General features: G+C 62.9%; 53 protein-coding genes (1 of these 53 cut by a window edge). 27 read left to right on the forward strand and 26 right to left on the reverse strand.

What is annotated here, in order from left to right:
- Nucleotides 1-537: 537 nt before the first annotated feature.
- A complete protein-coding gene (locus AC1DGD_RS15625; protein WP_476857420.1) occupies nt 538-843 on the forward strand; it encodes a DUF1905 domain-containing protein in 306 nt (101 codons plus the stop codon).
- Between the two features lie 83 nt (nt 844-926).
- Here the strand turns inward: AC1DGD_RS15625 and AC1DGD_RS15630 are convergent, their stop codons facing one another.
- From AC1DGD_RS15630 to AC1DGD_RS15645, 4 genes are all read right to left on the reverse strand, one after another.
- Entirely contained in the window at nt 927-1,394 is a 468-nt protein-coding gene (locus AC1DGD_RS15630; RefSeq protein ID WP_476857421.1) for a hypothetical protein, read from the reverse strand.
- 252 nt (nt 1,395-1,646) lie between these two features.
- On the reverse strand, nt 1,647-2,126 hold the full coding sequence (locus tag AC1DGD_RS15635) for a hypothetical protein (protein ID WP_476857422.1): 480 nt from the start codon (nt 2,124-2,126) through the stop codon (nt 1,647-1,649).
- A gap of 247 nt (nt 2,127-2,373) precedes the next feature.
- A complete protein-coding gene (locus tag AC1DGD_RS15640; protein ID WP_476857423.1) occupies nt 2,374-2,715 on the reverse strand; it encodes a YciI family protein in 342 nt (113 codons plus the stop codon).
- Nucleotides 2,716-2,839: 124 nt separating this feature from the next.
- Complete coding sequence (locus AC1DGD_RS15645; protein WP_476857424.1) at nt 2,840-3,226, reverse strand: VOC family protein; 387 nt, start codon at nt 3,224-3,226, stop codon at nt 2,840-2,842.
- A 117-nt stretch (nt 3,227-3,343) separates the two neighbouring features.
- Between AC1DGD_RS15645 and AC1DGD_RS15650 the strand changes: the two genes are divergently transcribed.
- Nucleotides 3,344-3,475 carry a hypothetical protein gene (locus AC1DGD_RS15650; protein ID WP_476857425.1) on the forward strand — a complete coding sequence of 44 codons (132 nt, stop codon included), beginning with the start codon at nt 3,344-3,346 and terminating at the stop codon, nt 3,473-3,475.
- Between the two features lie 277 nt (nt 3,476-3,752).
- Here the strand turns inward: AC1DGD_RS15650 and AC1DGD_RS15655 are convergent, their stop codons facing one another.
- On the reverse strand, nt 3,753-3,929 hold the full coding sequence (locus tag AC1DGD_RS15655; protein WP_018773982.1) for a hypothetical protein: 177 nt from the start codon (nt 3,927-3,929) through the stop codon (nt 3,753-3,755).
- 318 nt (nt 3,930-4,247) lie between these two features.
- Between AC1DGD_RS15655 and AC1DGD_RS15660 the strand changes: the two genes are divergently transcribed.
- Nucleotides 4,248-6,083, forward strand: coding sequence for an AfsR/SARP family transcriptional regulator (locus AC1DGD_RS15660; protein ID WP_476857426.1), 1,836 nt, complete (start codon nt 4,248-4,250; stop codon nt 6,081-6,083).
- Nucleotides 6,084-6,171: 88 nt separating this feature from the next.
- On the forward strand, nt 6,172-6,354 hold the full coding sequence (locus tag AC1DGD_RS15665; RefSeq protein ID WP_223915840.1) for a PspC domain-containing protein: 183 nt from the start codon (nt 6,172-6,174) through the stop codon (nt 6,352-6,354).
- 191 nt (nt 6,355-6,545) lie between these two features.
- Here AC1DGD_RS15665 and AC1DGD_RS15670 read toward each other — a convergent pair whose 3' ends face one another.
- Nucleotides 6,546-6,749: a cold-shock protein gene (locus AC1DGD_RS15670; protein ID WP_011690916.1), complete on the reverse strand. Its 204-nt coding sequence runs from the start codon at nt 6,747-6,749 to the stop codon at nt 6,546-6,548.
- 321 nt (nt 6,750-7,070) lie between these two features.
- Here AC1DGD_RS15670 and AC1DGD_RS15675 point away from each other — a divergent pair, with 321 nt between their 5' ends.
- Nucleotides 7,071-7,454 carry a TfoX/Sxy family protein gene (locus tag AC1DGD_RS15675; protein WP_476857427.1) on the forward strand — a complete coding sequence of 128 codons (384 nt, stop codon included), beginning with the start codon at nt 7,071-7,073 and terminating at the stop codon, nt 7,452-7,454.
- A gap of 5 nt (nt 7,455-7,459) precedes the next feature.
- Here AC1DGD_RS15675 and AC1DGD_RS15680 read toward each other — a convergent pair whose 3' ends face one another.
- The gene (locus AC1DGD_RS15680) at nt 7,460-7,918 is read right to left on the reverse strand and encodes a hypothetical protein (RefSeq protein WP_476857428.1); all 459 of its coding nucleotides are present in this window, start codon (nt 7,916-7,918) and stop codon (nt 7,460-7,462) included.
- A 496-nt stretch (nt 7,919-8,414) separates the two neighbouring features.
- On the opposite strand from AC1DGD_RS15680, the gene AC1DGD_RS15685 reads away from it, so the two are divergent.
- A complete protein-coding gene (locus AC1DGD_RS15685) occupies nt 8,415-9,713 on the forward strand; it encodes a flavin-containing monooxygenase (protein WP_476857429.1) in 1,299 nt (432 codons plus the stop codon).
- 30 nt (nt 9,714-9,743) lie between these two features.
- Here AC1DGD_RS15685 and AC1DGD_RS15690 read toward each other — a convergent pair whose 3' ends face one another.
- Entirely contained in the window at nt 9,744-10,559 is an 816-nt protein-coding gene (locus AC1DGD_RS15690; RefSeq protein ID WP_476857430.1) for a hypothetical protein, read from the reverse strand.
- Between the two features lie 168 nt (nt 10,560-10,727).
- Between AC1DGD_RS15690 and AC1DGD_RS15695 the strand changes: the two genes are divergently transcribed.
- A complete protein-coding gene (locus tag AC1DGD_RS15695) occupies nt 10,728-11,447 on the forward strand; it encodes a helicase associated domain-containing protein (protein ID WP_476857431.1) in 720 nt (239 codons plus the stop codon).
- Between the two features lie 127 nt (nt 11,448-11,574).
- Here AC1DGD_RS15695 and AC1DGD_RS15700 read toward each other — a convergent pair whose 3' ends face one another.
- From AC1DGD_RS15700 to AC1DGD_RS15710, 3 genes are all read right to left on the reverse strand, one after another.
- Nucleotides 11,575-11,844 carry a hypothetical protein gene (locus AC1DGD_RS15700; protein ID WP_476857432.1) on the reverse strand — a complete coding sequence of 90 codons (270 nt, stop codon included), beginning with the start codon at nt 11,842-11,844 and terminating at the stop codon, nt 11,575-11,577.
- 59 nt (nt 11,845-11,903) lie between these two features.
- Entirely contained in the window at nt 11,904-12,152 is a 249-nt protein-coding gene (locus AC1DGD_RS15705) for an endonuclease VII domain-containing protein (RefSeq protein ID WP_476857433.1), read from the reverse strand.
- Between the two features lie 211 nt (nt 12,153-12,363).
- Entirely contained in the window at nt 12,364-12,915 is a 552-nt protein-coding gene (locus tag AC1DGD_RS15710; protein WP_476857434.1) for an endonuclease VII domain-containing protein, read from the reverse strand.
- Nucleotides 12,916-14,014: 1,099 nt separating this feature from the next.
- Here AC1DGD_RS15710 and AC1DGD_RS15715 point away from each other — a divergent pair.
- Nucleotides 14,015-14,326: a type II toxin-antitoxin system RelE/ParE family toxin gene (locus AC1DGD_RS15715; protein WP_476857435.1), complete on the forward strand. Its 312-nt coding sequence runs from the start codon at nt 14,015-14,017 to the stop codon at nt 14,324-14,326.
- A 5-nt stretch (nt 14,327-14,331) separates the two neighbouring features.
- Nucleotides 14,332-15,423 (forward strand): HigA family addiction module antitoxin, encoded by a 1,092-nt coding sequence (locus tag AC1DGD_RS15720; protein ID WP_476857436.1) that lies wholly within the window; start codon nt 14,332-14,334, stop codon nt 15,421-15,423.
- Nucleotides 15,424-16,042: 619 nt separating this feature from the next.
- On the opposite strand, the gene AC1DGD_RS15725 is transcribed toward AC1DGD_RS15720, so the two are convergent.
- Complete coding sequence (locus AC1DGD_RS15725) at nt 16,043-16,189, reverse strand: hypothetical protein (RefSeq protein ID WP_476857437.1); 147 nt, start codon at nt 16,187-16,189, stop codon at nt 16,043-16,045.
- Between the two features lie 1,105 nt (nt 16,190-17,294).
- On the opposite strand from AC1DGD_RS15725, the gene AC1DGD_RS15730 reads away from it, so the two are divergent.
- The 3 genes from AC1DGD_RS15730 (at nt 17,295) to AC1DGD_RS15740 (ending at nt 20,707) form a co-directional block, all read left to right on the forward strand.
- The gene (locus AC1DGD_RS15730) at nt 17,295-19,328 is read left to right on the forward strand and encodes a DEAD/DEAH box helicase (protein ID WP_476857438.1); all 2,034 of its coding nucleotides are present in this window, start codon (nt 17,295-17,297) and stop codon (nt 19,326-19,328) included.
- Nucleotides 19,321-20,007, forward strand: coding sequence for a DUF2290 domain-containing protein (locus tag AC1DGD_RS15735; RefSeq protein ID WP_476857439.1), 687 nt, complete (start codon nt 19,321-19,323; stop codon nt 20,005-20,007). The genes AC1DGD_RS15730 and AC1DGD_RS15735 overlap by 8 nt, the downstream gene beginning before the upstream one ends.
- A gap of 460 nt (nt 20,008-20,467) precedes the next feature.
- Nucleotides 20,468-20,707 (forward strand): helix-turn-helix domain-containing protein, encoded by a 240-nt coding sequence (locus AC1DGD_RS15740; RefSeq protein WP_476857489.1) that lies wholly within the window; start codon nt 20,468-20,470, stop codon nt 20,705-20,707.
- 68 nt (nt 20,708-20,775) lie between these two features.
- Here the strand turns inward: AC1DGD_RS15740 and AC1DGD_RS15745 are convergent, their stop codons facing one another.
- From AC1DGD_RS15745 to AC1DGD_RS15755, 3 genes are all read right to left on the reverse strand, one after another.
- Entirely contained in the window at nt 20,776-23,859 is a 3,084-nt protein-coding gene (locus AC1DGD_RS15745; RefSeq protein ID WP_476857440.1) for an N-6 DNA methylase, read from the reverse strand.
- Between the two features lie 191 nt (nt 23,860-24,050).
- On the reverse strand, nt 24,051-27,206 hold the full coding sequence (locus AC1DGD_RS15750) for a DEAD/DEAH box helicase (protein ID WP_476857441.1): 3,156 nt from the start codon (nt 27,204-27,206) through the stop codon (nt 24,051-24,053).
- 92 nt (nt 27,207-27,298) lie between these two features.
- Nucleotides 27,299-29,437 (reverse strand): GmrSD restriction endonuclease domain-containing protein, encoded by a 2,139-nt coding sequence (locus AC1DGD_RS15755; protein WP_476857442.1) that lies wholly within the window; start codon nt 29,435-29,437, stop codon nt 27,299-27,301.
- A 188-nt stretch (nt 29,438-29,625) separates the two neighbouring features.
- Between AC1DGD_RS15755 and AC1DGD_RS15760 the strand changes: the two genes are divergently transcribed.
- The 7 genes from AC1DGD_RS15760 to AC1DGD_RS15790 all read left to right on the forward strand — a co-directional run bounded on the left by AC1DGD_RS15760 (nt 29,626) and on the right by AC1DGD_RS15790 (nt 37,670).
- Nucleotides 29,626-30,165, forward strand: coding sequence for a uracil-DNA glycosylase family protein (locus AC1DGD_RS15760; RefSeq protein WP_476857443.1), 540 nt, complete (start codon nt 29,626-29,628; stop codon nt 30,163-30,165).
- A 251-nt stretch (nt 30,166-30,416) separates the two neighbouring features.
- Nucleotides 30,417-31,118: a DUF6308 family protein gene (locus AC1DGD_RS15765; RefSeq protein WP_476857444.1), complete on the forward strand. Its 702-nt coding sequence runs from the start codon at nt 30,417-30,419 to the stop codon at nt 31,116-31,118.
- A 323-nt stretch (nt 31,119-31,441) separates the two neighbouring features.
- On the forward strand, nt 31,442-32,476 hold the full coding sequence (locus tag AC1DGD_RS15770; protein WP_476857445.1) for a substrate-binding domain-containing protein: 1,035 nt from the start codon (nt 31,442-31,444) through the stop codon (nt 32,474-32,476).
- 134 nt (nt 32,477-32,610) lie between these two features.
- Nucleotides 32,611-33,930 (forward strand): ABC transporter substrate-binding protein, encoded by a 1,320-nt coding sequence (locus AC1DGD_RS15775; protein ID WP_476857446.1) that lies wholly within the window; start codon nt 32,611-32,613, stop codon nt 33,928-33,930.
- Nucleotides 33,931-34,012: 82 nt separating this feature from the next.
- Complete coding sequence (locus AC1DGD_RS15780) at nt 34,013-35,089, forward strand: carbohydrate ABC transporter permease (protein ID WP_476857447.1); 1,077 nt, start codon at nt 34,013-34,015, stop codon at nt 35,087-35,089.
- Entirely contained in the window at nt 35,086-36,039 is a 954-nt protein-coding gene (locus AC1DGD_RS15785) for a carbohydrate ABC transporter permease (RefSeq protein ID WP_476857448.1), read from the forward strand. The genes AC1DGD_RS15780 and AC1DGD_RS15785 overlap by 4 nt, the downstream gene beginning before the upstream one ends.
- On the forward strand, nt 36,036-37,670 hold the full coding sequence (locus AC1DGD_RS15790; RefSeq protein WP_476857449.1) for an alpha-amylase family glycosyl hydrolase: 1,635 nt from the start codon (nt 36,036-36,038) through the stop codon (nt 37,668-37,670). Before AC1DGD_RS15785 ends, AC1DGD_RS15790 begins: the two co-directional genes overlap by 4 nt.
- A 153-nt stretch (nt 37,671-37,823) precedes the next feature.
- Here AC1DGD_RS15790 and AC1DGD_RS15795 read toward each other — a convergent pair whose 3' ends face one another.
- Nucleotides 37,824-38,414 (reverse strand): hypothetical protein, encoded by a 591-nt coding sequence (locus AC1DGD_RS15795; protein ID WP_476857450.1) that lies wholly within the window; start codon nt 38,412-38,414, stop codon nt 37,824-37,826.
- 680 nt (nt 38,415-39,094) lie between these two features.
- Here AC1DGD_RS15795 and AC1DGD_RS15800 point away from each other — a divergent pair.
- The 4 genes from AC1DGD_RS15800 to AC1DGD_RS15815 all read left to right on the forward strand — a co-directional run bounded on the left by AC1DGD_RS15800 (nt 39,095) and on the right by AC1DGD_RS15815 (nt 43,652).
- A complete protein-coding gene (locus tag AC1DGD_RS15800) occupies nt 39,095-40,021 on the forward strand; it encodes an Ltp family lipoprotein (RefSeq protein WP_476857451.1) in 927 nt (308 codons plus the stop codon).
- A 64-nt stretch (nt 40,022-40,085) separates the two neighbouring features.
- Entirely contained in the window at nt 40,086-40,499 is a 414-nt protein-coding gene (locus AC1DGD_RS15805; protein WP_476857452.1) for a hypothetical protein, read from the forward strand.
- Between the two features lie 335 nt (nt 40,500-40,834).
- Nucleotides 40,835-42,568 carry a hypothetical protein gene (locus AC1DGD_RS15810; protein ID WP_476857453.1) on the forward strand — a complete coding sequence of 578 codons (1,734 nt, stop codon included), beginning with the start codon at nt 40,835-40,837 and terminating at the stop codon, nt 42,566-42,568.
- A 190-nt stretch (nt 42,569-42,758) separates the two neighbouring features.
- Entirely contained in the window at nt 42,759-43,652 is an 894-nt protein-coding gene (locus AC1DGD_RS15815; protein WP_476857454.1) for a potassium channel family protein, read from the forward strand.
- 197 nt (nt 43,653-43,849) lie between these two features.
- On the opposite strand, the gene AC1DGD_RS15820 is transcribed toward AC1DGD_RS15815, so the two are convergent.
- On the reverse strand, nt 43,850-44,230 hold the full coding sequence (locus AC1DGD_RS15820) for a VOC family protein (protein ID WP_476851618.1): 381 nt from the start codon (nt 44,228-44,230) through the stop codon (nt 43,850-43,852).
- A gap of 423 nt (nt 44,231-44,653) precedes the next feature.
- On the opposite strand from AC1DGD_RS15820, the gene AC1DGD_RS15825 reads away from it, so the two are divergent.
- From AC1DGD_RS15825 to AC1DGD_RS15835, 3 genes are all read left to right on the forward strand, one after another.
- The gene (locus AC1DGD_RS15825) at nt 44,654-45,085 is read left to right on the forward strand and encodes an SRPBCC family protein (RefSeq protein WP_476857455.1); all 432 of its coding nucleotides are present in this window, start codon (nt 44,654-44,656) and stop codon (nt 45,083-45,085) included.
- 189 nt (nt 45,086-45,274) lie between these two features.
- On the forward strand, nt 45,275-46,354 hold the full coding sequence (locus AC1DGD_RS15830; protein ID WP_476857456.1) for a glycerophosphodiester phosphodiesterase family protein: 1,080 nt from the start codon (nt 45,275-45,277) through the stop codon (nt 46,352-46,354).
- Nucleotides 46,355-46,516: 162 nt separating this feature from the next.
- Entirely contained in the window at nt 46,517-47,761 is a 1,245-nt protein-coding gene (locus tag AC1DGD_RS15835) for a flavin-containing monooxygenase (protein WP_476857457.1), read from the forward strand.
- A 111-nt stretch (nt 47,762-47,872) separates the two neighbouring features.
- On the opposite strand, the gene AC1DGD_RS15840 is transcribed toward AC1DGD_RS15835, so the two are convergent.
- Together AC1DGD_RS15840 and AC1DGD_RS15845 are read right to left on the reverse strand one after the other, a co-directional pair.
- Complete coding sequence (locus AC1DGD_RS15840; RefSeq protein ID WP_459384038.1) at nt 47,873-48,292, reverse strand: ester cyclase; 420 nt, start codon at nt 48,290-48,292, stop codon at nt 47,873-47,875.
- A gap of 482 nt (nt 48,293-48,774) precedes the next feature.
- A complete protein-coding gene (locus tag AC1DGD_RS15845; RefSeq protein ID WP_476851623.1) occupies nt 48,775-49,185 on the reverse strand; it encodes an ester cyclase in 411 nt (136 codons plus the stop codon).
- A gap of 266 nt (nt 49,186-49,451) precedes the next feature.
- Here AC1DGD_RS15845 and AC1DGD_RS15850 point away from each other — a divergent pair, with 266 nt between their 5' ends.
- The gene (locus AC1DGD_RS15850; protein ID WP_476857458.1) at nt 49,452-50,516 is read left to right on the forward strand and encodes a sigma-70 family RNA polymerase sigma factor; all 1,065 of its coding nucleotides are present in this window, start codon (nt 49,452-49,454) and stop codon (nt 50,514-50,516) included.
- Between the two features lie 25 nt (nt 50,517-50,541).
- On the opposite strand, the gene AC1DGD_RS15855 is transcribed toward AC1DGD_RS15850, so the two are convergent.
- The 7 genes from AC1DGD_RS15855 to AC1DGD_RS15885 form a co-directional block, all read right to left on the reverse strand.
- Nucleotides 50,542-51,903 (reverse strand): MFS transporter, encoded by a 1,362-nt coding sequence (locus tag AC1DGD_RS15855; protein ID WP_476857459.1) that lies wholly within the window; start codon nt 51,901-51,903, stop codon nt 50,542-50,544.
- Between the two features lie 88 nt (nt 51,904-51,991).
- Nucleotides 51,992-52,801, reverse strand: coding sequence for an alpha/beta fold hydrolase (locus AC1DGD_RS15860; protein ID WP_476857460.1), 810 nt, complete (start codon nt 52,799-52,801; stop codon nt 51,992-51,994).
- Nucleotides 52,802-52,880: 79 nt separating this feature from the next.
- A complete protein-coding gene (locus tag AC1DGD_RS15865; protein ID WP_476857461.1) occupies nt 52,881-53,483 on the reverse strand; it encodes a class I SAM-dependent methyltransferase in 603 nt (200 codons plus the stop codon).
- Between the two features lie 83 nt (nt 53,484-53,566).
- Nucleotides 53,567-54,334, reverse strand: coding sequence for an amino acid ABC transporter ATP-binding protein (locus AC1DGD_RS15870; RefSeq protein WP_275959779.1), 768 nt, complete (start codon nt 54,332-54,334; stop codon nt 53,567-53,569).
- Nucleotides 54,331-55,350, reverse strand: a complete 1,020-nt coding sequence (locus AC1DGD_RS15875; RefSeq protein WP_476857462.1) for an amino acid ABC transporter permease — start codon at nt 55,348-55,350, stop codon at nt 54,331-54,333. Before AC1DGD_RS15875 ends, AC1DGD_RS15870 begins: the two co-directional genes overlap by 4 nt.
- Nucleotides 55,351-55,356: 6 nt before the next feature.
- Nucleotides 55,357-56,259: an ABC transporter substrate-binding protein gene (locus AC1DGD_RS15880; RefSeq protein WP_028277463.1), complete on the reverse strand. Its 903-nt coding sequence runs from the start codon at nt 56,257-56,259 to the stop codon at nt 55,357-55,359.
- A 78-nt stretch (nt 56,260-56,337) separates the two neighbouring features.
- Nucleotides 56,338-57,385 carry the 3' portion of an alpha-hydroxy acid oxidase gene (locus AC1DGD_RS15885; protein ID WP_476857463.1) on the reverse strand. It continues 227 nt past the right edge of the window, so 1,048 of the gene's 1,275 nt are visible here — the last part of the coding sequence; the start codon falls outside the window, past its right edge; it ends in the stop codon at nt 56,338-56,340.

The raw sequence follows: 57,385 nt of genomic DNA on the forward strand, positions 1-57,385 counted from the left end.
TGAAACCAGCCAAATAACACCAGACCACACCACGGGGTGGCGGGCCCGGCAAATTCAACCAATTCAATACAATAAATTGGTATCAACAAACTTGGCACACTATTGAGTTCTCAAACAACAGACACACCCGGCACCACCACAACCAACAAACAGTCAAGGATCGCTCCGGAGCAACTTTTCAAACTTACCCGATCTCGGAAGTCTTTGCAAATTCGCATTTCTGCGATTTGCATTCATCCAAGAAGGTCCCCGCCGTTATTTAGCGCGCAAATTTGCGAACCATTTTCAGGCTGTTTAGAAGGGGGTCGGTCGCTTTCTTTCCGCATCAGCGGCGGCGACTCGAATTACTTTACACGCCGGGAGGACCCTGCACAAATCGGCCCCCTGAGGGGGTCCCATGGCGTCACATTCCCCGGATCCGCGCGGATTTCGGCAGCCCTGGCCGCCCCCAAAGGCCGGCGGGCCGGCGTCGGGCTTCTATGGAGTGGGTCACACGCGCACAACACGGGGCTTCGCTCCCGGTGCCATACTCAGAGCGTGACGACGTCGTACACGTTCCGTGCCGAGCTGTGGCAATACCCCGAGCAGGCAGGCTGGCACTTCATCACCTTGCCGCCGGACCTGGCGGAGCAACTCAAGGACCAGGCCGCCCCATTCCGGAAGGGCTTCGGTTCGGTGAAGGTGAAGGCCTGCATCGCCGGGCAGCGGTGGTCGACGTCGCTCTTCCCGGACAGCAGGACCAACTCGTACCTCCTCCCCGTCAAGAAGGCCATCAGAACCGCGGCCGGCATCCGCGCCGGCGATGAGGTGGACGTGGAAGTCGAGCTGATTCTTGAGGGCTGACAACAGGGATTGGATTGCAGGGGTAACTGTAGGGCGACCCGAACGCTTCTGCTCTCTACTGCGCCGCTGCTTGAAGGAACAGTTCACCGGGCCGGCGATGCCTCCACGAAGGCCACCTGCGTGGCGTATTGCTGATACAGCTTGACGGCCTCGTCGATCTCGATGTGGCCGAAATTCAGTGCGACCTGCAGCCCCTCCAGCTGGGCGCTGGCGGTCTCGGCTGCGCTCACACGGTCCGCCACGGAACGGGAAGTGGCAAAGTTCGTGGCCAGCGCCGCGGCAACGGAGCAGATCACCGCCAGCAGACACAGTCCCCGCCACACAATCGAGTCGTCCGCCAGGTTGAAGATGTTCGCCACCGCTTCGGTGAACCCCGTGCCACCGGCGGCGGGGCCGACCGTGAACGCGGCGGCCAGCGCACTGCCCACGATGCTGATGCCGGCCAGCCGGGAGCGCCGTGGTCGTTCCCTGCCGAGGTAGGACTGAAGGTCCCGTTGCTTCTGGTCGATGCGGTTGGACAGCCTTTGCCGCGTATCGGATGTTTCGTCCATGATCTGGTCCCCGGTTCCCTCGCCGATCGTGTCCGCACGCCTGGAAAGTGGGACTGCCAGCGGTCCACCGGTTCCCCAGGATTCCCCAGCCGGGACGGGATCTCCCTGCCCCTTGGCCGCTCTCCTCCCGAAACGCGCACACGTTTAGGATGCTCCCGCGCCACTGCGGGTGTCTAGACACTTGATCGACGACGTCGGCGTTCCCCGCCGGTCCGGGCGGGGGAACGGTGCCCCGAGGTTCTCCCGCCGCCGCTATTCGTTCGTCGGCGCCTTCACGTCAGCTCCCGCGTGCACGGCGGTCTCGGTGGGAGGCCGCCAGATGGGCGTGCCGTCGAGTGAGAGGTCAGCCGGTGGAGCAGTCACATGGGCCGTGATCCCCTGGGACCGGAGTTCGGCCTCCAGTATGAGCAGCATCCTCTCCGCCATGCCTATAGAGAGTTCGCCTTTGGTGTCAGTCCAAATCATGGGGCCAAGTTCGGTCAGATAGACATCGGAGACGTAGTTTGGCGTGTACTGGGGGTAGTCGCCGGTCATTTCGGCGGGCCTCAGTTCCTTGCCGTTCTGGTCCACCGACATAAAGCGCTCTCCCGCCGCATACAATGCCGCGGCGGCCTTGTCCTGGTCGTCGGTCTCGACAAGGAACCCGGGTGACGTTTCCCATCCGTCACCCAGTCCTTCCTCATACCTCTCGCCCTGCTGGTCGAAGATGTCAGGTGCCACGGTTACGCTCACCGGGCTGCTTCCCTTCACGTTGCCGTCGTGGGCGATGGACGGGCTCGGCTGAGGACCCGGGGTTGAGGGTGCCGCACGCATGGTGGGCGAGGTGAAGGCTAGACCGGGCTGTGGGGATCCAGAGCACCCGGCCAAGGCCAGCCCGAAAGCCACCACTACTGCCCCACAAAGATGTCGTCTCGACACGTGCCCTCCCCCGGCGCCCACCAGCCGAGGTCAGTGTAAGCCACCCCCGCCGCGCAGTCACCTAGCTGGCGGGGTCGTACTGGAAGGCGCGCACCTCCTGCGCGCAACGGCAGGCGGCCGCGATCTTCGCGGCCCACTCCAAAGCCTCATCGTAGGAGGGCAGCTCCAGCACCGAGTAGCCGCCTTCGAGCTGCGTCGTCTGCGGGTAGGTGCCCTCGCTCACGGTCCCATCGCCGTCGACCATGACGGGCGGGATGCCCTCATCGATGCCGCCGCCAAACACCCAGACGCCGGCGTCCTTCGCCTCCTGGACGACCGCGTGCGACGCATCCGAAACAGCCTGCAGCTCTTCCTCGGGGAAGACCATGGCGGCACTCGGAAACGAGATCAGATACTTGGTCATTCGCGTCGACTCCTTGTTTGCAGCACGGTTTGCAGCTCGGTGGACCGCATTCATCCTCGCCGATGCCCTCGTGCCGCGCAACGGTCTCGGCGGTCACGGTGGCCGTGACGCAGGGCCTGTGACTTCACGCAGCACCCGATCCGTACGGGCGCGTGATTGCCTCAAGGAAATGCCCGTCAGGATCCGCGAAGTAGACGCCGCGTCCCCCGTCGTTGTGGTTGATCTGCTGTGGGCGGGACCGTCCCGGGTCCGCCCAGTAGGGGATGTCCTCGGCCTGGATCCTTGCGAAGATTCCGTCGAAGTCCTCCTCGCTGACCAGGAAGGCGTAGTGCTGCGGGGCGATGGGCTGGTCCGCCGTGGCGAAATCGAGGGCCACCCCGTGGTCAAGGGGCACGGTCATGAAAGACCACATGGCTTGGGGTTCCGGCAGTCCGAGCACGTTGGCCAGGAACTTCGCCGACCGACGCTTGTCCGTTGCGTAGACGATGGTGTGGTTGAAAGCGACCGTCATGGCGACCTCCTCCGGTGTGGTTGTCTGAGACCATCTGACATCCGGCACTCTTCAGATTTCAAGAGCGCCGGCTACGTCCTTGGAACCTTCACGGCGCCAGTCTCAGAAGGGGAAACATTGGCTGCGATGACGACGGCGGCCATCGGACTCAAATACCTGGTCTACGACTTCGCGGTTAGGGCATTTACGAAGAGCTACAAGACTCCTGCGCTGCTCGTCTGCTTCTTCGTCGGCTACGCGGCCGCATAGGCCATCGACGCTACCCACCATGGGCGCGATTTTCCAAACTCCGTTGGTCCTCTTCGCATTTGGGACCGCAATCGCCGCGACGGTCCTTTTAAAAGACCGGCCTCCTCAGACCGGGGCTACGCAGGCCCCGTGAACGGACGCGGTGCTAACAGCACGCCGCCGCGCGGAGCTGAACTCCGCAAAGGCACCGCACGACGTCGGGCCCGACCTCCGCCTCCCATGCTGGAGGTGGGGATCAGGCCCGTGCGGTTACTGGCGTGTGGCTGGCGGGATTCAGTCAGCCCTGCAGGGACCGCAGGGATGCGTACGGTTCGCTGGGCAGGTTGCCTGCCATCCAGGGGCGGGTGGACCGGATGGGAGGGGTGTGGCCCCGGCCGTCGCGGACGACCGCGACGATGGTGGCGACGGCTGCGAAGACCAGGAGTCCGGCGAGCAGGAGAGCGGCAAATTCCATGTGAAGAGCACCTCGGGCGAGTGATGGAGCTGGTTGTTGGGGCTGATGATGGATCAGGTTGTTGGGCCGGAATCCCGGGCGATCGGTGCGGGTTTAGGTTTGCGGCCGGGGTTCAGGTTTCCGGTCCTTTTGTGGGGACATGTCCAGTTTCCGCACCCACCGTGTGAGCCACCGTGTGAGCATTTTCCGCTTTGGTTTTCCGCCCGATTCTGGCTCCCTTCGGCTCCGATCAGGCGCCGGTCAGGCGACGTCGCTCTCCCGCCGCATGCTCGCCGTCGGCCCCTCCCCCGTGCCCGCGGGCGGCGTAGCATGACTCATATGGCCGAGACTTGGATTCGGCTCCTCGGTCCGCCCCGGATCGAGTCCGCTGGCACCGCACCCCGGCAGCCCCGGGGCCGCAAGGCCTGGGCTGTGCTGGCCTACCTCGCGCTGCAACCGGGCGGCACCGGCCGGGCCCGGACGGCGGCCCTGCTGTTCCCCGACGCCGAGGACCCGCTCGGTGCCCTGCGCTGGAACCTGTCCGAGCTGCGCCGGACCCTCGGCGCGGAATCGGTCGGCGGCGACCCGCTGCGGCTGGTGCTGCCCGCCGGCTGGAACTGCGACGTGCTGGCGGCCCTGCAGCCAGCCGGCGACGCCGACCCCCGCACCTTCGACGGCGACCTCCTGGAGGGTCTCACCTTCGAAGAATGCCCGGCGTTCGAATCCTGGCTGGAGGACCAGCGGCACCGGCTCGAGAACTCTGTCCTGACGCTGCTCTACGAGGCATCGCTCGCCGCACTGGCGGCCGGAAGAACGGACGACGCCGTCGACCTCGCCACCCGCGCGCTGCACCTGGACCCCTTCAACGCCGACTGCCACGCCGTGCTGATCAAAGCCCTGCTCGCCCTGGGTGACTACCGGCGGGCACGGGAACAGGCCGACAAGTGCCGCGAACTCTACCGGCGGGAGCTCGGGCTCGGCGTGCCGGCCGAGGTACGCCGGGCACTGGCAGACGCGGCGCCCGCGGCCGAGCCCGGGCTGCCGGCGAGTTCGGCGGCGGTGCGGTCCTACCTCGACGCCGCCGAGGCCTCGCTCTCGGCCGGCTCCGTGGACCGCGGGCTGGAGCAGTTACGCCTCGCGGCTGACATCGCGCAGCGGACCGGCGACCATCATCTGCTCGCCGAATCCCTGGTCACCTTGTCCGGGGCACTGATCCATCAGGCCGGCGGCCGCGGTGCCGAAGTGGCCGACCTCCTACACAGAGCTTTGAAGTCGGAAGGGTTGGACCCGGAATCGCTCGGGTCGGAGGGACGGAACCCCGGGCGGCCGGCGTCGCGGGTGGCGGCGGCCGCGTACCGGGAGCTGGGGTACCTGTCCGTGCAGCGGGGCATTCCGGACCGTGCGGCCGGCTGGCTGGAGCAGGCGGCCCGGGCGGCGGACGGGTTCGACGACGAACGCTCCAGGATCCTGGCCATCCAGGGCATGGCGGCCTCGGACACCGCGCACTACGGTGAGGCGCTGGCGGCCCTGGCCGAATCGAGCCGGCTCGCCACCGCCGTTGGCGGCCGCCGCCTACTGGCGTTCAGTACGGCCCTGACCGGCCGGGTGCATCTGCTGCGCGGGGATTTGGAGCCGGCTGTTGAATGCCTGGACCGGGCCCAGGAACTGATCGCGGCCGAGCACTGGACGGCCTTCGAACCCTTTGTCGCCGGCCTCCGCGGCGAGACCTTCCTCGCCGCCGGCCGTCTGGAGGACGCCGCTCCCCTGATCGACCGCTCGTGGGTGATGGCCGACGTCGCCGGCGACCACTGCTACCTGACCCTGGCCGCCGGGGCCAAGGCGAGGCTCAGCATGGCGCTGAACGATCAGGCCGCGGCCGAATCCTGGCTGAAGCGCGGGCTCGACACCACGCCCTGGTACCTCTGGTACCGGGCACGGCTGCTGGACACGGCTGCCGAGGTCGCGATCGACGCCGACTCCCCCGCCGCCGGGGACTACGCCGACCGGCTGGGCACCATGGCCAGCCGCGGCGCCTTGCGCGAACTCGTGGTCCGGGCGCACTCGCACCGGGCGCTCCTGGGCGACACCGCCGCCGCCGAGACCATCCCGTGGCTGGCCAAGGACATCGACAACCCGGCGCTCAACACCTACCTGGCGCGCCGCGGCCAGCTGTGACGCCGGGCTGCGGCGCGTGCTGTGGCACGGGGCGGCAGGGGCGAAAGACACTGCTGACTCGACGGGCGCCTGGTGCTACGGTAGCGAAATGTCAGCAACCTTGGTTCGCCCCAGACGCGGCAAAATCTTCGCAGGCGTGTGCGCTGCCTTGGCCGACCGTTTCGAAGTCCCCCGGGCATTTGTCCGGCTCGGGTTCATGTTCTTCGGCCTGTTCGGCGTGGGCGAGTTCGTCTACATCGCGTTGTGGATCCTCATCCCCCGGGACGACTAGCCGCAGGCTAGTGGTGCGGGACCCGGCGCGGGAGCCCTGGCCGGCATGAGGAGTGCCACGGGCGGACGACGGCGGTGCGCGCCGTGGTCGTCGTCCCTGTTTTGGAAGCACAGCTGGGTTAAACAAAAGCAGGGCCCGTCCGAAGACGGGCCCTGCTCGAAACCTAACGGTCCCGGGTATCTAAAAGGAAATTAGATAGCCTGGATGTTGGTGGCCTGGGGACCCTTGGGGCCCTGCTCGGTTTCGAAGGAGACCTTCTGGTTCTCTTCGAGGGAGCGGAAGCCGGAGGAGTTGATCGCAGAGTAGTGTGCGAAAACGTCCTGTGAGGAGTCATCGGGGGAAATGAAGCCGAAGCCCTTTTCAGCGTTAAACCATTTGACGGTACCAGTAGCCATTATTTTTGTCCTTCGTGAAGGTGGAGGAACTGTCCCGACTTTCGGGTCCTCCTGTTTGGGGTGCTCAAAACCGCTGCTTCAGAAGAACAAGGTCTTGCAACCTTGCGTACTGCCTGAACTACGAACTGCATAAACACAACAACAGGATCAACTCTACAGGAGATTTGTGCGGTGAATTACCACAGCCCCATCGAGCCGCCGTCCGCGGCAGCCCACCCCGCATCGCGCCGGCCGTCTGCGCGCCTTGCCTGTGCCGTGCCCGGCCGCGGGCATATCCTGCAGGAAGACCAGCCCGCGACCGTCCTTACCGGAGGAAGACCCATGGAAATGCCGAAAGCGTCCGACGCCGACAAGGAACACTTCCGCTCGGTGCTGCCGGACAAACCCAAGGTAGTGGTCAAGCCGATGTTCGGGAACCTGGGCGCCTTCGTGAACGGCAACATGTTCGCCGGCCTGTTCGGCCCCACCATCGGCGTGAAACTGGCCGAGGCGGACAAGGAGATGCTCGAAAGCACCGAGCGGACCGTCCCGTTCGGGCCGGCGGAGCGTCCGATGGGCGGCTATACCGGGCTGCCGGAGATCTGGAACGCCGAGGGCGACGGCGACGAGGCACGGGCCAAAGCCTGGGTGGAGAAAGCATTCGAGCACGTGGCCGGACTGCCGCCCAAGGAGCCGAAGGTTTCTAAGCCCCGGCCCAAAAAGTAGAAAGACTAGGGCAGGACAACATTCACGAGTTCTGACCGACTGCCGGTCTCCAGGTCCTCGGTAAGGGCCAGCGCACCGATCTGGGGGCAGTGGTACTTATACTCCCGGGAGTTCTTTTCAAGCGGCGTCCAGTCGTAGACCTTGACACAGTCGGTGTACGTGCCTGACTTGGTGGAGACGGTCTCGCCGGTAGCTACCGTGTCCCGTATGTCTTCCGCGTGACCAACGTAGAATTCCTGCCGGTAGGAATCGCCGACGCGCTGCTCGGCCTTCATCCAGATGCCGGCTTTTGCCCCGTCTTTTCCATGGAGAAAGCTGCCCGAATGGTGCAATAAGATCCCATTCCAGTAGTTGTTCACGTCCTCGCCGAAGTACCAGACGTCGCCGTTTTTGTGTTGCGCCAGGTAATCCCGGGTTTCCTCTACGAGCTGCCCGTTCTTGTACTCCTTGTCCAGATAGACCACCGTCTCAACACCCTCTATGGTCCTGGTCTCCGGCAGGATTACGATCTCGATCCTCTCGGTGACTCTTCCTTGCTCGGTGGTCTCGTACGTCAGTTTTTTGCCGACAGGGAGGGCGAAGTATTTATTGGTGATTTCAGTGGTGAAATCGGCGGGGTTGATCTGCGGGTTGTACTCCGCCGCCCTACTCCTTTTTGTGTTGTCGAGGACAAATATTGTCGCCCCACCACCAACAGGACGATCACACCAAAGACGATTCTGGTTCGTCGATTCATGACCTTTCCCACTCCTTCCGAGTAGAAATTCCTGTAGGGGTCAGAGCACCGTTGCTTGCCCATGGCCATAGGAAAACGGTAGCGGTCCGCACTGAGCCGCAACACCCTCGGCGAACACCACGGTTGGAGCGCCATCGCCGTCGTCGGGCACCTGTACGAAGCGACGCTGCGGGCATATCCTGCCAACAAACCCAGCCCTGCACCCTGGCTACGGGAGAAGAACCATGGAGACCCCGACGGCCGCCCGACATGCGGCTCCGCAAAGCATCAACACCCTCATCATCGGGGCCGGGCAGGCTGGTCTGGCCACGAGCTACTGGCTAAGCCGGGCCGGCGTCGAACATCAGTTGCTGGAACGGCGCGAAACGCTTGGCGGGGCGTGGCAGGACCGGTGGGACGCGTTTTGCCTGAACACGCCGAACTTCTCGCTCGCGCTGCCCGGCATGCCGTACGACGGCCCCGCCCCGGAAGCATTCATGCTGCGAGATGACCTCATCGGCCATTTCCGGCACTATGCGGAGAGCATCGGCGCTCCGGTCCGAACGGGCGCGGATGTCACGCGCATCGCGCCCGCGGAGGGCGGCGGCTTCAACGTGGCCACAACCCAGGGCAGCTGGCGGGCCCGGAACGTGGTGCTCGCTACCGGCGGCTACCAGCAGCCGAAAATCCCCGCGCTGTCGGCGCAACTGCCCAGCCACATCCTGCAACTTCACACCGACAGCTACCGCAACCCGGGCCAACTGCCCGACGGTGCCGTGCTCATCGTGGGCACCGGCCAGTCCGGCGGCCAGATCGCCGAGGAACTGCTCGCCGTCGGCCGCGAAATCCACCTGGCGGTGTCCATGTGCCCGGAAGCACCGCGCCGGTACCGCGGCCAGGACCTCCTCTATTGGATGATGCAGCTTGCACAATTCGGCCCCGACTACGGACTGAACGGCCTCACCGTGGGGCAGCTGCCCTCCCCCGCGGCGAGGTTCGCCTGCAACCCGCTGGTGTCCGGCGCCGACGGCGGCCACGACATCCACCTGCGGGACCTCGGCCGCCGCGGCGTCCGGCTGCACGGCCATTTGGAAGCAGCCGACGACGGCGACCTCGTCTTCAGTGATGACCTTCCGGAACGCCTGGGCCTGGTGGAGTCGGCGTTCTACCAGCGGATGAAGCCGATGTTCGACAGCTATATTGCCGCCACCGGCATGTCGGCACCGGAGCCGGAGCCGCCGCGCAAGGACGATTGGCTTCCTTCGGAGCCGGTGCGGCTGAACCTCGAAGCCGCCAACGTCACGTCGGTCCTCTGGGCCACGGGCTACCGGCTGGACTTCAGCATCCTGGACATCCCGGTGCTGGACGAATGGAACTACCCCCGGCACCACCGCGGTGTCACCGAACACCCGGGCTTGTACGCCGTCGGGTTGCCGTGGTTGACCGGGCACGGCTCGTCCATCGTGGCGGGCGTGGGCCGCGATGCCGAATACATTGCGCAGCACATCGCGCAGAACAATGCACAGAACATCGCCGCCCGGTGAACGCGGCGTTCCAGAGGGGTGGCTACCCGGTCAAGGCCCGTCGAAGTCCACTGGTGCGGCGAGGCCGGCCGAGCTGAACCATTCCCTGGCCCATGCCTGGACCGAGGGTATCCCGAGTTGCTCGGCAACAAGCTCCGGCGGCCCGTCGAACACGGACTTCCCCTCCTCCACGAGGTCCCCGGTGCCGCTGCCGGCGAGGAGCCCGAAGAGGGCCGGCTGGTCGAGGAAGGGAAGCTTCCCGCCGGCGCCGTCGGTCAGCACGCCCCAGCGCGAGGTGAACAGCGAATACTCCTCCGGACGTTCCCCGTGGTCCGCCACGAGCGGGCAGGCTTCGCCGTCGAGCTGGATCCGCCGGTAGTTGGGCTCCGTTTCGTCGAGGGCCATCAGTTGGACGTCGTCCAGCCACGAAAGCCAGACCGCTGTGCGCTCTCCCAGCAGCGGATACGGGGCGGCGGCGATGTAGCCGGCCTTGCTCACGTGGGCGGAGTGGCCAACGGCGATGTTGTGGAGCCGCCCCCGGACCAGCGGCAGGACCGTGCTGACAGGCTGGTGGAAGCTGGCGAATTTCCGCCGCATCACGTCGGCGCTTGAATTCGAGCCGATGGAGACCACCAGGGAACGGGCTTCCAGCGGTGCCGCGCCGGCTTGCGCGAGGGCCTCATCCAGTCCGGCTGAAAGCTCCAGGGGCCGGAACTCATCGCCGTCCAGGACACCCGAGGCCACGGGCGGGTCCCAAGGATACAGCAGCGGATCGAGATGGCCGGCGCCGCCGGCCGCGCTCAGCCCCTTGGACTCGGCCGGGTGAAGCCTGATGGAGCCGTCGGCATCGTGCTGGAGACTAATCAAGGTGGCCCGCTTTCGTGGCTCGGGACTTCCAGTGTCCCGCACTTTTGGGGGAAGCGGGCCTTCGGCGCTTAAGGAGCCCGCCAGCCCGCGCGGCTTCGGTACGAGGCCATCCCTGCATCGGAAGCACTACCCCGGTTCTCCGCCCGCACCGATGGATGCTCGAAAGAATTGTCTGTTGACCCGCTGTGGCCGCTCGACTCGTGGGTGAGCCGTGGCAAGATGGTGCCCAATATGGACAGGCGGTTGCGGCGCGCTCCCGACGCGGAATGGGTGCTGATGTACCGGCTCGGGCTGAGCCGGCAACGGATCGCTGCCCTCGTGCGAGCCGAGCCCGCCGCCGTCGGATACCACCTGGCCATCGCCCGCCGCCAGGACCCGGCCCTCGAGGCCGAACACCAGGCCGCCGTCGGCCCCGCACCCATCCTCTACCCCTCTCCCAAGGACCTCGCCCGCATGGAACATGTCGTCGCCTGGATCGCGGCCGAAGGCCGGTTCCCCGTCGGCCGTTCCGCCGACCGGGACGAACGGTCGATGGCGCGTTGGCTCTCCCGGCGCCGCCGTGAAGCAGCAGGCGACAGCCTGGACCCGGCCTACAGCGACGGGCTTGCCCGCGTGCCAGGGTGGCTGGACAACCGCCGGGATGCCGAGGACGAGGCCCGCTGGCACGACCGCCTCGCCCAGCTCGCGGCCTACCGCGGGGAAGGCAACGACTGGCCCCGCCACCAGGACTGTGACTCGGTGCGGGAGCACGCCCTTGGGGTGTGGATCCACACGCAGCGGTACAAATGCCGCCGCGGTGAACTCGATCCCGTGAAGATCAAGCTCCTGGACGACGTAGTGCCGGGATGGCGGGTCGGAAGGACCCGGGGCCGCCTTCCCCGGCGGTAACGAGCGTATCGAGCGCTGACAATGAACCCCCGTCAAACGGCGAACAGATGTGTGCAGGGATCCGGGCCGATTAACACCGCCAACCCTCGGGCAGGTGCACCGCCGGCTCTGCGAGCTCCTGGAAGAGTCACAACCCGATATGCGCCAGCTCATCCCTATCAACATTGACGATGCCACGTTCTTCGGGCGGTAAGTGCAGCTCGCGCCTTATTCCTGAAACTGCAACCAATAGGTAGGTTTGTCGAAGAGGATCAACGGCAAGACTCCAGGGCACGCAGCTTCGGGTGGGCAGATCGAGATCCCTGTCCTGGACCGGGTGATTTCCCGGCGCCTCGACGACCACATCAGTGAACGCCGTGGGGTGGATCGGACCGTTGACTTTCTCGATCTCTGGCACGGCTTTGGAGACGGAAGTCGGCGACGGCCGCGCGCTGCTGTCGAGCTGCGGTCCAGTACTCAGGCATGTTCTTCCAGATACCTGGCGGCGGCCTCCATGCGCCCAAGGTCTTCCCCCAAATGACCAATGCCTTGGTTACATCCCTGGCACAGCAGGCCCCGCGGCTTTCCAGTCGCATGGTCATGATCCACAGCGAGCAATTTCAATTTGCCGAAGCGCATTACCGTCTCGGGCTGGCCACAGATCGCACATACGCCACCCTGCGCTTCCAACGCGGCGTCATACCACTCCGGCGTCACGCCATACATGGTTCTGATGTGGGTGCGGCGCTTAACGGCAGCAACCCCCTCCGGATCCTGCTCTCTGTACCGCCGGTGATAGTTAGCAGTCTGATGGACAACGAGTGTGCAGGTCTTGCAGGCACTTGCAAGGCCTGTAGCTGCTCGTGCGAGCTTGTAGAACTGGTCTACCGGAAGCCACTCCTTGCACTTTCCACACTGCTTTTTGCCGTCAACGATCTTAGACGCTCTGGGCAATCTCTTCCCACCTCCGCTCAACGAGGTACACGGACGCTTTGCGGATGAGCTCTGGGCTGTCCCGCAGCGCCCCGATTCCAATATTGCACTGCTGGCACAGCAAGCCTCGCGGTTTTCCGGTGGTGTGATTATGGTCAACGGCGAGCATCTTCACTCCGCCCCCCGAACTGAGTTTGCTCTCAGGAAGTTTACAAATGGCGCAGACTCCACCTTGCTCAACCAGCTTGGCCTCGTACCAGTCGGCAGTCACACCCTTGCTTTTAAGGTTTCCTCTACGCCCTCGCGCCTTCCTCAGGTCCGGATGGGCGCTGTCCCTCCACAACCGCTGGGACGCTCTCTGTGCGGCAAGATACCCCTCAGGATCCTTGGCCTTGTCGCGATTCCGTTTGGCTCTTTGGTCCTCGGCTGCGCACACCTTGCATTTATATGCGAGACCAGTGGGCGTGCCGGAATCCATGCCGTAGTCGCTCAACGGCAACAATTGTTTACATTTGCTGCAGGGTTTCTTGCCGTCGACAATTTGAATCGCTGTCATTCTTGTGATTGGGACGTACGTCCTCTTAAAGCTCTCCGAGGTGCACGCTTTGCACGCGCTGGCGAGACCGCTTGCCGTTTGTGAATGTTTGTGGAAATCGCTGACCGGCAGCAGCCTCTTGCACTTGCTACACGACTTCTTCCCGTCGACAATAGGTACGGCCGTAGTGCGCGGCACGGGCACGTACCTGATGCGATCCCGCTCACCAGTGCATGCCTTGCAGGCGTAGGCGAGTCCCGATGGGGCTTGTGACATTCGGCCGAACTCGCTGATGTCCCGAAATTGACCGCACTGACTGCAACGTTTCTTACCGTTCGCAATGACCTGGTTAAGTGATCTCATTGTCGTTCCTCCTCTGTTGGGCGTTTGGGCATTGGGCAAACCTTCTGACTTCCGCGGGATGATTTGGAGAAGTGCGGCCGGCGAGGAACGCGTTCCTGATATGGGCGAGTAGGCAAATGCCCGCCCGCTCGACATCCTGAACCGAACTACTTGGTGGCTAAGGAAGCCTCTTGCCGGAACCTGCCGGGGCGACACGCAAAGCAACTTTCATCCCGTAGCGGGTGCTCCCGCGCTGCTTCATCTTCGACGGAAAAGTGTTTCCACCAGTTGTCTTCGCTGCCAAAATCTAAAAAGTCGAAATGGGAAGACGGGGTAGTCGTTGGCAGCATGTGCTGCTGCTACAGCGTTCAAGGCGATGACGCTGGGCTCTGAGATTTCCTCGTCAACTGTGTCGTTGTCCCCGACGGCAGACCGGCTTCGGTTGGCCTCCTGCATTGACAACTCAATTGCATCAATATTTGTCTCCGCGCCTGTTGTCCGACGCCCCCTGACGGCAACCATCTGACGATTAGTGAGGAAGGATGTCAGGCGCACGCCGCCCCTTACTCCTTCGAGGGCTTCAGATCCTGCCGTGCTGCTTGGGGCCTTCATGTCCTTCTCCTCAATGCCAAGTCGAGTAACTTTTCTCACCGTAACTTGTATCATGAGTTTGCGCAAGGGTGATGAGCCGCTGCAAGATGTGAGTTGAGTGGATCTCCTCGTTGCCAACTTTCCTGTAATGTGTTATTCAGATCAGGGGTGAAGGGTGGCATGCGAGATGCTTTTGAAGTTCGAGGACGAGGACTTGAAGCGCCTCGCCTACGAACCGGACCACCGCTCGGACCGCTGGCCGGCCGGGACAACAAGGGCATATAGGCAGCGGCTGCAGCAAGTGCACTCTGCAGTGAGTGAGCGAGACTTGATGGCGCTGAAATCCCTTCGCATGAAGAAGTTGGAGGGTAGCGATGACGGCATATGGTCGGTCAATATTGATGCGAAGTATCGGCTTGCACTTCGGTTCCAGACTCGAAATGGAGAGCGTTTCGCCACCATCATTGAAGCTCGATCACAACAAGCAGCCGAGGAGTGATGTAAGTGGCACACGACCTCGCTGAAGCATTTCCTCCGGGGGAATCTCTCTCTGAGGAACTTGAAGCCCGTCATTGGTCACAGAGTGACTTCGCTCAGATCCTGGGGCGACCGGCACAATTTGTCTCCGAAATCATCGCCGGCAAGAAGGAAATCACCAGAGAATCAGCAGCCCAGATCGGCGCGGCACTCGGGACTGCGCCCGAATACTGGCTTAATTTACAGAACTCGTACTTGTTGTGGACCCAATCTCGCAGTGAAGCAACCCGCAAAGAGCTGGACGATGTGCGTTTGCGGGCCCGGATGAACGAACTCGCCCCTGTTGCCCTGCTACTAAAGAGGGGAATCCTCAAAGGCAGAACACTTAAGGAACAAGCCAATGAGCTGGTTGACTTGTTCCAAATCGAACGTATCGAAGAAACACCTGGTTTTCTTGCCGCCGCACGGCGCTTCGATCGAGATCAAGAGCCCACACCATCGCAAAAAGCGTGGCTAGCCTGTGCACGTAAACACGCGCAAGAGCTCCATGCCAGCAAGTACGATGCGGCTGGACTTACGCATCTAGCGGAACGCCTGTCACGAATCGTGGCAGACCCAGCGAAATTTGGAGAACTACCTACGAAACTTGCAACTGTTGGAGTTCGCCTCGTTTACGTGGAAGCCTTCCCTGGAAGCAAGCTCAATGGGGCTGCCTTCCTCCTGAATGAGGACCCGGATCAGCCAGTCATCGCCCTGTCAGGTCGAGGAAGGCGACTTGATATTGTCCTCCTTACGCTGCTTCACGAAATTGCCCACGTTGTATTAGGGCATGTAACTCCTGACCGCTCAGTCATAGATGATGACCCTTCTGAGGAACCTGCTGAGGAGGAGGCAAATCAGCTGGCGGGAGAATGGCAAATCCCTTCCGAGCTCCCCGGACCGCCTGCCACTGTCCGACGGGGTTGGCTAGACTCGGCTGCCGAGAAGATTGGGGTTCACCCCGTAGTTGTCCTTGGCCGTCTGCAGCGGGACGGATTACTGGACTGGCGAACTGCTCTGGCGAAGGACGCTCCATCCGTCGATGAGTACCTCCAGTTATGGGAAAAGAGCGGACATTGAACCGGGGGACTACTTCGTTGCGCGACGTCGTCCTGATCTTCCTACTAGATGCGGAGGAGAATGCTGACAAGGGACATCAGCGGGGCCGCTTGGTTGACAACGGGTCAACGAACCACGGTCCGAGGGTCAGCCTGGCGCATCGCAGCCGTGGCTGCTTTTTGGTCCACGCGAGACAAATGACCCGAGTGACATAGAGCAAGGGCTCTGGCAAAGACACGGCGGCCCCGATCGTGGACCTGCATCTGGCCGGCCTATCGGAACCTCCGGATGCGTTCAGGTTCGTGCTCTTTGGAGTTTGCCGGATGGAAGAACGGCGATGTCACTGGAATTGGGTCACCAGAGAGATGACCGCAACGCTTCGACGGAGGCATGATAGCTGTCCTGTCGTCGTCGAACCGTGCCCCCACTATTGACAGCACTTATGCATCGTCTGCGTAGTGCTGGACCAGATGTGAAACGGCCGCCACGGGCGGAATCCGTCAATTGACTTGCGTACCCACGCTCTAGCCTCGTCACGAGGCAGGCGGGACGCGATATGCAGGCAACTCCATAAAAATCGTTTGTCTCTTCTGAAAATGCGAGGCCAATGCACGGCGCATAGGGTGAGTGTTCACGCCATTCATCGGGGATCATGGCGATGTTCTACAAAGACCAGGGGATGTTCGTTGTCTTTAAGTTCATGAATTACCCAGTCGCGCATCGACTCGACATCGGAGAACGCTGTGCAGCCAAAGAGCCAGCTCACGGTTCCCAGCAGTGCGTCCATTCGTACTCAATGTCTCCAGAACGAAGGCGGACAGCCTGGCCCGTTCATCTCCGACGGTCTCGGATGCGGCCAGGCTACGAAGGCGGCAGTGTCTGTTTCTGCTGAGGAAAGTTTCTATGGAATACAGGGCGATATTGGCTGACTCGCGGCTGGTCCACTCGTCGGTTCCATCGATAAGCCGAAGCAACCTATCGTCCTCAAGCGCACACTCCACCACGGGCCACAGCTGTGCTCTATGCCGGCTGTATTGACAATGGCGACCGTCGCCACCGGTGTAATTGGGCTCTCTCAACACTGCTGGCGTTCCGGTCGCGGCAATCAGCCTGTTCGTCGTTCTGCATGCCTCGCTGCGCTGTGGGGAGTTAAGGATCGCGTCCGGAAGGAAGCCTGCCTGACGGCATGGACGGAAGCATTTAAGGACAGCCCCGCCCGCGTTGACAAAAAGAGATGAAGATGACAGGCAGTTCCTGAAAATCGAAGACTAATTCATTCGCAAGGAGGGCCGGCCGGCGGCTCCCTCCAGGGTCCGGGCCTCTACGAATGAATCCGACGGGCCAGTATGCGTTGCCCTCACCCGGCCACCAAACTATCTCTTTTAGGCTTCCCGCGCGCACAGATAGGCGACCGGATCCGGCGCCGGCCCCATGCCAACACGGGCGCGCAGCTGACTGAATTGACCGAAGAGCATGCCGCCGCCTCGGATCTAGCAGGAAGCGGAAGCACGTTGGTGGTTGATCAGGTCGCGCCGCGGTAGGCTCATGGAGCAGAAGGCTCGCATGCTTGAACGAGATCGCTTATGGCTGGGATGGCGGTGTCCGGCCCCCGGGGACGGGTTCATGGGTCGCCCCTGGGAGGCCCACTCTATTGGCCACCCCAGCCCCGCCTCTGCGTTCTTTCGGAGGGAAGTAGACGACACTCCGCTACCCCCAGCATGAACGTCACGACCGTTCGGGATGCAATGTAGTCTCGAATTATGTCTCTGGATACCCTACCGAACGTCGTTAGTCGTGGCACGAATAGTAAGCCAGTTGCCAGCGAGGCCCTGGCCGTGTTCTTTGAGTCTGGCAACGCTCCCGGAGGGGGCCACCTGACTATTGGATACCCCGTGACCACGGTGTCCGAAGATCGGGGACCTCTTGATGCCGTCTACGTTTCTCCTGGCACTGGAGTTGTTGCTTTCGACATTGTCGAAGGCTCAGAGTTAGGCGATTACCAGACCCGCCAAGATGACGTATACACCCGGCTTGAGGTTCGACTGAAGGCACATACGGCCCTCGTGGAGCGGCGCGTCCTGAAGGTGAAAGTCCACACACTCACATTCGCACCAGCGCTGGCGCGTGTGCCGGACGATAGCGCATATCCGGTCGCCAATATGGCAAATATCGACGAAGTTCTTTTCCGTATGGTCAGTGACGAATTTGAGCCAGAGGTGCATGAGCGGGCTTTGTCAGCGCTACAAAGCATGTCGAGTATTCGCCGCACGAGCACCGCCCGTCCTGTTCGGCTCCCCGACTCTCGAGGGGCGATACTGAAAGGCCTTGAGGCCTCCATCGCGACTCTTGACGCCCAGCAAAGCCACGCCGTGATCGAAACGGCCGACGATGTCCAGCGGATTCGTGGACTGGCAGGTTCGGGTAAGACCGTCGTGTTGGCGCTCAAGGCCGCTTATCTCCACGCCCAGCACCCCGACTGGCGTATCGCCGTAACCTTCAACACACGGTCCCTTAGGGACCAGTTCCGGAGATTCATCAACAACTTTACGATCGACCAGACCGGCGATGAGCCGGATTGGTCGATGGTCGACATCATACAGGCTTGGGGTGCGTCAGGCGGTGGTAACCGTGAGGGGCTCTATCATCGTTTTTGCGTCGAGAATGGCGCAACCTACTACGATTTTGGTGCAGGCAAGAGCATGTTCGGCGCACAGGACGCCCTGGGAGGTGTGTGTGAGCAAGCCTTGACAGAGGCTGAGGGCTCTAAGCCTTTGTACGACGCCATTCTTGTTGACGAAGCGCAGGACCTTCCTCCGGCATTTCTGCGTATGTGTTACGAGATGCTCGGTGACAAGAAGCGCTTAGTCTACGCCTACGACGAGCTGCAAACCCTCAACGGCAAAGGACTTCCTCCGGCCGAGGAAATCTTTGGAAGTACGAGTGCGGGACGGCCTCGCGTTGAGTTTGGAGGCTCCGGGGGTGGTCGCCGAGACATCATCTTGGAGAAGTGCTATCGCAACTCTCGGCCCGTCCTGGTCACCGCACATGCATTGGGATTCGGCATATACAAGAAGCCTTCTCCCCCGGCCTCCACCGGAATCGTACAAATGTTTGAGCAAAAGGATCTCTGGACCGACATAGGGTATCGCGTGCGTGAAGGAGCCCTCATGGACGGGCAGCACGTACGCCTAGAACGTGATGCAGAATCAAGCCCACGGTTTCTTGAGGAACATTCCTCCACAAGTGATCTGTTGACATTCAAGGTGTTTGACTCCGTGAGTGATCAAAATGAATGGATTGCCGAGGAGATCCACCGAAATTTGGCCCACGACGAACTTATCGCCAACGACATCATTGTGATTAATCCCAACCCGTTTACAACCCGCACCAATCTTGGTCCAGTTCGCAAGGCTCTAATCAGTCTTGATATTCAGAGTCACATTGCTGGAGTGGACGTTGGTGCAGACATCTTCTTCAAGCCAGACGAAAGAAGTGTGACCTTTACAGGCATCTATCGAGCCAAGGGCAATGAGGCTGCAATGATCTATGTCGCTAACGCCCACGAAGACTTCACGTCTAAACAAAACCAAGCTCGAACCCGCAACCGCCTTTTCACGGCAATAACGCGAAGTAAGGGTTGGGTTCGTGTTACCGGGGTCGGCTCAGAAATGAGAGAACTTTTGGAGGAGTTCAATACCATCGAAAATTCTGGCTTCACACTGGATTTTGATTACCCAACTGAAGAAGAAAGAAAGACGATGCAAATCCTTCATAGAGAGGTTCCTCCGGAGGTGCAGAAAAGGGTCCGGGGACATGACACCTCGCTGGATAGACTCGTCAAAGATCTCGAGGCTGGGTCGTTCTATAGAGAAGACCTGGATTCCGCTACGTTGGCCCGGCTCGAGGCGCTTCTGCGCCATGAGTAGGCGAAAGCCCACCGTCGAACTTCTCAAGAACGAAATAGAGGATGTGACTGCGTTTCTGGTGGGAAACGGGCTCGTGGATGACCAAAACTCAGTCGCACGTCGTCCTGGAATAAGTGGAATCGTTCGTTTGGAGGCAGACTACTGGGCTGATGCTCCCCGCATGCAGGAGAAAATACCATACGGGGAACTCTACGAGAGGCTTAGGGAGTCGCGAGCCTATGACCTGAAGTTCCTGGACGGCGCTTTCGTGCAATTCAGGTTCATGTTTAAGGACGCAGACACACTCACCAAGAGCGAACTGCGTTTCCTCCCCTCACCGAACCTCACGACTTTCCAAGAGGATCCAGAACTTTACCTTCACGACGAACTATACGGAGATGTCGTAGACAAACGTGCCGTAACGGTTCCACTGCGGTTCGACTTCGACGACTCGGATGAAGTCGTCAAGGACGTCCTGCATCCCGTAAGCCATTTAACGTTGGGCCAGTATCCCCACTGTCGCATCGCGGTGACTTCTGCCATCACGCCGTATCACTTCGTTGAATTCTTACTCCGCAGTTTTTACAGGGGAAGGGCGACGTTACCCACAGACGGCATGCCACGGGCCAGGGCAGTCATGCCTCAAACTATCACCGAAGGAGAACAAGCGCTTCTCCATATTGCCTTGCCGTACTCCTAAGTGAACTTCGAGCCGCGGGCCCTGTCGGGTCGAAGCCGGGCGCGCCGCCGGCGAAAAGGCTGCTGCGCCGCTCTTAGCTTCGGCCCTGCTGACCCGGCTTACGGCGCAAACCGATGTCGAACAGGGAGCTCGTGGGGGACTGGTCGCCCTGGAAGTCGTTCGACGCCAGCAGATGGCGCGACCGTGCAAGAGAATGAGGATCGACCGAATTGCGCGGTGGATTCGCAAGTGGTCCGCGGGCGGGGCTCATCATCAATCTCCGTGGTGAGTGTTGGCCACTCGTCCGCTTGTGGACCGACCGTGCGAAACGATGCGCTCACTGAAACTTTTGCGTCCCCGTGCTCCCAAAGTGACAGGCTCAGGCGAGGCAGAGGAAACATCCAACGCCGAGGGGAGTCCTCGCTGGTCGCGCGGTGGCCACGTCCGAGGCATCCGATAGTCAGGTCGCCTGTGTCGGCTACTGTGTCCACGCCCAGCAGCCGCATCAGCTTGGCAAGAACTTCTATACGCGGAGCTTTTCAATGTAGGACTAGCCGCCGCGAATGCTAGGGGACGCAGTGGGGGCAGGCCCAAGCTCCTATGCAAGCCTATAGTGGCGCGGGCTAAGCAGTTGCACGCCGCTGGCAATCTGAGCCCCAAAGAAGTTGCCGATGCTGTCGGCGTATCTGTTGCCGTCCTCTACCGATACCTGGCCAAGTAACCACACGATGAAGGGCAGGCAGGCAGTCAGACTGTCTGCCTGCCCTTCGGCGTCGAATCAGGACTAGCCTATTCAGCCGCCTCCGGATCGACGCTAGGGATTACCTTGTCGATGGCTTGGACCAAATCAGCAGCGACCCCATCAGCCTCAAGCGCAAGGTCAACGAGCTTTCGTGCCTGCTGGAACGTAACAGCAGTGCTGGTGTCGACGCCCGCAGCGACGTACTCCGCGCGTTTCGCCAAGCTTGCGATCAGTGCGTGATCGTCGTTGGCCGAGTCCCAAGCAGGAAACGGAACCATAAAAACATACTTGTCAAAGTCCCGTTCCCCGAACAGTCCCAAATTTTGGAGTGGCTTCACCCGCTCCAAAAGGACTGGGCTGTTTAGGATCGCTTCCAGATAGCGCGCCTCGGACAATGTGTGTGCCGGAGCCCAGTACAGCTTGTGCTCCACTAGCGCGCGCACGTCTGTGGTAATGGCGGCCGCCAACCGGCTCCCCGAGCTTGTGTAACACACACGATAGGGCGATTCAGTTGCGAGCTGTGCGCTGAGCTGGCCGTGGTAGTCGATCCGCTCGTGAAGTGGTGTCTTGTCTGTCTTGGACCGGTTGGCCACCCAGCCTGCCTCCGCCTGCGCCCACCAGGAATCGAGGTCGGGTGTGGATCGGATAACGGAGCCGGCCAGAATCTGACGGTTGCGAATCGGGGCGACACACTCCAAGGGCTCTTGCATTCGGTAAGGGAGTACCGTTTCGCCCAGGAGGAGCGGGAAAACAAAGGCTTCGGAGACGGTGGCACTGAGCGATTCGAGAAATTTCCACGGCTTCTTGTCCTGATTGGAGCGCCGGGAAGTCAAAGCCACCCGGCCGGCACCCGCGCCAAGGGGTCCCGCGTCCACTCGTTCGACGCAAACGAGCATACGAGGAAGAATGAGCGCACCTTGACGGAACCGCTTGGCGTAAGGCGAAACGGGCGCGGGCTCGCTCGGATCGTGCTGGGTAACTTTGCCCGCTGAGATAGTGATGCGGTCCTGAACCTTCTCCCACGTTTGTGCGTGGTTCGAAAAAGTACCCTTCCAGTTCCTCGTGGCGGACGGCATCGCGGAGGCTAGGGTGCTTGAGACCTTGCTCCCGAAGATGACACAGGACACCATCGGAAAACCTGTTCGGATCCTGACGAACTCCCACGATTCTTCAAACCTCGCAGCCAAACCCGAGACGGTTTGGCTATTTTTGTACCAACGGCCAGTCCGGAAGCCGTGGTGGGGTTTGCGCGTCAGCGTCCCGTGAGGCATCACAAACCCGAATCGCCCCTCGGGCTTCAAATAGAGTTCGACGGCGCGAGTCACAAACAAGGTTGAAAGGTCGCGGGCGCTGGCTCCCAAGGCACCCGACAAAAGGTTACGCTCCTTGGCCAACCGCTTGTACCGGTCCTGCATGGCACCGGGCATCTTGGAATATCTCAGCCAGGGCGGGTTCCCGACGAGGACATCAACCCTGTTCTCTGGCATGGAAAGCCAGAGCGGACGCACGAGGTTCCGGACGTAATAGCCCCAGATGTGATTTCGACCATTCAGGTGCAACTGACGGAGCGTGGAGAACGTTGCGCGGAGAACATCCCTGTCTTCTTCCGGGACGTTGTGGGCCGAAAGGATTGGGTCAACAAGGTCCCGAACTTTGCTGGACGGACTCGCATTACGCAGTCTGCCTTGGACCTGTGGAGTAATCCGACCTGGAGCAAGTTCTTCGTCAGCGGATGACAGCACCTTGTCGGCCATCGCCGACACAAGGCTGTCAAAGTTTTGAGCATCGCTGAGGATGGATAGCGGAAACACCAGATTGTCGTCGAACAATAGGCCACCGCCTGCGGACATGATGTCCTCCCCGGTAGTTTCCACGGTGATGGCGTCCTCGGATGAGAGGAGGCTCGACTGTTGCTCCCACTGAAGAGAGTCGCCCAGATACACCGGGATGGTGATCCGGCCGCGAGAAGGATGCCTCAATCTATCCGCGCCGATCGCAAGCAAGTACGTCACCCTAGCTAGGGTCACTGCCACCGGGTGGATATCCATTCCGTAAACGTGGCATACCACACCGTCGACCGCGTCACCCACTTCCATCCCCTTGGCTTCAGCCGCATCAAGGTATGTCCTCACGGCGTGAAAGATGAATGTGCCGGACCCACAGGAAGCGTCTAGGACCTTCGTGTCCAACGGGTTGTCGTACTCCTTGGCAAGGACTCGGTCGGCCAGCCAGTCCGGCGTGTAGTACTCACCAAGAGCCTCTCGGGTCTGCTGGGTGATTACGCTTTCGTATAGATGCTTTAGAACGTCGTGCTCAACCTGATCCCAGCGGAACTTGCCGATCCTTGCGGCCAAGGAACGTACGAACTGCTCTCCCCCATCAACCTCCAAAACCCAATCGAAGAAGTCCGCCTCCACAACCCCGTGAATCTGGGACGATGCGAACCGGCTGCCTTCGGCGAGCTCACGCGGTCCCACAGCATTAGGGCCGCTTAGTTCAAACCCGATCACAGCATGCGCTATTGCCTCAGCAGTTAGGACCAGTAGCGTGTGGTCCAAGAACAGGTGCTCCACATCTTCGAAGCTGGAACCAAAAGCAGTTTTCAGTAGCTTGCCCCAGAGCTCTCGCTTCAGCACGACAGTAGGGTTGTTGCGGTTGGCATCGAACAGAGCTTGAAGAGATGCGTGGTCTGCATGATGGGCTGGTGACTCCGCGCCCAGTCTTCCCTCTATTTCAGCAGGGGTCGGTTTTATCTGCTCAACCGTCGATAGGACGGCCCCGAGCCAGGACCGAAGGCGCTCCGTGTCTGTTGCGTTGTTGATCAGGAGCGGCTCAGCCGCCTGTATCATCCTTCCCGACTGGTCCGGGTCAGGAACGTAGAGTATCCATTCACGGCCGTCAGTGAGAACGCCAAGGTAGCGTGCTCCCGTCTGGTCGCAACGGGTGCTTACGTACTGACCTAGTTGAACCTCAGCAGTTTCGAGAACACTTCCCACGCGCAGGTTCTTCTTCACTTCGATGACCGTTGTCCCAGATTCAACATCGATACGGCGACGGCTTCCGTCGCCCAGTTGGGCCTCCATCGCGACGTTAACGGATTCTTCCGCAATGTCGTTGGAATCAACGTTCAAGCCAGCCGCGAGTATGAAAGCCCGAATGTCCGCTTGGAGGGTCGCTTCGGAACGCGCGGCTTCCCGTCTGGCAATCCGCGCGGTCATATCTTCAAGCAACTCTGGCAAAGGTCCCCCTAGTGGACTAGTAGATGCAACGAGCCTATCGGGATTGAGAGCTCGGCTGTTGATGCGAGGTCTCGTGTCCGACGTCACTGCGCCACCGCAGCTGCCGTGGCATACACATCGGCCGGCATGGACCGGTGCAGTTTCCAGGTGATTGCAATCGGTTTCTCCCCCGTGTGCTGCACGTAGTCAACCTGTCCCAGGCACGTGTAAGGAACCGTCAGCCCTGTCTCGTCTTCTGACGTATCCCGTGTGAAGATCACGATCTTCGAACCGTGCGCGGCCCGGTCCAGGTAGCGCCTGCCCGTCGGGCTTCCCGGCGACGTCGCATTCTGTGACTCCCAGTGGAAAAGCTCCGGGCTGATCGCATAGTCCTTGTACATCGTCGTGGCCGAGTGCTTCTTGTCGTCCTTGTTGAGCGTGACGAAGAAGGCATCCGTGGACGTCGTAGGGCACCAGGCAACGCCCTCGCGGTGCTGCACGTTTTTGCCGAGCTCCAGTGAACCGTATTTCAGGGCCGCCAGGATCTCTTCACGCCGGTAGGTGGCGTGCGAGAGCAGCGGGACGTGCTGCAGCCCGGCGCCAAGGCCCTTGGCGGCGTGCTTGGACGCGGCCACGCCGAGTTTCACGAGCTGGCGGATCTCGCTGCAGACGAACTGGTAGCCGCGCAGATAGTCGAGTCCGGCGTCGTACGACTGGAAACCGCCGCCGTCGTTCCAGAGCGTGCAGAAGAGCATGCGGGCGAACGTCTGGTCCCGCATGCCGAGGTCCCCGTAGCGGGGCGCGTCAGCGCCGACGAGCATCGAGTAGGCCTCGGCGCGTTCCGGATCGTCCACATGGATCAGCGCAGCCATGCGGCCAAGGAGCTTCGTTTCGTCTTCGTCGGAGAGCTCCTGGTTCTTCCCGGTGAGGACTGCCTCCACCGGCGAGAACCCGTCGATCAGGCCGGCCTGGCGAAGGTACCCGGTCCACGAATCCCTGGTCGACCGGTAAATCGACTTCACGTCGTTCCCGGACCGCTCCAGATAGGCCTCCAGCTGGGTTTCCGCGTACGAGGCTATATCCCGGACCAGCTGGGCGCGGTTGAATCGCAGCTGGGCCCTGAGGTTGTCCAGCACCACCTGCTGCGCCACCCGGTCCAGCACAATCTGCGAGCCCGACGGCAGATATGGGAACTCGTCCTCGACAGCCTTTTCCAGCTCCTTGCGCCCATAGCCGGTCAGCGCCCGGTAGCGCAGGTCGAAGCGGAACTCGCGGCGCTGCTGGCCGATGAAGTCCATAACTGTCAGCACCGCCTTGCCCTCGGCACGGCGCAGCCCGCGCCCCAGCTGCTGGAGGAAGATCGTGGCGCTCTGGGTCGGCCGGAGCAGCAGGATGGTGTCCACCTGCGGCAGGTCCAGACCCTCGTTGAAGAGGTCGACGGCGAAGATGCAATTGATCGCCCGTGCGCGGAGCCGCTCCAGCGCCGCCGCACGGTCCGCGTCGTCGGTGACCCCGTCGACAGCAACGGAGGCGATACCGGCGCGGTTGAACACCTCTGCCATGTAGTGCGCGTGCTGGACCGAGACGCAAAAGCCGATGGCCCGCATCTGCTCCGTGCTGGTGACCTTGTCGCGGAGTTCACGGATCACCTTGGCGGCGCGGGCGTCGTTGCCGGTGTAGAGGGTGTTCAGCTGCGCGGTGTCGTAGTTGCCGCGCTTCCATTCCAGCCGGCTGAGGTCGACGTCGTCCGAGACGCCGAAGTAGTGGAACGGCACCAGCAGATCGGCGTCCAGGGCGTCCCAGAGGCGCAGTTCGCTGGCGGTGCGGCCGTCGAAGAACTGCTTGGCGACGTCGACGCCGTCGCCGCGTTCCGGCGTAGCGGTCAGTCCGAGGAGCTGCTGCGGCTGCAGGTGGTCCAGCAGCCGGCGGTAGGTGGGCGCCATGGCGTGGTGGAATTCATCGATGACGACGATGTCGAAGAAGTCCGGTGCCAGCTTGTCGATGCCGAGCGAGGACAGCGACTGGACGGAGGCGAAGATGTGCTTCCACTGACCGGGTTTGTGTTCCCCGACGTAGAGTTCGCCGAAGGCGCCGTCCTGCATGACGTCACGGTAGGTGCGCATGGCCTGTTTGAGGATTTCCTGGCGGTGGGCGACAAAGAGCAGCTTCAGATCTCGGCCGGCCGCTTCACACAGGCGTTTATAGTCCAGGGCTGCGATCACAGTCTTCCCGGTACCGGTGGCCGCGACCACGAGGTTGTGGTCGAAACCCTTGAGCCGCTCGGCCTCCAGGTCCTCAAGCATCTCCTCCTGGTGCAGAAACGGCTGGACCTCGAGTCCGGTGGCTGCCCCGGGGATGGCCGTCCGCCGGCCGCCATTGCGTTCCAGGGCGGCGTCCAGCCTATCGCCGTCGCGTTCCGGGTCGTAGCTTTGGAAGGCGCGCTGCGCCCAGTAGCTGTCGAAGGTGACCTCGAACTTGTTCAGGAGTGCCGGCGTGCCGACGGAGCTGAGCCGGACGTTCCATTCCAGGCCGTCCAGGAGGGCCGCCTGGCTGAGGTTGGAGCTGCCGACATAGGCGGTGTCGAATCCTGAATTCCGGCGGAACAGCCAAGCCTTGGCATGCAGACGCGTGGCCTGGGTTTCGTAGCTGATCTTCACCTCGGCGCCGTATCGGGTCACGAGCTCGTCGATGGCGCGGCGTTCTGTGGCGCCCATGTAGGTGGTGGTGATGACGCGAAGTTTGGCGCCACGCTCGTGGAGCTCCTCGAGCGCCGGCTGCAGGAGGCGGAGGCCCGTCCACCGAACGAAGGCGCAGAGCAGGTCTACCGTGTTGGCGGACTCGATTTCGGTGCGGAGTTCCGCGGCGAGGTTGGGATCGTCCTTGCTGTTGGTGAGCAGCGCCGAATCGCTCAGTTTGGTGGTGGGGCGGCGCAGGTTGCGGCGTTTGAGGGTGTCCGGTCGGTGGAGGGACTGGAGTTGAGTGGGACCCGCGGAGATACGGTCCGTTTGCTGCAGGTCGTGGAGGAATTTGTTTGCCAGGGCCACGCGTTCTGTGGGTTTGGCTGCTGTCAGGGCTTGGCGGACGGCGTCAGCGACGTGGCGGGAGAGGATGTCCGGGCTGTCTTCGTCTGCTATGACCTCGAAGGCTGGCTTGAGTTCTCCTGATTGGTTCAGTCGCGTGTTGAGCAGGTCCGTGGTGAGCAGTTCGTACAAGCCTTCGGGCAGCTGTTCCGCTGCCCCTCCCCCAATGAAATTAGTCACTGCGCCAGGCTAGCGGATGGCCGGCCTACGGCAATTACGACCCACCACTTGCCGGGGCCACCAATTTCAAGCACCTCCCGCCAAGGAGAACGCTATTCGATATCAACGTTTTCTCCACCAGCGGCCAAAGCTTCCAAATACTCTTGGCGGACGTCGCTCATCGACCTTTCGTTCGCGAAGTCAACTAGCCAGAACCACCATCCGGCCTCCGATTGCGCCCCGGTGATCGTCCGCGCGGCGGCACTGAGTGTTTCGCATCTCGTAGTACCTATGAACAGCGAGCCGTCCTCGCTGATCTCACAAGTCTTTCCGCGATGTGCCTGTACTCTCGCGGTGAGAACGTCCCCCGGCCTCAGAAGGCCAGCATTAACGAGGTCCGCCACTTCAATGCGCGGGAGAGATCTCTCGATCGCAGCGGCGAGTTTGCCTGTGTGTCCGGCCGGAACCGGCCAGATGTTCAATAGATCTGAAATCATCCGTTCAGTGCGTTCCGCGATGAATTCTTCAGTCCACTCTTCGGATCCAAGGTCGACAACTTCTCGCGTGATCAACAGCGACGTGTGCTTCTTCAACCCGTCAAGCTTGCCCTTCGCCCCCAACCATGGCCCATTGGAAACCTTGCTATTCAGCGCTTGTGTAATCAAAGTCAGGTTTCCCAAGGACTGAACTAGGGAATCTCGTTGCGTTGATTCCGTATCGGTGAGAGTCGGCGGCCAGTTGGCTGCCCATTCCTGAGGCATGATGTGTTCGATCGTGGCAGTCCCACGAATTACCGGCTGCTCGTGCAAAGGGCGGCCCGAAGTCCAACCGCGTCTGTGATCTTCTACGGCCTCCAGCATCATTCGGAGCCTGGCCCTGCGGAAACGCTTGTACACAGGGAGATCTTGAAGCTCTCGACGCACCTCCGCGTCTCCTGGCCAGTAGTCGTTAGGACTGTCGGCGCGCGCGAAATAGCTCTCGGTGGCATTCCCGGCCACCTCTCGCGGACTTGCAGTCAGATCTTTGAGAAGCTCAACGAAGATGCGGTTGTAAGCCTTCGTGCTCGCGCGCACACACGAACGCCGGACGAGCCAGCTCTCGACCGTTCCAAGCGCCTTGTGGAGCTGGTCTTCGGGAATGCGGGGTTTATCGGGATCGTGGAGCCAGAGGACGAAGGGCTTGACTACTTCAGATTCGAGTGTCGCCGTACGGTAAATGAACAGCTCGAGTCGGCTGAGAATGCTCGTCGAGTTCTGGGCTGCCAGGGTCATAGATCTGTAGAGCTCGGCGTTAGCCTGTATCCGCGGCAGGAGCTTCTCGATGGGTTCGCCGGAATCAGAAACATGGCGCTTAAATTGGCCAAAAACCTCCTTGGCCGGGACGTCTTTGAGGCTATGGGCAATGAGCCATTGATTCAGAAACAGCGAGCTGCGACTGTAGGCTATTCGGCCGGCAGAAACTTCAGTTTCCCAGAACGGCGTCTCGAAGCTCTCCCAGTAACTTTTGTAGGCTTTTTCAGCCTCTTGAGGGGATGCGTTTAACCGCTGAAATACGAAGTTCTTGATTAGGTCTGCGGCAGTCAGAGGTGTACCTCTGGCGTTCAACGTCTCGAATATTTCCTGAGCATCTTCGTCCGGCTGGAGCTCGATGACCACGATCTGGAGAAGCACAGTGACTGCTTCCACGAGGGCCTGTGATCGCGTTTCCGTTTCGGAGTTACCGATCCATTCGCGGGCTGCCGCCGAGAAGAATCCGTGCGCCTTAATTAGTCTTGATCCAGCAACGGCGGTCTCCGGCGAAGTCACTGATTCCATGACCTGATTGAATGCGAGCCTGTCTCTATTCGTCGGCCACACTTTGTATCGGTCCTCAGCATTCTTCGCAAAGTGCCTTGGGTTCTCCACTAGATCCTGAACTTGCCTCGCAATGTCATCGAACCCTGCAATACGTACCTGTTCATTCACGGCGCTAAGCAGCAGTTGGAGCGTTGTAAGTCGTTGTTGGCCGTCAATGATCGTCCTGACAGGAAGTGTGCCGATGGACCCCATCTGCTGTTGCAGGACCACGGCGCCCAAGAAGTGCGGTGCGACTGTTTCGTGCTGTAGCCGCTTGTCGGCCAAACGCTTGACGTCGTCCCACAGGGGGGCCCACTGACCATCCTCTGACCACACGTAAGGGCGCTGAAACAGCGGAACCATAAGCCGTTGCGGCTGGTAGAAGATTTCCGTCGGAGACTTAACCTGAGTGATCACGGGTCAATCCTGCCATGCGCCCTATGTGCTACTTGAAGCCACACGCTCGTGTGTTGCATATGTACGCGGCCGCCCCCATCAGGGTGTAGAACGCGGCGGACGATTTTGCTGATGGAGCATTGTCCACCTGAGTAGTATTCGCAGGAGACAAATGAACGCTATCCATTACGCACACAGAAGGTGGGATGATGAACAGCCATAAAGTGACCATGGACTGGTTGGGAGAATCAATCGAGACGTTGGCCGATCTTTGGCCGCGGGCGCCGAAGGCCGTGATCGTCGGCATCAACCCAGCACCCGTCAGTGTCTCGATCGGTCACTACTACCAAGGTCGGATGGGTCAGGCATTGTTCCGACGGCTTCGCGAGGCCGAGGTTCTAGGGCAAGCAACTCATGGCTACGAAGATGATCACGCCGTGGCCGCTGGAATCGGTTTCACCGACGTAGTAAAAAGGCCAACGATTAGTGCCTCAGAGGTCGGACGGGAAGAGGTCAGGGTGGGGACAGAAGCTCTCGAGCAGAAGCTAGGGGAACGTTCAGTACCGCTGGTCATATTTTCCTTCAAGCAGGCCGCGACGACGCTTCTGGGGAACTTCAAAGGTAATGGCTTCTTGAGCGACCATACGCTTGGAGGCGCGTCCGTATTCGTAATGCCCGGACCATACGAGTCGGCCTTGACTGCCAAGAAGACGTTGCAGGATTTGCGATCCTATTGGCTCGAGAACTAGTTCCCTAGATTCCTTTGGGTGTTCGGTCCAGCAAATCAGGTCTGATCGTCCACCAGTTCGCACAACCGTCAGCGGCTGCCCTGTTTCTAGCAGGCAGCAGGAATTTCACGGCTGCGGATAAAAAAGCGGAGCCGCTCGCTTCATATGGGGATTCTGAGGTCTAAGTTTTAGACAGAACGCCTGAGACATCTGAGCCCGATCCTAGGAAGGGTTCGGGCTGGGTCATTGAGTAAACCCCGATAGGAATCACGATGCAGCTCCCCCACATCCTCATTGACAAGAGACTCAAAGGCAAAGCCGCAGAGTTACTTCACGCATATTTCGAGGAGGAAACGAGTACGGGGTTTCCTCGCACGGGAAGTCGGTTCGAGTCGTGGCGCGGTGGTGGTGCCAGAGTCGGCTCGGCAAACGTGCTGACCGAGGAAGACATTCTGGCAGTCTCGTTTTTGGGCGTTCGCGTGCGAGGCGCGGCGGCATTCGGACTCCTTCACACACACCAAGAAACGATCACTCGGCTGTTGTTGGAGATTCCGGCGGACCTTGATTTGGTAGACCTGGAACGTGAGAACTTCAACGAAGTTCTAGGGTCAGGCACAAGCGCGGCGTCGCGACTTTGGGGTGTCTTCACCAATGATTCGGGCCCCAAGTGGGGAATTGGCGCCACGACTGCGAGCAAGCTCCTCGCCCGGAAGCGACCCCGGCTCATTCCGGTCTATGACTCCGTGATCGATCGTGTAACGGAACTGGAAGGGACGGCCCGAACCCAGTGGCTGGACTGGCATTCCGCCCTTCTGGATACTGACTTGCCCGAAGTGTTGGAGGAGATTCGCGCCCTCTCCGGCATCAAGGAGAATATCTCTCAGCTGAGGGTCATGGATGTTGTGCTTTGGATGCACGGAATAGAGCAGGGACTTGAACCCTTGGAAAATGGGGACGAAGCTGTAACGCCCTAAAAATGCCGACTGCTTTTGGCGTCGCCAGCCAAGGTCACTGTTCCTGAATTCTGCCGGTCAGCGACATGCCCATAAGACGGGCGCCAAAGCCTAATTGCCCAACTCAGCCCGGCACACGTCCCCCCGCTGTGGAACCGGCGCCCCAGCCCTTTGAGACGGCGCCTTTGCCATTGGCACTCTCCCGTTTACGAAACGCAACGCGATCCCGCCACCACCCCTTACTGTTGATTCTGCACGCAACGAAACCGTTTACGTAAACCGTTTGCGTACCCCGTCGCCATGACGGGTATCAAACACAGAGACAGCCTCAGGGAGGAGGAACAGTGGTCACCATCCGCGATGTCGCCAAGCATGCCGGCGTCTCCCCGGCCACCGTTTCCCGGGTTGTCAACGGGCTCGTCGGCTATTCGGACGAGACTCGGGAACGGGTCGAGACCGCGGTCAAAAGCCTCAGCTACGAAACGGACTACCTCGCCCGGGGCCTGAAGACCAGGCAGACGTCCGTGATCGGGCTGCTCGCGCCGATGGTTTCGGATGCCCTGGCCTCCCAGGTCATGCAGGGCGTGGAGGAGGAAGCCCAGGAACGCGGCTACGCCGTGATGCTCGGCCGCACCGGCGCCAAATCCGCCTACATCGCCGGGTACCTGCGAACCTTGCGCACCTACCGGGCCGCCGGCGTCATCCTCATCTCCGCGGTGATCACGCCGGAGACCAGGCAGCTGCTGGGGCCCAACGTCCCCATCATCTCCGTCGCCATCAGTGACAAGTCGGGCTCGCCCAGCGTGGCGATCGACGACGAGCAGGCAGCCTACGACGCGACCCGTCACTTGCTGCGGCTCGGCCACCGGCGCATCGGCCTCCTGACCGGGGATCCGGCATCGATCTACGTCGGCCAGCCCCGCAAACGCGGCTACCTGCGCGCCATGACAGAAGCCGGATGCACCCCGGTCACCGCCACCGGCAGCTTCTTCTACGAAAGCGGCGCCGCCGGTGTCGGCGAACTGCTGCAGCAGGAACCCGGGCTCACCGCGATCTTCGCGATGAGCGATGAGATGGGCGCCGCCGTCGTCAATGAACTGCAGCGGCGCGGACTGCGGGTGCCGGAGGACGTCTCCGTCCTGGGCTTCGACAACACCTCCACCTCCCTGCACGTAAATCCGCCGCTGAGCACCATGGCGCAGCCGCTCGAGGAGATGGGGCGGATGGCCGTGAAGAAGCTGCTCCGCTCCCGCGACCTGGGGCCGAAGATCATGCCGCACCGGCTGATCGAGCGCGGCTCCACCGCGCCGGTCAATTCAACACCGGCGAACCCGGCCCCAACCGGCGCACAAGTCGGCGAACACGTCCTAGCCAGCTAGCCAAGACCCAAACACCACCACCCACGGCGACAGCCGGCACTCCCCCGTGCCACCAGGCAACCCGCCGCGATTCCGCACGCACCAAACCACCCGCACCAATCCCTCGCACCACCCCACATAACAAGGAGCAACACATGAGGCAGCGCCGCCGCACCTGGCAGACTCTTCTCGCCACCACTGCATCCCTGACCGTCGCCGCCGTCGCCCTCACCGGCTGCGGCGGGACCGGAACGGACGCGCAGAGCGCCCCGAAGGCCGCCGCGTCCTTTGAGGGCAAGGGCCCCATCAACTACGTCTCCAACCGCGATGCCTCGGGTGCCGCGAACAAGAGCATCGAGGAGTGGAACGCCGCCCACCCGGAGGAGAAGGTCACGTTCATCGAACTGCCGGACTCCGCGGACCAGCAGCGCCAGCAACTCATCCAGAATGCCCAGATCAAATCGGACACCTTCAGCGTGCTGAACCTGGACGTCGTCTGGACCTCCGAATTCGCCGCCAACAAGTGGATCATGCCGCTGCCCGCGGACGCGATCCCCACGGACAAGATGATCCCCGCCACCGTCAACGCCGCCACGTACCGGGACACCCTGGTCGGCGCCCCGTATTACACCGACGGCGCGCTGTTCTACTTCCGCTCGGACCTGCTCAAGGCCGCCGGCATCGCCGCCCCGCCCAAGACCTGGGACGAAATGAAGACCGCCTGCAAGGCCATCCTGGCCCTCCCCCAGGCCGCGGGCATGTCCTGCTACGCCGGCCAGTTCGACAAGAACGAGGCCCTCACGGTCAACTTCTCCGAGGCCGTGGCCTCCGCCGGCGGCACCGTGGTGGACGCTGACGGCAAGCCCACCGTCAACACCCCCGAGGCCAAGAAGGGCCTGAACCTGCTGGTGGACGGCTTCAAGGAAGGCCTCTTCCCCTCCGACGCCATCACCTACCTCGAAGAGCAGGGCCGCCGCGCGTTCCAGGACGGCAAGCTCGTCTTCCTGCGCAACTGGCCCTTCCTGCACGCCTCTCTGAGCGCCACGGACGGCTCCAGCAAAGTGGCCGGCAAGTTCGGCATCACCTCCATCCCGGGCACCGACGGCCCCGGCGTCTCCACCCTCGGCGGCCGCAGCCTCGCCATCTCACCCTTCACCGCCAACAAGGCCACTGCCCTGGAGTTCATCAAGTTCTTCACCAGCGAGGAGCAAGCCAAGAAGCGCCTCGCCCTCTCCTCCCGCGCCCCGGCGTACGCGTCCCTCTATGCGGATCCCGCCGTCGTCGCCAAGCGCCCGTTCTTCCCCACCCTGCTGACCTCGCTGAACAACGCCCAGCCCCGCCCCAAGGTGGTCCAGTACGGTGCCACCACCAAGGCCATCCAGGAAGAGGCCTACGCGGCCATCACCGGCAAGAAGGACACGGACACGGCCCTGAACGACATGCAGGCCAAGCTCACCGAGCTCTCCGCCAAGTAATTCCGAACTATTCGAGCAGCTGCCGGGCCGGCCGGTTCACCCCGGCCGGCCCATCAGCTGCAACCCCAGTGAGGTTCCCAGAATGACGACGACGACGACCGCCCCGCCCGCCGGCGCGCCAACCGGCACACCCCAACCAGCCAGCCCGCGCAAACGCGGCCACCGCGGCAACCGCACTCCCGGCGAAGGCCGCATGGCCGCCCTGCTGCTCTCCCCCACGATCCTGGTGCTGGCCCTGGTGATCGTGTACCCGCTGCTCGCCGCTGTGCACCAGTCCCTCTACCGCGCCGAATCCGGGCTGGACGCGGACGGCTTCGTGGCCGACGTCGAATCCTTCGTGGGCCTGGCCAACTACGCCGACCTCTTTGTCGGCGAAACTGGGCGGCGCTTCCTCAATGCGCTCGGCAACACCACGTTCTTCACCATCACCACGGTGTTCCTCGAGACCGTCCTGGGCCTCTGCCTGGCCTTGGCCATGAACCGCGCGTTCCGCGGCCGGTCCTTCCTGCGCGCCAGCATCCTGGTCCCCTGGGCCGTGCCCACCGCCGTGTCCGGCCTGCTGTGGCGCTGGATCTTCCAGTCCGACGGCATCGCCAACACCCTGCTCGGCAGCGAAATCCTCTGGACCGCCGAGGGCAACGCCTCCCGCGCGGCCATCATCGTCGCCGAGGTCTGGAAGACCGCCCCGTTCATCGGCCTGCTGGTCCTCGCCGGCATGCAGGTCATCCCCGGCGAAGTCTACGAGGCCGCCAAGATCGACGGTGCAGGCTGGTGGCGCCAGCTCGGCTCCATCACCCTCCCGCTGGTCAAGCCCACCCTGCTGGTCGCCGTGCTGTTCCGCATGCTCGACGCGCTGCGCATGTTCGACCTGCCCTTCGTGTTGATCGGCCCGGGCAAGGAATCCGTGGAGACCCTCTCCATGCTGGCGTGGGACGAATCCAACCAGCTGCGCTACGGCTCCGCCTCGGCGTTCGCGATCATGCTCTTCCTGTACGTCGCCGTCGTCGCGATCGTGTTCGTCAAGGTGCTCGGCGCCGACGTCACCGGCGCCAAGGAACTGAAGCTGATCTCGAAGAAGAACCGCTCCAAGGCAACCCGCAGCCAGGCGAACTCTGAACTGGCAATCTCCGAACAGAAGAAGGCCGAGGCCACCCGATGACCATCTCCGACCTCCGCAACGCCGCCGCCGACTCCGGTGCCCCGGGCGCGACCGGCGCCGGCACGCCCGACGCGAGCACCGCCGTCGGCCGCCCCGGCAAATCGAACACAGGCAAGCCGAAAGCGCAGCGCACGTGGCGCTCCTACTCGGTGTACCTGGGCCTGGCGCTGATCTTCGCCTACTGTCTGGCGCCGTTCTACTGGATGCTGGTCTCCAGCCTGCGCCGCACCGCGGACATTTTCGACAACACCCTGTTCCCGGCGCCGTTCTCGCTGGAGAACTACGTCAAGGTGTTCGACGGCTCCACCATGTTCGGCCAGGCCCTGCTGAACTCCCTGATCGTGGCCGGCACCACCACGGTGTTCGCGCTGCTGCTGGGCGTCTTCGCGGCCTACGCGATCTCCCGGCTGAACTTCCGCTTCAAGTCGGTGATCCTGGGCGTGATCATCGCGACGTCGATGTTCCCCGGCATCTCCGTGGTGGTGCCGCTGCTGCGCCTGTTCACGGACCTCGGCTGGATCAACACCTACCAGGCGATGATCGTCCCCAGCCTGTCCTTTGCGATCCCGCTGGCGGTCTGGAACCTCACCACGTTCATGAAGGCCCTGCCGTTCGACCTCGAGGAAGCTGCCATGATCGACGGCTGCACCAAGTGGCAGGCGTTCCGCCGGGTCCTGCTGCCGCTCGCCGCGCCGGGCGTCTTCACCACCGCGATCCTGACCTTCATCCACAGCTGGAACGAATTCATCATCGCGCTGTCCATGATCAACGACCCCAAGATCCAGACCGCCACGGTGGCGATCTCCAAGTTCACCGGCGCTACCGAATTCCAGGCGCCCTTCGGCGAGCAGATGGCCGCCGGCGTGATCGTCACCGTACCGTTGGTCATTATGGTGCTGATCTTCCAGCGACGGATCGTCGAAGGCCTGACCGCGGGCGCGAGCAAATGAGCGCTGCTCCCGGCTCGCTCGAGGAAACCACGATCACGCAGGCCCCCGACTGGTGGCAGTCCGCCGTCATTTATGAGGTCTACCCGCGCTCGTTCGCCGACGGCGACGGCGACGGCGTGGGCGACCTCGCCGGCCTCATCGCCCGGCTGCCGTACATCGCCGCGCTCGGCGTCGACGGCATCTGGATGACCCCGTTCCAGCCCTCCCCGCAGGTGGACCAGGGCTACGACGTCACTGACTACTGCGGCGTAGACCCGCTGTTCGGCACCATGGAACAGTTCGACTCGCTCCTGGAGCAGGCGCACGCGCTGGGCCTGCGGGTCCTGCTCGACGTCGTCCCCAACCACTGCTCCTCGGAGCACCCGCTGTTCCAGGCGGCCATCGCGGCCGGGCCGGGCTCGCCGGAGCGGGACATGTTCCACTTTGTTGAAGGCTCGGTGGACATGCCTGACGGCGGTGTCCCGCCGAACAACTGGCAGAGCGTCTTCGGCGGCCGTGCCTGGAGCCGTGCCAATCCCGGCTCGGAGACGGACACGGACTGGTACCTGCACCTGTTCTCGGCCGGGCAGCCGGACTGGAACTGGCGCAACCCCGCCGTCGGCGATTACTTCGACGGCGTGCTCCGCTTTTGGTTCGACAAGGGGGTGGACGGGCTGCGGATCGACGTCGCGCATGCGCTGTTCAAGGCCGACGGGCTGCCGGACTCGCCCTCCACCGGCGGGGTGGTGGACGGGCTGCGGTCCAACCCGCAGGTCTCGGACCAGGAGGACGTCCACGAGGTCTACCGCCGCTGGCGTACCCTCGCCGAGAAGTACGAGCCGCACCGGCTGCTGGTGGGCGAGGTCAACCTGGAGCCGGCCCGCGCCGCCCGCTATACCCGTGCCGACGAGATGCAGCAGGCGTTCGCCTTCGCGTTCGTGAAGCTCGGCTGGGATCCGGAGGCGTGGGCCGCCGTCGGGAACGAGCTCGAGGCGGCCCGGCAGCTCCACGGTGCAGCCCCTACGTGGGCGCTGGAAAACCACGACATCGTCCGCTCCGTCACCCGCTTCGGCGGCGGCGAACTGGGTTCACGCCGGGCGGGGGCCGCGCTGGTGGCTTTGCTCGGACTGCCCGGCGCCGCCTACATCTACCAGGGCCAGGAGCTCGGTCTGCCCGAGGTCGACGTCCCGGCAGAGGCCCGGGTGGATCCGATGTGGGCCCGCGGCGGCGTCTGCCGCGACGGCGCCCGCGTCCCGCTGCCCTGGACCGAGGGCGCGGAGCTGAACAACGGCTTCTCGCTCGCTGAAACTGCCGCGGAGCCGTGGCTCCCGATCCCCGCCGGCTGGGGAACTCACGCGATCGAGCGCCAAGAGCAGGACCCGGAGTCCATGCTGAACCTCACCAAAGCGGCCCTGGAGCTGCGCCGACAGCTATGGAAGAACGAGGTCTTCACCGAGGACGACGGCGGCAGCTGGCGGGTCGAGGCCGGAAACCTCCTCATCTGCGAACGTAACGAGCACTTCCTCGTCGTCGTCGCGATGGGCACCGAGCCCGTCCGGTTGCCGGCTGGCACTGTGCTGCTCAGCGCCGCGCCCCTGGCCGAGGACGGTTGGCTTCAGCCGAACAACGCGGCCTGGGTACTGAAGGGCTGAGCGTGCTGCGCGACTGAATCGGTCTGCCTACGAAAGCGCCGCGACCGGGGCAGCTCGGGGCGTTAGCTTTACGTGTTCTCGAGTCCGCGTGGAGGAATTCGTACGAGCCCCGGGCTGCAGGCCCTCTGTTCCCTTCCACGATCGAATGCCCGACTACTTCGCGGAGGTTATCTTTTCTACTTGGAAGGACGGAACTGTGGTGTTCCCACGCATCTGGGTCTCGTAGCTAACCGAGCCCAGTGACGTGGCCGTAATGCGAACCTCGTCGTCCGCCACGAATCCCTCCAGTGAAGGACAGTCTGAATCTCCATCGCCTCCGCGGAAAATCGAGTTCTCACCGTATTCCCAAGAGTTTTCCATCTTCTTGTGTGAGATGTTGGCTCGGAAAATGCATTTCCCGGTGGCAGCGTCGAACTGCGTAATTCTGGCGTAGATGACCATGGTTTTTCCGGAATGGCTGTCAGGGCTCTTGACTAGAAGCGCCAAATCACGCTCACTAAGCTCTTTCGCTGCGTCGATTTGAGCCTGCGAAACCGGAGACCGGTTCTTCGACTCAAGCTGTGATTCGGTGGACGACGAACGCACGCTCGACCCGATAATTGCGCATCCTGCGAAGAGAGCGAGTACGACGGCCAAGAGAACCAGCCAGACTCTTCGCTTCTTTTTCTTCGTTGGATACGGAGTCGCGGAGAGGGGCGAGGTGAAACCATAGGCGCCGTGAGTTCCAACCGCAGGTTCATCCACCCAGAGCTGCCACCCTTCTGGCGGCGGGCCCCAGGCTGGATCGGGCAGCCACCCAGATGGCGGAACCCAACCCGCAGGAGGTGTCGGCCAGTTTGGCGGCGGGTTGAAGCGTTTATTCATCGTGTGGTTGCGTCCCCTAGATCGAATTTGCCTCGAATGTACCTTGCCAGATCCAGAATCTCGCAGACGAGACGTAATTTTGATCGAGTGTCCCGGATTTGCAAAGGGACTGCGTGTCGAGGGCTGCGGGTCAGTAAAGCAGCCGGACCCCGAGGTGTCCGGCTCGTCTCGGCCGTCATCACCTCGGCACTTCAGAAAGCCGCGGCCGCCCGCGGTGACGGGGAAGCCCTTCCCGCTGGCGCTGAGCGTGACCGGGGTGCCTTTGTCCGGGGGTAATCATGTTGCCAAAAGCCTCCGCCGGCACTCTCGAAAATGCCCGAGATGACATTTTCCAATGTGTTTGCATTCGATTTCGTGGATGCAATGTAACATCCGTTATGCGGGTATACGCCCGCGACGCTATTGGGGGAAGCGAACATGCTTGTGACTGTTGGCTGGCGTGATGCACTACCTCTACGACCCGCGTTCCAGGCCGGGCTCCCCCCTATGTGCGTCCATCACCGCACCCACTCCGCACGCTCGCATCGCACGTCGGTCAGGTGTCCTATGAAAGGACTCTTATGAGCCAACCCCCGAACCTCGCCCCCTATCCCCCGGCTTACGGATATGGACAGGCAAAACAGAGCAATAAGTCTTTCCTCGTGACATGGCTGTTCTCCCTCCTCCTCGGCGTTTTCGGCGTGGACCGTTTCTATCTGGGCAAAGTCGGAACCGGTATCCTCAAGCTGGTCACCTTCGGTGGCCTGGGCATCTGGGCCCTGGTCGATCTCGTCCTCGTACTGGCGAACAAAACCCGCGATAAGCAAGGTCTTCCGCTGGAGGGCTACGACAAGCACAAGAAAATTGCCCTGATCGTCACCGCTGCCTTCATCCTCCTGAGCATCATCATCAATGCCAGCCGCGCCGGAGCTGCCACATCGTCCGCCTCACCCGCTTCCTCCGTAAATGACGCTACTGCCGCTGCTACTGCTACCCCGACAGCGACCCCAACGCAGGATCCCGCCGTCGCCAAGGCTGAGGCTGACGCTAAGGCCAAGGCTGACGCTGACGCTGCTGCTAAGGCGGCGAAGGCAGAGGCTGACGCTAAAGCCAAGGCTGACGCTGACGCTGCTGCCAAAGCCAAGGCCGACGCTGACGCTGCTGCTAAGGCGGCGAAGGCAGAGGCTGACGCTGCTGCTAAGGCCGCCGCTGAAGCTGGGACGACCAGTCAGCAAAACGCTCTGCGGACCGCTGGTGACTACCTCGATTACCAAGCCTTCTCGCGCACGGGCCTGATCAAGCAGCTGGAGTTCGAGAAGTATTCGGCACCGGATGCGACCTGGGCCGTTGACCGCGTGACAGTCGACTGGAACGAGCAGGCAGCCAAGTCCGCCAAGAGTTACCTCGAGTACCAGTCCTTCTCCCGTGCCGGACTGAAAGACCAGCTGATCTTCGAGGGCTTCAGCCCGGCGCAAGCTGAGTACGGAGTGAGCCAGACGGGCCTCTAGCGCTCCGAATCGATCAAGCCCAGCCGATGGGCTACTAAATCCAGAACAAATGAAAATGGGAATAATGAATAAAGAACTGGCCCTGACGGGCTTGCTGTGTCTTGCACTATCAGGATGCGCGGGAGCAAATACGCCTAAAGCTGCTCCGACCGTCACCGAGACCGTGACTGTAACGGAAACTGCCACGGCGACTGTAACGGCGACTGTGACAGCAGCTGCGGCGGCTCCAGCCGCCGCAGCTGCCGTACCTGCCGCTCCCGCTCCGGCCGAGACGGCCGTAATTCCGGCCGCAGTTGAAGGCATGAATGCTCAGGCCCTCGACGACGACTTGGCGGCCTTGGGATTCGAGAACATCATCTACAACGCCGATACAGGCAAAACAGTCCTCTTGCTAAGGAACTGGACAGTCACCGGAATCGATAACCCGGGCGCTAAGCAGCCCCTTAGCAAAGCCGTCGTCGTTCACGTAACCAAGTAGGGAGTGCGGCGGGTGTTGATGGCCACACTCAGCCATCCGCACCCGCCGTTCGGCGCACCAAGTCCTGATGGTGGACCTCTGCCGCAACGAGCGTCCCACTGGCGGTGCGTACCCTCGCCGACGAGATGCACCAGGCCTTCGCCTTCGCGTTCGTGAAGCTCGGCTGGGACCCGCGACGGCACCAAGGCTCGACACTTGAAGGTTCATGTGTATGATTCACGTGTCTGCGGTTCTGTCAGGCATCACTCAGCCTTCTTACAGGCAACACTATGGGGGTTCTCATGCGCGTCTTCAATCGCGTTCGGCCTTTGATGACTTTGATGGTCTTAGTGACCATGTTTACAACAATCGGTGCCACAGTCGCCGCCCCGGCACAGGCATCCGACATGTCAGGTCCCGTGCTCGCAAGCCAGTCGGTCACGTGGACAAACCTCAATCTTTACAAGGGTCCGGCGACCATCAACGTCACCATTCACCTGGTCGACGCCACAGCTGTGCAATCGCCGACCATGATTGCCAACTGGGTCGACCCTGACCCGTGGGGCTGGGTCAATGGGGGTGGCCAAAGCCAGGGCTTTGGCGGCATGACACTGGTCTCCGGAACGATTCAGGACGGCATCTGGAAGCACACCATTACTATCCCGCAGGGCGCCGCAACCGGACAGTGGGAGGTGGTGCTTTACCCACTGCGTGACACTTGGGGCAACGCCTCCAGCTTCTTCCAGACACTGAAAACCGTCACGGTCATCGACGAAGCACCTCCGACGGTAGTTTCCCCAGCCGCCGTGACCTTCACTGAGAAGGACGGCACCGCGGGCGACACCTACACGATCCCGGCCACGTCCGGCGTCGATTACCTCGTAGACGGCCAGGTTGCTTCGGCCGGCACGTTCCCCGGAACGGGCACAGTAACAGTAACCGCCAAGGCGCGGGCAGGCTATGCGCTGGCCCCCGATGCCGTGTCCTCCTGGTCAACGACGTTCAAGGGTCTTCTGGCCGCATCGACTCCGACCATTTCCGGCACCGGACAAGTCGGGTCCACGCTTTCGGCCACCGCCGGCAGTTGGGGACCTTCCCCGGTCGCCCTCGGATACCAGTGGTTCCGCTCGGGAGCCGCCATCGCCGGCGCCAACGCAGCCACCTACACCGTGATCCCAGCTGACGCGGGGAGTACCGTCACCGTAGGCGTCACCGGTTCCAAAGTCGGCTACTTGCCCGTGACTAAGAAGTCGGCACCGACGGCACAGATTGCCAAGGGCTCCTTTGCAGCCCCGGCACCGACGATCGCCGGAACGCCCCAGGTCGGCCAGACTCTGACTGCGAAGGCGGGCATCTGGGCTCCGTCGCCTGCATCGTTCAGCTACCAGTGGTACCGCGCCGGGGTGCTCATCCCGGGCGCAAGTGCGGTCACTTACACCCCCACCGCCGCTGACGTTGCGGCCACCCTCAGCGTCAAAGTGACCGGGTCCCTGTCCGGCTACAGCACGGTCTCGAAGACGTCCGCCCCGACGGCGGCAGTAGCCAAGGGTTCGCTGACAAGGTCCACCCCCACGATCACGGGCGTTCCCGCCGTCGGGACCACCCTCACGGCCGTCCCCGGAGCGTGGGGTCCCGCCTCGGTTACGCTCCGGTATCAGTGGTACCGATCCGGCGTCGCGATCACCGGCGCCACCTCTGCCACATACACCCCCGTGCCGGAGGACCTGGGAGCAATCCTCACAGTCAAGGTCACCGGGTCCAAGGCGGGCTTTACTACGTTCTCCCGAACCTCCGCCGCCACGGCTGCTGTGGTCAAGGGATCACTGGTCAGGGCCACGCCCACCGTCACCGGGACCGCCAAGGTGGGGTCCACCCTCACCGCTAACTCCGGCGTTTGGGGACCAGCACCAGTCACGCTCCGTTACCAGTGGTACCGAGCCGGCGTTGCAATCACCGGCGCCAACGCCGCTACCTACAAACCCACCACAACAGACGTAGCGAAGACCCTCACCGTCAAGGTGACGGGGTCCAAGCCGGGCTACACAACGTTCTCCCGAACGTCCGTTCCGACTGCCGCCGTGGCTAAATAGCGGGTTATATTCGCCCGACTACGACCACCGCGATCGCAAGGAAACCCCGCCAGCCAAAAGGTACTGGCGGGGTTTCCGTGTATAGATTGAAGCGGCCAGATGCCGGGCCGCCCGTCGGTGGCTATCCCGCGGGCCCGTTGCCCGGACCGTGCGGCTGCTCCTCAAAAGAGTGCCACCTCTAAGATGAGGCATGGACTTCGAGGACACGCTCTGGACGGTTCTGGGGGCCGGGCTGGTTCTGCTGATGCTCGTTGACGTCTTTCGTACGCTGCTTTATCCGCACGGTTCCGGTCCTCTGGGCCGGGCGATCATGCGCGGATTCTGGCTTGTATCGAGAAGACTGCGGGGCCGGGGCTCCTTCATCGCAGCACCCTTGGCGATGGCCGCTGTCATTGGCGCCTGGGCAGGCTTGGCGGCCATCGGCTGGGCTCTGCTATACCTGCCCCATCTGACGGACGGCTTTGTTTACGGAGCCGGGGTTCCGCTGCGGGCCGACTTTGCCGAAGCCCTCTACATCTCCCTGGTCACTCTTTCCACCGTGGGGTTTGGCGATATCGTGGCAACGCAACCACTGCTCCGGCTGGTTGTTGCCCTCGAGGCCGTCACCGGTTTCGGCTTGCTGACAGCAACGGTCACCTGGATCCTGCAGACTTTCCCGGCCCTGAACCGCCGCCGGGCCCTTGCCCACCAGCTGACCCTGTTCAGGGAGGCTGCAGGTCCGGCAGGTGTACTGGCCATGGATCCCAGTCACGCTGCCGGGCTGTTGGAGGCAATTGCCGGAAACGTGGCAACGGTGAGCATAGACCTGCTTGCGTTCCATGAAACCTACTACTTCCGTGAAATTGAGCAGCGCGGCTCCCTCCCCGCCACGGTGGCTTACGCCCAGGAGCTGGCATCCCAGGCCCAGCGCAGCGAGAACCCTGAACTGCAGTTCGCCGGACGGATGCTCCACGCGGCGCTGGACGGACTCGCGGAGGTCCTCCGAGGCAAATTCGGCCATTCCGGAGCCACATCTTCCGATGTATTCGACAGCTACGAGCTGCACCACCGGCACCGGCGGCCGGGGGATTCGCACACGAACTAGCGTGCGCGTAGCCGCTACTGCGTACCCTGCTGTTCTGACCGCGCTTCTTTGCCCTGTCCGAGCTGCGACGTCTGGCTCGAGGCCGGCCAGCCCGGCGCTGAAACCGGCTCCCGCGTTGGTGGCGGGAGCCGGTTCCCTCCGGCTTCGTAGCCGGCCGCAGCGATGCTATGAGTCGCTGATCGGTGCCAGACTCCGGCCTACGCGCGCTGCGAGATGTTGAAGATGTTGTCCTCGCTGTCCAGGAACCAGGCTGCCTTCCCCCAGTCAGCGGTGGCGACGCCGTTCTCCGTCTTCAGGCCGGGAAAATCGTAGTCTTCAAAGACGACGCCGCGGCCCCGCAGTTCTTCCATCTCGCGTTCCAGATTGTCCGTTTCCCAGCCGATCTGGGTGTTCTTCGCGGTCCCGGCATTCTCTGTCTGGTAGACGAGGAAGCGGGTTCCCTGCCCGCAGCTGTACATGACGCTGCCCTCCTCCATGGATTCGGAGGGTTCGATTCCCAGCTTGTCCCGGTAGTACTCCTTTGCCCTGTTGATGTCCTTCGCGGGGAGGACAGCGATGATGTTTGAATCCTTGAACATGATGATTCCCTTCAGTGCGTTGATGACCGCAGCGATGGCGATGCTCCCCCGGTTTCGGTCCCCGGGATACCTGTCCGGAGCCCGTGACCGCCCCTGCGCCGAGCCGGGGCAGCCACCTGGGACTCTCCAACGCCGCGCCACGCATCACCAGCGCGAGGGGTCCCCGAAGTTATGTGGCCATTATGGACCGATTTGGTCTTGCGGAAACAGGGGTGACTGGCAGTGGGCTGAAGGGTCGCTCTCCGAACAGGGAGCTGCAAAGCGCCGGTCCAACAGGGCGTGACGGAAGGCAAGCTGCTGACGCTTGCGGCGTGACGGGCGGCGGCCGCCGGTCCACTTCCGCCAGTGGCCGCACGATGCCAGAGTTGAAGGATGAATGCGGAGTCCGTTAATGAGGCAACGGGGAATGAGGAAACTGGCGGCTTGGTCCTGAACCTGGAGTGCACGCTCGCTGCTCCCCCGGAAGAAGTCTTCAGGATGCTGACGGAACCGGCCCAGCTGGTGAAGTGGTGGGGTCCACACGGCTTCATCATCCCTGCAGCCGACGTCAACCTCACCGAAGGCGGCCGCTACCGATTCAGCATGACCCCGCCGGACGACGAACCGTTCCACCTCTCAGGCGAGTTCCTGGAGATCGATCCTCCTTGGCGCCTGGTGTACACCTTCCGCTGGGAGGAACCGGCGCCGGATGACCGGGAGACCGTCGTCGACCTCTCCCTCGGGAGTACCGGCACAGGCACGCGCCTGGTGCTCTCGCAGGGACCGTTTCTGACGGAGGACCGGCTGGCCCTGCACCGCAACGGGTGGACCGAGTCGTTCGAGAAATTGCAGGCGGTCCTGGGTGGCGGCATCTAAGGAAGCCTGACCCGCTGCGGAGTTCCGGAACACGAACGGTCTTTCGCGTCTCCAGACCCGTCACCCTGCCCGGTTTCCTCGTGTTCACTCCCGGTCCAGCTCCCCGCACACAACAGTCCATCTCACCTCCCTACGGTGGTCGGGTCGCCGGCACGACGCCGGTAACGTCACCCGGGAGGAACCATCACCATGCGCACACCCCTGACTGCCGTGGCCACCGCCGCGCTCATCGCCTCGCTGGCGAGCCCCGCCGTCGCCGCTTCAAACCCCGAAGCCGGCTCGCCGTCGTCGAACGCCGCCACAACAAAGGCCGCAGAGGCAACAACGGCAATCAAGACCAATGAGAGCAACGGCTCCTTTGACCTGCAGGCGCACCGCGGCGGCCGCGGCGAGTGGACCGAGGAATCGCTGGCCGCGTTCGCCAACTCGCTGAAGCTCGGCGTGTCCACGCTGGAACTGGACACCCACCTGACCACCGACGGCAAGGTGATCGTCTGGCATGACGACACCATCCAGGCGGACAAGTGCCGCGACACCGCGCCGGCGACTCCCGGCGACGCGCAGTACCCTTACGTCGGTGACCGGGTGGCCGAGCTGTCGCTCGCGCAGATCAAGACTCTGGACTGCGGGTTCACCCAGCTCAAGGGGTTCCCGGAGCAGGACGTGGTGAAGGGCAACCGGATCGCCGAGCTCAAGGACGTCTTCCAGCTGGTCCGCGATGCCGACGCCAAGAAGGTCCGCTTCAACATCGAAACCAAGGTGGAAGACGGGAAGTCCGGCGGCGAGGGCATGGTGGCCCTGACCAAGGCCGTAGTCACGGAGATCTATACCGCCGGGATGGCCGGGCGCAGCACCGTGCAGTCGTTCGACTGGTCCTCGCTGAACCTGACCAAGAAGATCGCCCCGCAGCTGCCGCTCGTCGCCTTGTCCAGCGGCGACGCCTGGCTCGAGGTCGGCAAGCCCGGCGCCAGCCCCAACCTCGGCGGCATCGACATCGACACCTACGGCGGCTCGCTCGCCAAAGCAGCGGCAGCCCAGGGCTACGACGTCATCTCCCCCACCTTCGCCTCCGTCACCCCCGGCATGATCAAGGAAGCCCACGAGCTCGGCCTGCCGGTCATCCCCTGGACCGTCAACACCACGGCGGACATGACGCGCCTGATGGACCTCGGCGTGGACGGCCTCATCAGCGATTACCCCACCCGCCTGCGCACTCTCATGGAACAGCGCGGGCTGAAGCTCCCCAAGGCCTACCCGGCTATGAGCTAGCACCTCGATAGGCGGGGCGGCCACAGAAGTGGCCGCCCCGCCGTCGTCTTAACCCCTACGCCTGGTCCCAGACCCGGCGTAGGGGTTAAGACGACGGCGGGGCAGGATTTTCCCGGGATCGCGCTCCTCGCGCATGTGCACTGATCGAGGTGGTGGGCGGAGATGGACGCTGAAGTGGACACGCTCGTTGTGGGCGGAGGCCAAGCGGGTCTGGCCATGAGCTACTGGCTCGACCTGGCCGGCGTCGCGCATCACGTCCTGGAACGGCGCGCCGCCCTGGGCGGTGCCTGGCAGGACCGGTGGGATGGGTTCTACCTGAACACCCCGAATTTCTCGCTGTCGCTGCCGGGCATGCCCTTCTCCGGTCCGGACCCGGACGTCTTTATGCCGCGCGATGCCGTGGTGGACTATTTCCGGCACTACGCGGAGGCCATCGGCGCGCCGGTCCGCACCGGCACGGACGTCACACGCATCGCCGCCGCGGACAGCGGTGCCTTCGACGTGGAAACAACCCAGGGCAGCTGGCGGGCGCGCAACGTGGTGCTGGCCACCGGCGGCTTCCAGAAAGCGAAAATCCCTGCGTTGTCCGCACGGTTGCCGGGGCACATCGTGCAACTCCACACCGACGAGTACTGCAACCCGGGCCAACTGCGGGACGGCGCTGTGCTGATTGTGGGCACCGGCCAGTCGGGCGGCCAGATCGCCGAGGAGCTGCTGGCGGCCGGCCGCGACGTCCATCTGGCGGTGTCCACCTGCCCGGAGGCGCCGCGCCGGTACCGCGGCAAGGACACCTTCTACTGGATGATGCAGCTTGGACTGCACGGCCCCGAGCACGGGCTGAACGGACTTTCCGTGGAGCGGCTGCCCTCACCCGCGGCTCGGTTTGCCTGCAACCCGCTGTTGTCCGGCGCCGACGGCGGCCATGACATCCACCTACGGGATTTGGGCCGCCGCGGAATCCGGCTGCACGGCCACCTGGACGCAGCCGACGACGGCGACCTCGTCTTCAGCGATGACCTCGCCGAACGCCTCGCCACCATTGAGGCCGGCTTCAGCCAGCGCCTCCGACCGATGCTCGATGCGTACATTGCCGCTGCTGGGATCGAAGCGCCGGAGGCTGAACTCCGGCCGACCGACGACTGGGTTCCCTCAGAGCCGGCGCGGCTGAACCTGGCAGCGGAGGGCGTTACGTCCGTCCTGTGGGCCACCGGATACCGGCTCGACTTCGGCTTCCTCGACATCCCCGTACTGGACGAATGGAACTACCCGCGCCACAGCCGCGGCGTCACGGACTACCCGGGCCTCTACGCCGTGGGCCTGCCGTGGCTCACCGGGCACAGCTCGGCGGTCGTGGCCGGTGTGGGACGCGATGCCGAGTACATTGCCGGGCACATCGCCGGGCGCTGACAGCCCCTCTGATCGAACCGCCGTCGACGTCGAACGGCTGTCCGCGTTTCCCTGTGGGGAACGTGGACAGCCACTCTTGTTGCGCGCCGGCCCTGTTGTTTGTCGCCCGGTTCAGGCAACGGCCACGGCACCAATCTGCTGCATGAGGCCCAGGTTGTCCGTCGTGCCCCAGTGCTCGGCCACTTTTCCGTCCTCGACACGGATGATGTCAGTGCAATCGAACTCGACGCTCTTGCCCGTTGCCGGGATGCCGGCCAGGTCCCCGCGATGCGTACCCGTGAGAATCACATGGCACGCCTCCAGGTTTCCAGCCATCACCTTGGGCTCGATCTCTTTGACCTTGATGTCCGGGAAAGCCGACCGCATCGTGTTCACGAAGAACTTGACGCCGTCCTTGCCCGGCGGTTGCCCGGGCAGGGCCTCTTCGTGATCCACATAGCTGTCCGCGGCCAACTCATCAACGAGGGCGAGGTTTCCGCTCTCAATGACGTCCCTGTAAAACCGCTCAATCAATCCAACACCTTCAGACATTTCCGACTCCTTGTGGGCGCGAGACCGAATTTTGATCCCCCCAGCGCAGTGCCCCGGCAGCATGCGCAGACCACCCCGGAGGGACCCCCCGTTTTGACTCAGCAGGCAGGTTTGGCTCCGCAGGCAGGCATCAGCGATCCGCGTAGAGCGCCGAGCAACAGTGTGAAAATTCGAGTGAGGAACGGGCGAAACGCCCCGTGAAGGCAGAAGATATTCCGGTGCTTCGGGGCTGTCAAGATGCCTTGGGCTGCCGCCGCCGCTCCCAGCCCTGCCGACGCCGTCACCCAAGAGCAACGCGGGGTCACTTTGCGCCCATCCCAGCTGCCGGGATGGGCCGTAAGTGACCCCGTGTTGCTGTTGGAAGGCAGCAGGCGCCGCACGCCACGTTCCAACCATCCGTTGCACCTTCCCGTTTTATGCGCACGCCCGGAAAATACTCGACGCCTAATCGTCCCGGGCCAGCGAGAACATGGCGCCGGCTGTTATTCCGGCAGGGCTCCGATCTGCTGCATGAGGCTCATGGTGTCCGTGCTACCCCAGTGCTCGGCGATCTTACCGTCCTGGACGCGGACGATGTCGGTCCCGCCGAATTCGACCGTTTTGCCGGTCGCCGCAATACCCATCAGGTCGCCCTTGTGGGTGCCGGTCATCACAACATGGGCAGCCTCAAGGTTTCCATCGGAGAGAGTCGGCTCGGCTTCCTTGACCGAGATGTCGGGGAATGCGTTTCGGATGGCACTGGCGAAGAACCGTGCGCCCTCTTTGCCGGGCGGCTGTCCGGGGAACGCCGGTTCATGGTCGATGAAGTCGTCCGTGATCATTTCATCGACGAGGGCGAGGTTGCCGCCGGCGAGAACTTCCGAGTAGAAGCGATTGATCAACGTGCTGGACATTCTGGGCTCCTTCAGGTGCAAGAGACCGTTGTGGCTGTCCGCCGGCACTATCCATGGGCCCCGGCAGATGCGCCCGGGCTGAGCGCTGAAATTGATGGGAAACGGGGCGAATTGCCTCGTTAAGGCAGAAGATATTCCGAGGCTTCAAGGGTGTCAAGATGCGCTGATTACCCCCGTTTGTTGTGCCCGCCCCTGCCCCGCCGAATATTGTCACACCGGCCACGTAGTCTGCCTTCACGAGCATGAACCGTCCGGCAGGGGATGACATGGCTGACCCAATCCACGGGGCAATCGGCAGGGCACCGTCCCTGCCCGCGGCAGGTGCTTGGGTCCCTGAAGCGTTCGATTCGGATGACGCTGGCCGGGCGCAACATCCGCAAGCCGGTGGCGGGTTGACCGATGACGCCGTCGCTGACTACCTGCGCCGCCTGGGCCAATACGATTTGCTCACCGCCGAGCAGGAAGTGGAACTGGCGCAAGAAATCGAGGCGGGGCTATTCGCGGAACGGCTCTTGGCGGATGGCACATCGCGGCCCGGCCAGGATACAGCCGACCTTCGGACCATCGTCCTTCTGGGCCAGCGTGCCGCCGACACGTTGTTCCACGCCAACCTCCGGCTCGTCGTGTCGATCGCCAAGCGCTACACCCACCGGGGCCTCGACTTTGAGGACTTGATCCAGGAAGGAAACCTGGGACTCCATACGGCTGTCTGCAAGTTCGACTTCACCAAGGGTTTCAGATTCTCCACCCACGCCACATTCTGCATCCGCGGCGGCATCCTCAAGGCGCTGGCTGAACAGGCACGCCTGATCCGGCTGCCGGGGAACGTCGTCGACCAGCTGCAGAAGATACGGTCAGCGCAACGGACGGCCGCCATGACAGGGACCGTCTGCAACAAGGAAGATCTCAGCCAACTGACCGGAATTCCAACCGGAAAGGTTGAGTGTCTGCTTTCCGTGGACCGGCCGGCCTGTTCCTTGGACTCGTGGGTGCCCGACGGCCGGGGCGGGACCGAAGCCCTCGCCGAACAGCTGTTGGTTTCCTCCGACCTCGACGCAACCGATGCGCTCTTCCATCAACAGATGAAGGCGCAGGTACATGCCGTACTCAGCACGCTCGAGGTCCGGGAAGCCCAGGTCATTGCGATGCGCTTCGGCATCACGGGTGGCGGAGCGAAAACCTTAGCCGCGGTAGCGGAAACCTACGGCATGACCCGAGAACGCATCCGCCAGATCGAGGTCACCGCGATGGAGCAGCTCAGGGACCCGTCCCGGTCCGACGCCCTGCGGCAGTATCGGATTGAGAGTCAGGGCCTCTCCGGCGGGGAGTAGACGTCGGCTCGCGCAGCGCCGGACCTCAGGCCCGCCGCTCCCGCCACTGCAGCGACACGACAAGCACCACCGCGCCCAGCCCCAGCATCACGAACACCATCAGCCCCCAGTTCGCCTGCGTCACGCCGCTCCCATAGAAGATGCCGATCAGCACGGTCGCCGTGATCGCGCCGAGGTAGCGGCAGGTCTGGAAGATCCCGGCGGCCACCCCCCGCTCCTCCGGCCGGGTGGACACGTACATGCCCTGGCTTGAGGAAATGGCGACCACGCAGTACGGCACACCCAGCAGGGCGGTCAGCGCGAGCACCAGCGGGACGGCCAGGGAGACCGTCAGCAGCCACATCGCCGCAGACGCGACCAGGAGCAGCACGACGCCGGCGATCAGCACCCGCCGCACGCCGAACCGGTCGATCGCGCGGACCGCGAACGGCGTCCCGACCACGGAGATCGCGGCGAGCGGCAGCATCAGCAGGCCCACGACGCCGGGATTGTAGCCGCCCGCGGTCTGCAGCAGCTGCGGCAGCCCGAAGAACGCGAAGTAGTAGACGCCGTTGAACAGCGCAAAACCCAGGTAGACCAGCAGCAGCGGCCGGTTGCGGCCCAGCAGCCGCAGGTCCAGGAAGGGCGGGCTGAACCGCAGCTCCCGCCACGCGAACAGCGCCGCAAGGACCAGCCCGCCGCCCAGCAGCCACCACCGGTAGTCGGGCAGCACATTCAGCATCGCCATCATCACCAGCACCAGGGCACCGATGAAGGCCCCAATCCCGGGCAGGTCAGAGTCGCGCACCAGTTCCGACACCCGGCCGCGTTCCCGGGCACCGTCGGCCGGGGCAAAGCGCCGGACCACAAGGATCGCCAGCAGCGAGAGCGGGACGTTGATCAGGAACAACGCCTGCCAGCCCACCAGGCTCACCAGCAGGCCGCCCACCACGGGCCCGACGGCGGCCGCCGACGTGTTCGCCATCTGGATCCGGCCCAGCGGCCGGGTGGACTTCACGTTCGCCTCCCGCGCCAGCGCGGCGACCATGACGACGGCGCTCGGGTACGCCGTCGCGGTGCCGAGGGCCATGAACGCCCGCGCTACGCAGAGCAGCGCGAAGTTGGGCGCAAAAGGCGCGAGCGCGCAGGTCACGGCTACCAGGGCCATGCCCAGCAGGAACAGCCGCCGCGGGCCGAAGCGGTCCGCGAGCCGGCCCATCAGCGGCTGGCCGGCCGCGGAGGTGAGGTAGAACGCCGTGATCACCCAGGTGACCGTGGCGACGTCGAGCCCGAAGTCCTCGCGCAGCACCACCAGGGCGACAGCGATCATCGACGAATTCAACGGGTTCAGCGACGTGCCGAGGCTGAGTCCGGCGACGGCCAGGCCTGCACGGGGAGAGTTGCTCACGGCAACAGTCTGTCCTACGACGCCGGCCGAAATCGAACCGGACGACGCATGCCGCCGTCGTCGTCAATCTGGCGCCAGCCCTCCATGTCTAGCCGTTGTTCGCCGGGCTGGCCGCCGAGGTGATGAATGACGTGACCATGCTGAGGACCGGGCCGGCGGGAACCAAGGTCTGCCCGTGGTTGCGGCCAGGCAGTGCCTGGAATTGGGCCCTGGGCATGAGCTGGGCCGCCCGTTCCGAGTCCCCATACCGAAGCGGGTCGTCCGTGCCGGCGAGCAGCAAGGTGGGGGTGTCCATTGTCCGAAGAACGGCCTCCGGGATTCCGGGTTCGTCCTCACTCCGCCGGAAGTAGGCGCGCAAGGCCGCGGGGTCGTTGGCCAGCAGCGCGGCGGCCGTCTGCGGATCGAGGTCACGGCCCGTGGCGATACTCCATTGGCGCAGAAATTCCGGCATGCCGCCCCGGTCCAGGGCCTGGTCATATCCGGGGAAGAAGATCGATTCGATTTGCCCGGCCGGGGAGCGGTACGTGCCGCCCGCAGCCGTAAATGTCTTGACACGCTCGGGGCTGCTGGCCAGCAGTGAGAATCCGACTCTCGAGCCGGCAGAATACCCCACGTAGTGGGCTGCCTGCGCGCCGGCGGCGTCCAGGACTGCCACAACATCCCCGACGAGCAGGTCCATGCTGTAGGCATCTTCGTGCTGCGGCTTGTCGCTGCGGCCGTGTCCCCGCAGATCCAGAGTCACCACGTGAAAGCGCTCCTGCAAGGCCTTCGTGTAGCCCAGTCCCCGCCAAATGGCACGGGAGAGCCCGGAACCGTGCACCAGAACGATAGTGGGGCCGGCGCCCTGCTCCTGAAAGGAAATTCGGACACCATCCACGGCGTTGAAGGCATCACCCATAACGTACTGCTCCTCTCGGAGACCTCTTCGGTCGATCAGGTCGGGCGGAAGTCCTGCCGGATAAGGGTCTTGCCCGGCGTCAGGGTTTCCGGGCGATGACGTCGAAAATGTGCCAGTGCTTGGGACCGCGGAAGGATTGGCCGTCGGCGTCGTAGCTCTCGAACGTGAGGATATCCAGTCCCTCGAACAAGCCCCTGGCCTCAGCTTCGGTGTGGAAGTTCCATTCGGGAATGGCGGCCCAGGAATCCCGCTCGCCGAACAAATTCACGGCAATGACGCCGGAAGGGCCCAGCGCCCCCAGCAGCATCCGCCAAAGGCGGGCGAAGTTTTCGGGGTGGACGAAGGGCAGCGAATAGCTGGCCAGGATGAGCCCCGCCTCCGGGAGCGGCGGAAGGTCCTCGAACGGGCTTAGCTCGACGTCCAGCTGTTCGGCGAGCGCCGCGGGCACAGTTGCGAGCAGCTGGTCCCGGGTGTCCGGCTGTGAATCGACGGCGAGGACCCGCCAGCCGCCGTCGAGCATCGCCAGTGTTTCCTTGCCCGCGCCGCAGCCCAGATCTATGGCGCGGCGGCCGTTCCCCGGGCCGGCGAAGGCCATGGCGTTGAGGCACAGCGTGCGCACCCCACGGGTTGCCTGGGCGGCGTTGTAGTCCGCCCAGATCTTGCTGTCCGCGAGGCTGTCCACGGATTCAGTGTTGCACTGGCGCGGCGGCGAAGCCACTGCGCCAGTGAGGCCAGGGCTCACCGCCGCGCCGTCAACCTTCGACGTCACAGCACCTTGGAGAGGAACGCCTTGGTCCGGTCGTGCTGGGGATCGCTCAGGATCTGGCGGGGAGCCCCGGCCTCCACCACCACGCCGTCGTCCATGAAGACCAGGGTGTCGGCCACCTCGCGGGCGAACCCCATCTCATGGGTCACCACAATCATGGTCATGCCGCTCTTGGCCAGTCCCTTCATGACATCGAGCACCTCGCCCACCAACTCCGGGTCCAAGGCACTGGTCGGTTCGTCGAAGAGCATCAGCTTGGGGTCCATGGCCAAGGCACGGGCAATGGCCACCCGCTGCTGCTGGCCGCCCGAAAGGTGCGCCGGATAGGCATCGCCCTTGTCCCCCAGCCCCACGCGCTCCAGCAATTCCATGGCCCTTGCAGTGGCAGCGGCCTTGGAAATCTTCTTCACCCGCATGGGAGCAAGAATGATGTTCTCCACCGCGGTCAGGTGCGGGAACAGGTTGAACCGCTGGAAGACCATTCCGATTTCCTGGCGCTGGAAAGCAGCTTCCTTGAGCTTGAGTTCGTAGAGTTTCTCGCCTTTTTGGCGGTAGCCGACCAGCTGTCCGTCGACCGAAAGCCGGCCGCCGTCAACAACTTCCAAGTGGTTGATACAGCGCAGGAAGGTCGACTTGCCCGAACCGCTGGGCCCCACGATGCAGAGGACTTCCCCGGGGTCGACCTCCAGGCTGATCCCACGCAGGACCCTGTTGGATCCGAAATTCTTGGAAACCTTCTCCGCAAGAACCATTGGCACGCCCGTCATCCCTTACCTCCAAAATCTGTGCCGAGCGGTGCACCCGGTGCGCCAGGTCCGGCCGTCGGCGCCGGTTCGGGCGCGGCGGGTGCCTTGCCTGTCTTGATCCGTCCGGTTCCGCGGGAGAACCGCTTTTCGATGAAGTGCTGCCCGACCATCAGGACGGAGGTGAAGAGCAGGTACCAGAGCGAAGCCACAATCAGCAGCGGGACGGGGGTGAACGTCACGGCTGAAATGCCGCGGGACACTCCGTAAAGGTCGATGCTCAACGGGATCGCGGCCACCAGGGATGTGGTCTTGAGCATTGAAATCACTTCGTTGCCGGTCGGCGGAATGATGATCTTCATGGCCTGCGGAACCACCACATACCGCATGGTCTGGCCCCAGGACATGGCCAGGGCCGTTGAAGCCTCCGCCTGGCCCTCGTCCACGGACAGCAGGCCGGCACGCACGATTTCAGACATGTAGGCGGCCTCGTTCAAGGCCAGACCGATCACGGCGGTAATGAACAGGTTCGTGAAGATCTCGTTCGGGACGGTGACCCACGGCGTCGTGAACGGAATCCCCAGCGTGAACACCGGGTAGATCAGGGCCACGATGCCCCAGAACACCAACTGCACGTAGACAGGGGTTCCGCGGAAGATCCAGATGTACAGCCAGGCAATGCTCTTGAGCACCGGGTTTGGTGAGAGCCGCATGATGGCCAGCAGCAGGCCGATGACGATCGCGCCGATCATCGAGTAGATGGTCAGCCACAACGTCACCCACGCGGCCTGGCTGATCCGGCGGTCAAAAATGTACTTCCCGACATCCGGCCAGCCATAGTCCGAGCGCTGGGCGGCGTCCAGGACAAATACCGCCAACCCCAGCAGCAGAACCACGGCAATCACGATCCGCCACGGGTGCCGCAGCGGGATCGCGACGATCGCCTCCGCCGGCGAGTTGTCCGTGTCCTGCCCACCCCGGGCCCGCAGCTTCCTGTCAGGCTCCGACTCAATCATCCTGTCGGATTCCGGCTCGCTCATTTGCTATCACCCTTTGGCTGCCACGTTGAGAGTTGCTGTCTTGACGCCACCGGACTCGACGCCCCACTTGGACAGGATCTTGTTGTACGTACCGTCGTCGATCAGTGCCTGCAACGCCTTCTGCAGGACCGGGGTAAATTCGCTGCCCTTGGCCACGGGCATCCCGTACGGCGCCACCTCAAAGGCGTCGCCGGCGGTCTGCAGCTTGTCCTTGGTCTTGGAGATCGCATACAGAGTCACGGGCGAATCGGCGCTCATCGCATCGACCTGCCCCACCACGAGGGCGTTGGTTGCCTGGTCCTGCGCGTCGTACTTGAAGATGGTGATCGCCGGCTTGCCTGCATCCGTGCACGCCTTCGACTTGGCCGGCACCTCATGCGTGTCCTCATAGGTGGTGGCCTGGACGGCGACCTTAAGCCCGCAGGCGTTGTTCGGGTCCACATTCTTGCCCTTGGGCGACGCCCACTGGATACCGGCCGAGTAGTAGTTCACGAAATCGACCTGCTTTTCGCGTTCCAGTGTGTCGGAGAAGGACGACATTCCCATGTCGTCCTTCCCTGCCTTCACCGCCGGCAGAATGTTATCGAAGGTGCCGATGTCGAAGTTGACCTTCAACCCCATAACCTTGCCCAGGGCATTGGTGAGGTCCACGGACCAGCCTGCCGGTTCGCCGTTATCGTCCTTGAACTCGTTGGGCGGGTAGTTGTTGGCCATGCCGACGTTGAGCACGCCGGAGCTCTTCATTTTTTCCGGGAGCGAGGCAGCAATGGAGTCATTCTTTTGCACGTCGATGGCGTCAGCGGTACCGGATGCCGAGCCGGTGGCGGCGGGTTCGCTGTTGTTGACACAGCCCGAGAGCGAGAGCGCCGTGGCTATGGTCAGAACGGGAAGAAGGTATCGGGTGCGCATGGCTTCCTTAGCTGTTCAGGGATTCTCTAGGCTCCCGCAACGCTGCGGGAGGGCACTGCATGACTGCTTATTCAAAACTCAAGAATTTGTGTTTTCCGACGCTCTTGTCTCAAGAAGTTCTCCGGAATGACGAATATCCCGAAGAATTTCCCCGCCCCGGGCCTTCAACTCGGAAATACTGGAGACGCCCACTAACGTCATCGTACGCCGCAGTTCATCCCCGAAGATGTCGATGATGCGTCCGACGCCCGGTGAGCCGGCCGCTACCAATCCGTACAGGTAGGCCCGGCCGATCGAACAGGCATCGGCTCCCAGCGCCAGCGCCTTGAGGATGTCGCTCCCCCGTCGGATGCCCGAGTCCACGTAGATCTCGATCGAATCGCCCACCCGTTGCCGCGATTCCTGGAGGACGTCCATGGGGCTCAGCATGTGATCGAGCTGGCGGCCGCCATGATTACTCAACTGGACGGCGTCCAGGCCAATCCGGGAGGCCTTCGCGACGTCGGCCGGGTTGACGCAGCCCTTGAGCACGATTTTGCCGTGCCAGGCCTGCCGCAGGGCCTCAAGTTCCTTCCAGCCGCTGCTGGCATCCGAGTGGCCCAGGATGTGCTGCCACATGGTCGGGGTCACCACGGAGGAGGCGGCGGGGCTCTGCGGATCCAGGTTCGGGAAGCTGATGCCGTCCGACTTCAAAAAGTTGATCCACCAGGAAGGGCGCCGGGCGATGTCCGCGATGGTTGACAGTGTGAGCGCGGGAGGGGCGGTGAATCCGTTGTGGAGGTCGCGTTCCCTGGAACCCAGTGCCCGCGTGTCGACGCCGACAATCAGGGTGTTGAATCCGGCTGCCTTGCAGCGGGCCAGTTTGTTCTTCATCGCCTGGGCGTCGGAGGTGAGGCCAAAGTTGAACCAGCGGTCAAGGGACGGGTGGTGCTCTGCGATGGTTTCCATGGGCACGGTGCTCAGCCCGGCCAGCCCATAGGGGATGCGGGCCCGGTCCGCGGCGGCCGCGACGGCCAGTTCGCCCTCGGGATGGAACAGCCGGGTCGCCCCGGTGGGGGTCAAGGTCAGCGGCAGCGCGCTTTCTTCTCCGAGCAGGGTCGTCGTCGTGTCGGGTCCGGACACCGGG

Source organism: Arthrobacter sp. 05T45 (assembly GCF_056395875.1).

Bases quoted from the DNA above. Each gene is read 5' to 3' on its own strand.
- AC1DGD_RS15665 (WP_223915840.1), top strand. From the start codon at position 6,172: ATGTCAGCAACCTTGGTTCGCCCCAGACGCGGCAAAATCTTCGCAGGC.
- AC1DGD_RS15785 (WP_476857448.1), top strand. From the start codon at position 35,086: ATGACCATCTCCGACCTCCGCAACGCCGCCGCCGACTCCGGTGCCCCG.
- AC1DGD_RS15800 (WP_476857451.1), top strand. From the start codon at position 39,095: ATGAGCCAACCCCCGAACCTCGCCCCCTATCCCCCGGCTTACGGATAT.
- AC1DGD_RS15765 (WP_476857444.1), top strand. From the start codon at position 30,417: ATGCAGCTCCCCCACATCCTCATTGACAAGAGACTCAAAGGCAAAGCC.
- AC1DGD_RS15630 (WP_476857421.1), bottom strand. From the start codon at position 1,394: ATGGACGAAACATCCGATACGCGGCAAAGGCTGTCCAACCGCATCGAC.
- AC1DGD_RS15845 (WP_476851623.1), bottom strand. From the start codon at position 49,185: ATGTCCAGCACGTTGATCAATCGCTTCTACTCGGAAGTTCTCGCCGGC.
- AC1DGD_RS15840 (WP_459384038.1), bottom strand. From the start codon at position 48,292: ATGTCTGAAGGTGTTGGATTGATTGAGCGGTTTTACAGGGACGTCATT.
- AC1DGD_RS15760 (WP_476857443.1), top strand. From the start codon at position 29,626: ATGAACAGCCATAAAGTGACCATGGACTGGTTGGGAGAATCAATCGAG.
- AC1DGD_RS15810 (WP_476857453.1), top strand. From the start codon at position 40,835: ATGTTTACAACAATCGGTGCCACAGTCGCCGCCCCGGCACAGGCATCC.
- AC1DGD_RS15815 (WP_476857454.1), top strand. From the start codon at position 42,759: ATGGACTTCGAGGACACGCTCTGGACGGTTCTGGGGGCCGGGCTGGTT.
- AC1DGD_RS15880 (WP_028277463.1), bottom strand. From the start codon at position 56,259: ATGCGCACCCGATACCTTCTTCCCGTTCTGACCATAGCCACGGCGCTC.
- AC1DGD_RS15805 (WP_476857452.1), top strand. From the start codon at position 40,086: ATGAATAAAGAACTGGCCCTGACGGGCTTGCTGTGTCTTGCACTATCA.
- AC1DGD_RS15715 (WP_476857435.1), top strand. From the start codon at position 14,015: ATGCTTTTGAAGTTCGAGGACGAGGACTTGAAGCGCCTCGCCTACGAA.
- AC1DGD_RS15640 (WP_476857423.1), bottom strand. From the start codon at position 2,715: ATGACCAAGTATCTGATCTCGTTTCCGAGTGCCGCCATGGTCTTCCCC.
- AC1DGD_RS15675 (WP_476857427.1), top strand. From the start codon at position 7,071: ATGGAAATGCCGAAAGCGTCCGACGCCGACAAGGAACACTTCCGCTCG.
- AC1DGD_RS15850 (WP_476857458.1), top strand. From the start codon at position 49,452: ATGGCTGACCCAATCCACGGGGCAATCGGCAGGGCACCGTCCCTGCCC.
- AC1DGD_RS15870 (WP_275959779.1), bottom strand. From the start codon at position 54,334: ATGACGGGCGTGCCAATGGTTCTTGCGGAGAAGGTTTCCAAGAATTTC.
- AC1DGD_RS15780 (WP_476857447.1), top strand. From the start codon at position 34,013: ATGACGACGACGACGACCGCCCCGCCCGCCGGCGCGCCAACCGGCACA.
- AC1DGD_RS15775 (WP_476857446.1), top strand. From the start codon at position 32,611: ATGAGGCAGCGCCGCCGCACCTGGCAGACTCTTCTCGCCACCACTGCA.
- AC1DGD_RS15790 (WP_476857449.1), top strand. From the start codon at position 36,036: ATGAGCGCTGCTCCCGGCTCGCTCGAGGAAACCACGATCACGCAGGCC.
- AC1DGD_RS15685 (WP_476857429.1), top strand. From the start codon at position 8,415: ATGGAGACCCCGACGGCCGCCCGACATGCGGCTCCGCAAAGCATCAAC.
- AC1DGD_RS15655 (WP_018773982.1), bottom strand. From the start codon at position 3,929: ATGGAATTTGCCGCTCTCCTGCTCGCCGGACTCCTGGTCTTCGCAGCC.
- AC1DGD_RS15670 (WP_011690916.1), bottom strand. From the start codon at position 6,749: ATGGCTACTGGTACCGTCAAATGGTTTAACGCTGAAAAGGGCTTCGGC.
- AC1DGD_RS15725 (WP_476857437.1), bottom strand. From the start codon at position 16,189: ATGGACGCACTGCTGGGAACCGTGAGCTGGCTCTTTGGCTGCACAGCG.
- AC1DGD_RS15660 (WP_476857426.1), top strand. From the start codon at position 4,248: ATGGCCGAGACTTGGATTCGGCTCCTCGGTCCGCCCCGGATCGAGTCC.
- AC1DGD_RS15645 (WP_476857424.1), bottom strand. From the start codon at position 3,226: ATGACGGTCGCTTTCAACCACACCATCGTCTACGCAACGGACAAGCGT.
- AC1DGD_RS15710 (WP_476857434.1), bottom strand. From the start codon at position 12,915: ATGACAGCGATTCAAATTGTCGACGGCAAGAAACCCTGCAGCAAATGT.
- AC1DGD_RS15860 (WP_476857460.1), bottom strand. From the start codon at position 52,801: ATGGGTGATGCCTTCAACGCCGTGGATGGTGTCCGAATTTCCTTTCAG.
- AC1DGD_RS15830 (WP_476857456.1), top strand. From the start codon at position 45,275: ATGCGCACACCCCTGACTGCCGTGGCCACCGCCGCGCTCATCGCCTCG.
- AC1DGD_RS15735 (WP_476857439.1), top strand. From the start codon at position 19,321: ATGAGTAGGCGAAAGCCCACCGTCGAACTTCTCAAGAACGAAATAGAG.
- AC1DGD_RS15820 (WP_476851618.1), bottom strand. From the start codon at position 44,230: ATGTTCAAGGATTCAAACATCATCGCTGTCCTCCCCGCGAAGGACATC.
- AC1DGD_RS15705 (WP_476857433.1), bottom strand. From the start codon at position 12,152: ATGTATGGCGTGACGCCGGAGTGGTATGACGCCGCGTTGGAAGCGCAG.
- AC1DGD_RS15875 (WP_476857462.1), bottom strand. From the start codon at position 55,350: ATGAGCGAGCCGGAATCCGACAGGATGATTGAGTCGGAGCCTGACAGG.
- AC1DGD_RS15835 (WP_476857457.1), top strand. From the start codon at position 46,517: ATGGACGCTGAAGTGGACACGCTCGTTGTGGGCGGAGGCCAAGCGGGT.